Origin of the sequence: Vreelandella neptunia (assembly GCF_022489065.1) — a bacterium.
Lineage (GTDB): Bacteria > Pseudomonadota > Gammaproteobacteria > Pseudomonadales > Halomonadaceae > Vreelandella > Vreelandella neptunia_A.
On sequence record NZ_JAKVTW010000009.1, the window covers coordinates 115,344 to 163,229 of the forward strand.

At 53.7% G+C, this 47,886-nt stretch carries 61 protein-coding genes, 2 pseudogenes and 1 riboswitch; of the genes and pseudogenes, 39 read left to right on the forward strand and 24 right to left on the reverse strand.

What is annotated here, in order from left to right; genetic code table 11:
* Nucleotides 1–2 precede the first annotated feature (2 nt).
* The 29 genes from rplC (at nt 3) to MLE19_RS13385 (ending at nt 15,939) form a co-directional block, all read left to right on the forward strand.
* Entirely contained in the window at nt 3–641 is a 639-nt protein-coding gene (rplC, locus tag MLE19_RS13245; RefSeq protein WP_240718646.1) for a 50S ribosomal protein L3, read from the forward strand.
* Nucleotides 642–656: 15 nt separating this feature from the next.
* Nucleotides 657–1,262 (forward strand): 50S ribosomal protein L4, encoded by a 606-nt coding sequence (gene rplD / locus MLE19_RS13250; protein WP_240718647.1) that lies wholly within the window; start codon nt 657–659, stop codon nt 1,260–1,262.
* Nucleotides 1,259–1,555, forward strand: a complete 297-nt coding sequence (gene rplW, locus MLE19_RS13255) for a 50S ribosomal protein L23 (protein ID WP_008959167.1) — start codon at nt 1,259–1,261, stop codon at nt 1,553–1,555. Before rplD ends, rplW begins: the two co-directional genes overlap by 4 nt.
* 17 nt (nt 1,556–1,572) lie before the next feature.
* Nucleotides 1,573–2,403, forward strand: coding sequence for a 50S ribosomal protein L2 (gene rplB, locus MLE19_RS13260; RefSeq protein ID WP_240718648.1), 831 nt, complete (start codon nt 1,573–1,575; stop codon nt 2,401–2,403).
* A gap of 33 nt (nt 2,404–2,436) precedes the next feature.
* On the forward strand, nt 2,437–2,712 hold the full coding sequence (gene rpsS / locus MLE19_RS13265; protein WP_009098993.1) for a 30S ribosomal protein S19: 276 nt from the start codon (nt 2,437–2,439) through the stop codon (nt 2,710–2,712).
* Between the two features lie 18 nt (nt 2,713–2,730).
* Nucleotides 2,731–3,063: a 50S ribosomal protein L22 gene (rplV, locus tag MLE19_RS13270; RefSeq protein WP_007112002.1), complete on the forward strand. Its 333-nt coding sequence runs from the start codon at nt 2,731–2,733 to the stop codon at nt 3,061–3,063.
* Nucleotides 3,064–3,073: 10 nt separating this feature from the next.
* Nucleotides 3,074–3,772 carry a 30S ribosomal protein S3 gene (gene rpsC / locus MLE19_RS13275; RefSeq protein WP_008959164.1) on the forward strand — a complete coding sequence of 233 codons (699 nt, stop codon included), beginning with the start codon at nt 3,074–3,076 and terminating at the stop codon, nt 3,770–3,772.
* 15 nt (nt 3,773–3,787) lie between these two features.
* Nucleotides 3,788–4,201, forward strand: coding sequence for a 50S ribosomal protein L16 (gene rplP, locus MLE19_RS13280; RefSeq protein WP_007112000.1), 414 nt, complete (start codon nt 3,788–3,790; stop codon nt 4,199–4,201).
* On the forward strand, nt 4,201–4,392 hold the full coding sequence (gene rpmC, locus MLE19_RS13285; RefSeq protein ID WP_007111999.1) for a 50S ribosomal protein L29: 192 nt from the start codon (nt 4,201–4,203) through the stop codon (nt 4,390–4,392). The genes rplP and rpmC overlap by 1 nt, the downstream gene beginning before the upstream one ends.
* A gap of 1 nt (nt 4,393) precedes the next feature.
* Entirely contained in the window at nt 4,394–4,654 is a 261-nt protein-coding gene (rpsQ, locus tag MLE19_RS13290; protein ID WP_096276515.1) for a 30S ribosomal protein S17, read from the forward strand.
* A gap of 49 nt (nt 4,655–4,703) precedes the next feature.
* The gene (gene rplN, locus MLE19_RS13295) at nt 4,704–5,075 is read left to right on the forward strand and encodes a 50S ribosomal protein L14 (protein ID WP_008959163.1); all 372 of its coding nucleotides are present in this window, start codon (nt 4,704–4,706) and stop codon (nt 5,073–5,075) included.
* A 14-nt stretch (nt 5,076–5,089) separates the two neighbouring features.
* On the forward strand, nt 5,090–5,404 hold the full coding sequence (rplX, locus tag MLE19_RS13300; RefSeq protein WP_007111996.1) for a 50S ribosomal protein L24: 315 nt from the start codon (nt 5,090–5,092) through the stop codon (nt 5,402–5,404).
* Between the two features lie 18 nt (nt 5,405–5,422).
* Entirely contained in the window at nt 5,423–5,962 is a 540-nt protein-coding gene (gene rplE / locus MLE19_RS13305) for a 50S ribosomal protein L5 (RefSeq protein WP_035582688.1), read from the forward strand.
* A gap of 10 nt (nt 5,963–5,972) precedes the next feature.
* Nucleotides 5,973–6,278, forward strand: a complete 306-nt coding sequence (gene rpsN / locus MLE19_RS13310) for a 30S ribosomal protein S14 (RefSeq protein ID WP_240718649.1) — start codon at nt 5,973–5,975, stop codon at nt 6,276–6,278.
* A 32-nt stretch (nt 6,279–6,310) separates the two neighbouring features.
* Nucleotides 6,311–6,703, forward strand: coding sequence for a 30S ribosomal protein S8 (gene rpsH, locus MLE19_RS13315; protein ID WP_240718650.1), 393 nt, complete (start codon nt 6,311–6,313; stop codon nt 6,701–6,703).
* A gap of 9 nt (nt 6,704–6,712) precedes the next feature.
* Nucleotides 6,713–7,243, forward strand: coding sequence for a 50S ribosomal protein L6 (gene rplF, locus MLE19_RS13320; RefSeq protein WP_240718651.1), 531 nt, complete (start codon nt 6,713–6,715; stop codon nt 7,241–7,243).
* 9 nt (nt 7,244–7,252) lie between these two features.
* Nucleotides 7,253–7,603 (forward strand): 50S ribosomal protein L18, encoded by a 351-nt coding sequence (gene rplR, locus MLE19_RS13325; RefSeq protein WP_008959159.1) that lies wholly within the window; start codon nt 7,253–7,255, stop codon nt 7,601–7,603.
* An 11-nt stretch (nt 7,604–7,614) separates the two neighbouring features.
* Nucleotides 7,615–8,115, forward strand: coding sequence for a 30S ribosomal protein S5 (rpsE, locus tag MLE19_RS13330; protein WP_078089853.1), 501 nt, complete (start codon nt 7,615–7,617; stop codon nt 8,113–8,115).
* Nucleotides 8,116–8,121: 6 nt separating this feature from the next.
* Nucleotides 8,122–8,304, forward strand: a complete 183-nt coding sequence (gene rpmD, locus MLE19_RS13335) for a 50S ribosomal protein L30 (protein ID WP_008959157.1) — start codon at nt 8,122–8,124, stop codon at nt 8,302–8,304.
* Nucleotides 8,305–8,307: 3 nt separating this feature from the next.
* Nucleotides 8,308–8,742 carry a 50S ribosomal protein L15 gene (gene rplO / locus MLE19_RS13340; protein WP_240718652.1) on the forward strand — a complete coding sequence of 145 codons (435 nt, stop codon included), beginning with the start codon at nt 8,308–8,310 and terminating at the stop codon, nt 8,740–8,742.
* Nucleotides 8,743–10,074 (forward strand): preprotein translocase subunit SecY, encoded by a 1,332-nt coding sequence (secY, locus tag MLE19_RS13345; protein WP_240718653.1) that lies wholly within the window; start codon nt 8,743–8,745, stop codon nt 10,072–10,074.
* A gap of 66 nt (nt 10,075–10,140) precedes the next feature.
* Entirely contained in the window at nt 10,141–10,254 is a 114-nt protein-coding gene (rpmJ, locus tag MLE19_RS13350) for a 50S ribosomal protein L36 (RefSeq protein WP_008959154.1), read from the forward strand.
* 123 nt (nt 10,255–10,377) lie between these two features.
* Nucleotides 10,378–10,734: a 30S ribosomal protein S13 gene (gene rpsM / locus MLE19_RS13355; RefSeq protein WP_008959153.1), complete on the forward strand. Its 357-nt coding sequence runs from the start codon at nt 10,378–10,380 to the stop codon at nt 10,732–10,734.
* 52 nt (nt 10,735–10,786) lie between these two features.
* On the forward strand, nt 10,787–11,173 hold the full coding sequence (gene rpsK / locus MLE19_RS13360; protein ID WP_007111985.1) for a 30S ribosomal protein S11: 387 nt from the start codon (nt 10,787–10,789) through the stop codon (nt 11,171–11,173).
* A 12-nt stretch (nt 11,174–11,185) separates the two neighbouring features.
* Nucleotides 11,186–11,806 carry a 30S ribosomal protein S4 gene (gene rpsD, locus MLE19_RS13365; protein WP_008959152.1) on the forward strand — a complete coding sequence of 207 codons (621 nt, stop codon included), beginning with the start codon at nt 11,186–11,188 and terminating at the stop codon, nt 11,804–11,806.
* Between the two features lie 98 nt (nt 11,807–11,904).
* Nucleotides 11,905–12,900 (forward strand): DNA-directed RNA polymerase subunit alpha, encoded by a 996-nt coding sequence (locus MLE19_RS13370; protein ID WP_240718654.1) that lies wholly within the window; start codon nt 11,905–11,907, stop codon nt 12,898–12,900.
* 39 nt (nt 12,901–12,939) lie between these two features.
* Entirely contained in the window at nt 12,940–13,326 is a 387-nt protein-coding gene (gene rplQ / locus MLE19_RS13375; protein WP_008959150.1) for a 50S ribosomal protein L17, read from the forward strand.
* A 268-nt stretch (nt 13,327–13,594) separates the two neighbouring features.
* Entirely contained in the window at nt 13,595–14,983 is a 1,389-nt protein-coding gene (locus MLE19_RS13380) for a D-alanyl-D-alanine carboxypeptidase (protein WP_240718655.1), read from the forward strand.
* Nucleotides 14,984–15,063: 80 nt separating this feature from the next.
* The gene (locus tag MLE19_RS13385) at nt 15,064–15,939 is read left to right on the forward strand and encodes a DMT family transporter (RefSeq protein ID WP_240718656.1); all 876 of its coding nucleotides are present in this window, start codon (nt 15,064–15,066) and stop codon (nt 15,937–15,939) included.
* Here the strand turns inward: MLE19_RS13385 and MLE19_RS13390 are convergent.
* From MLE19_RS13390 to MLE19_RS13415, 6 genes are all read right to left on the reverse strand, one after another.
* The gene (locus tag MLE19_RS13390; RefSeq protein ID WP_240718657.1) at nt 15,936–16,673 is read right to left on the reverse strand and encodes a dioxygenase family protein; all 738 of its coding nucleotides are present in this window, start codon (nt 16,671–16,673) and stop codon (nt 15,936–15,938) included. The two genes, MLE19_RS13385 and MLE19_RS13390, sit on opposite strands and share 4 nt — an antisense overlap.
* Nucleotides 16,674–16,742: 69 nt before the next feature.
* On the reverse strand, nt 16,743–17,165 hold the full coding sequence (locus MLE19_RS13395; protein ID WP_425356813.1) for a DoxX family protein: 423 nt from the start codon (nt 17,163–17,165) through the stop codon (nt 16,743–16,745).
* 64 nt (nt 17,166–17,229) lie between these two features.
* A complete protein-coding gene (locus MLE19_RS13400; protein ID WP_240718659.1) occupies nt 17,230–18,150 on the reverse strand; it encodes a LysR family transcriptional regulator in 921 nt (306 codons plus the stop codon).
* Complete coding sequence (gene thiE / locus MLE19_RS13405) at nt 18,147–18,770, reverse strand: thiamine phosphate synthase (RefSeq protein ID WP_240718660.1); 624 nt, start codon at nt 18,768–18,770, stop codon at nt 18,147–18,149. Before thiE ends, MLE19_RS13400 begins: the two co-directional genes overlap by 4 nt.
* The gene (gene thiM, locus MLE19_RS13410) at nt 18,760–19,569 is read right to left on the reverse strand and encodes a hydroxyethylthiazole kinase (RefSeq protein ID WP_240718661.1); all 810 of its coding nucleotides are present in this window, start codon (nt 19,567–19,569) and stop codon (nt 18,760–18,762) included. Before thiM ends, thiE begins: the two co-directional genes overlap by 11 nt.
* Before the next feature lie 23 nt (nt 19,570–19,592).
* A riboswitch (TPP riboswitch) is annotated at nt 19,593–19,691 on the reverse strand.
* A gap of 53 nt (nt 19,692–19,744) precedes the next feature.
* Nucleotides 19,745–20,089: a hypothetical protein gene (locus MLE19_RS13415; protein ID WP_240718662.1), complete on the reverse strand. Its 345-nt coding sequence runs from the start codon at nt 20,087–20,089 to the stop codon at nt 19,745–19,747.
* A 250-nt stretch (nt 20,090–20,339) separates the two neighbouring features.
* On the opposite strand from MLE19_RS13415, the gene gloA reads away from it, so the two are divergent.
* Nucleotides 20,340–20,876, forward strand: coding sequence for a lactoylglutathione lyase (gloA, locus tag MLE19_RS13420; protein ID WP_240718663.1), 537 nt, complete (start codon nt 20,340–20,342; stop codon nt 20,874–20,876).
* A 9-nt stretch (nt 20,877–20,885) separates the two neighbouring features.
* On the forward strand, nt 20,886–21,254 hold the full coding sequence (locus MLE19_RS13425; protein ID WP_240718664.1) for a DUF6164 family protein: 369 nt from the start codon (nt 20,886–20,888) through the stop codon (nt 21,252–21,254).
* An 8-nt stretch (nt 21,255–21,262) separates the two neighbouring features.
* On the opposite strand, the gene MLE19_RS13430 is transcribed toward MLE19_RS13425, so the two are convergent.
* On the reverse strand, nt 21,263–21,934 hold the full coding sequence (locus tag MLE19_RS13430) for a cupin domain-containing protein (RefSeq protein WP_240718665.1): 672 nt from the start codon (nt 21,932–21,934) through the stop codon (nt 21,263–21,265).
* Nucleotides 21,935–22,090: 156 nt separating this feature from the next.
* A complete protein-coding gene (ampC, locus tag MLE19_RS13435) occupies nt 22,091–23,266 on the reverse strand; it encodes a class C beta-lactamase (protein WP_240718693.1) in 1,176 nt (391 codons plus the stop codon).
* A 160-nt stretch (nt 23,267–23,426) separates the two neighbouring features.
* Between ampC and MLE19_RS13440 the strand changes: the two genes are divergently transcribed.
* A complete protein-coding gene (locus MLE19_RS13440) occupies nt 23,427–24,299 on the forward strand; it encodes a LysR family transcriptional regulator (RefSeq protein WP_340163102.1) in 873 nt (290 codons plus the stop codon).
* A 42-nt stretch (nt 24,300–24,341) separates the two neighbouring features.
* Here MLE19_RS13440 and MLE19_RS13445 read toward each other — a convergent pair whose 3' ends face one another.
* The 5 genes from MLE19_RS13445 to MLE19_RS13465 form a co-directional block, all read right to left on the reverse strand.
* On the reverse strand, nt 24,342–25,403 hold the full coding sequence (locus MLE19_RS13445; protein ID WP_240718667.1) for a metal ABC transporter solute-binding protein, Zn/Mn family: 1,062 nt from the start codon (nt 25,401–25,403) through the stop codon (nt 24,342–24,344).
* Between the two features lie 35 nt (nt 25,404–25,438).
* On the reverse strand, nt 25,439–26,329 hold the full coding sequence (locus MLE19_RS13450) for a metal ABC transporter permease (RefSeq protein WP_240718668.1): 891 nt from the start codon (nt 26,327–26,329) through the stop codon (nt 25,439–25,441).
* Nucleotides 26,313–27,047: a metal ABC transporter ATP-binding protein gene (locus MLE19_RS13455; RefSeq protein ID WP_240718669.1), complete on the reverse strand. Its 735-nt coding sequence runs from the start codon at nt 27,045–27,047 to the stop codon at nt 26,313–26,315. The genes MLE19_RS13450 and MLE19_RS13455 overlap by 17 nt, the downstream gene beginning before the upstream one ends.
* Nucleotides 27,044–27,193 carry a hypothetical protein gene (locus MLE19_RS13460; protein WP_240718670.1) on the reverse strand — a complete coding sequence of 50 codons (150 nt, stop codon included), beginning with the start codon at nt 27,191–27,193 and terminating at the stop codon, nt 27,044–27,046. The genes MLE19_RS13455 and MLE19_RS13460 overlap by 4 nt, the downstream gene beginning before the upstream one ends.
* 165 nt (nt 27,194–27,358) lie before the next feature.
* On the reverse strand, nt 27,359–28,030 hold the full coding sequence (locus tag MLE19_RS13465) for a hypothetical protein (protein ID WP_240718671.1): 672 nt from the start codon (nt 28,028–28,030) through the stop codon (nt 27,359–27,361).
* 288 nt (nt 28,031–28,318) lie between these two features.
* Here MLE19_RS13465 and MLE19_RS13470 point away from each other — a divergent pair, with 288 nt between their 5' ends.
* Entirely contained in the window at nt 28,319–31,273 is a 2,955-nt protein-coding gene (locus tag MLE19_RS13470) for a KAP family NTPase (protein ID WP_240718672.1), read from the forward strand.
* Between the two features lie 328 nt (nt 31,274–31,601).
* Here MLE19_RS13470 and MLE19_RS13475 read toward each other — a convergent pair whose 3' ends face one another.
* Both MLE19_RS13475 and MLE19_RS13480 read right to left on the reverse strand, forming a co-directional pair.
* Nucleotides 31,602–31,904 (reverse strand): hypothetical protein, encoded by a 303-nt coding sequence (locus tag MLE19_RS13475; protein WP_240718673.1) that lies wholly within the window; start codon nt 31,902–31,904, stop codon nt 31,602–31,604.
* A 45-nt stretch (nt 31,905–31,949) separates the two neighbouring features.
* Nucleotides 31,950–32,945, reverse strand: a complete 996-nt coding sequence (locus MLE19_RS13480; protein ID WP_425356812.1) for an alpha/beta hydrolase — start codon at nt 32,943–32,945, stop codon at nt 31,950–31,952.
* Between the two features lie 127 nt (nt 32,946–33,072).
* Between MLE19_RS13480 and MLE19_RS13485 the strand changes: the two genes are divergently transcribed.
* Entirely contained in the window at nt 33,073–34,101 is a 1,029-nt protein-coding gene (locus MLE19_RS13485) for an acyltransferase family protein (RefSeq protein WP_240718674.1), read from the forward strand.
* A gap of 43 nt (nt 34,102–34,144) precedes the next feature.
* On the opposite strand, the gene MLE19_RS13490 is transcribed toward MLE19_RS13485, so the two are convergent.
* Complete coding sequence (locus tag MLE19_RS13490; RefSeq protein ID WP_240718676.1) at nt 34,145–34,729, reverse strand: hypothetical protein; 585 nt, start codon at nt 34,727–34,729, stop codon at nt 34,145–34,147.
* A 546-nt stretch (nt 34,730–35,275) separates the two neighbouring features.
* Between MLE19_RS13490 and glnA the strand changes: the two genes are divergently transcribed.
* From glnA to ntrC, 4 genes are all read left to right on the forward strand, one after another.
* Nucleotides 35,276–36,682 (forward strand): glutamate--ammonia ligase, encoded by a 1,407-nt coding sequence (gene glnA / locus MLE19_RS13495; RefSeq protein WP_064235054.1) that lies wholly within the window; start codon nt 35,276–35,278, stop codon nt 36,680–36,682.
* Nucleotides 36,683–36,798: 116 nt separating this feature from the next.
* Nucleotides 36,799–37,350: a DUF4124 domain-containing protein gene (locus MLE19_RS13500; protein WP_240718677.1), complete on the forward strand. Its 552-nt coding sequence runs from the start codon at nt 36,799–36,801 to the stop codon at nt 37,348–37,350.
* 232 nt (nt 37,351–37,582) lie between these two features.
* Nucleotides 37,583–38,644 (forward strand): nitrogen regulation protein NR(II), encoded by a 1,062-nt coding sequence (gene glnL / locus MLE19_RS13505; protein WP_240718678.1) that lies wholly within the window; start codon nt 37,583–37,585, stop codon nt 38,642–38,644.
* Nucleotides 38,637–40,064, forward strand: coding sequence for a nitrogen regulation protein NR(I) (gene ntrC, locus MLE19_RS13510; RefSeq protein WP_240718679.1), 1,428 nt, complete (start codon nt 38,637–38,639; stop codon nt 40,062–40,064). Before glnL ends, ntrC begins: the two co-directional genes overlap by 8 nt.
* Nucleotides 40,065–40,067: 3 nt before the next feature.
* Here the strand turns inward: ntrC and MLE19_RS13515 are convergent.
* From MLE19_RS13515 to MLE19_RS13545, 7 genes and pseudogenes are all read right to left on the reverse strand, one after another.
* Nucleotides 40,068–40,997, reverse strand: a pseudogene (locus MLE19_RS13515) (ChaN family lipoprotein).
* Entirely contained in the window at nt 40,930–41,103 is a 174-nt protein-coding gene (locus tag MLE19_RS13520; RefSeq protein WP_240718681.1) for a DUF6435 family protein, read from the reverse strand. The pseudogene MLE19_RS13515 and the gene MLE19_RS13520 overlap by 68 nt, the downstream one beginning before the upstream one ends.
* 86 nt (nt 41,104–41,189) lie before the next feature.
* The gene (locus tag MLE19_RS13525; protein ID WP_240718682.1) at nt 41,190–41,720 is read right to left on the reverse strand and encodes a YqiA/YcfP family alpha/beta fold hydrolase; all 531 of its coding nucleotides are present in this window, start codon (nt 41,718–41,720) and stop codon (nt 41,190–41,192) included.
* A gap of 5 nt (nt 41,721–41,725) precedes the next feature.
* The gene (locus MLE19_RS13530; protein ID WP_240718683.1) at nt 41,726–41,857 is read right to left on the reverse strand and encodes an entericidin A/B family lipoprotein; all 132 of its coding nucleotides are present in this window, start codon (nt 41,855–41,857) and stop codon (nt 41,726–41,728) included.
* Nucleotides 41,858–42,774: 917 nt separating this feature from the next.
* Nucleotides 42,775–44,226 carry a sodium/glutamate symporter gene (locus MLE19_RS13535; protein ID WP_240718684.1) on the reverse strand — a complete coding sequence of 484 codons (1,452 nt, stop codon included), beginning with the start codon at nt 44,224–44,226 and terminating at the stop codon, nt 42,775–42,777.
* Nucleotides 44,227–44,340: 114 nt separating this feature from the next.
* Nucleotides 44,341–44,880, reverse strand: a complete 540-nt coding sequence (locus MLE19_RS13540) for a phosphatase PAP2 family protein (protein WP_240718685.1) — start codon at nt 44,878–44,880, stop codon at nt 44,341–44,343.
* Nucleotides 44,843–46,006, reverse strand: coding sequence for a glycosyltransferase family 4 protein (locus tag MLE19_RS13545; protein ID WP_240718686.1), 1,164 nt, complete (start codon nt 46,004–46,006; stop codon nt 44,843–44,845). The genes MLE19_RS13540 and MLE19_RS13545 overlap by 38 nt, the downstream gene beginning before the upstream one ends.
* A 491-nt stretch (nt 46,007–46,497) precedes the next feature.
* On the opposite strand from MLE19_RS13545, the gene MLE19_RS13550 reads away from it, so the two are divergent.
* A complete protein-coding gene (locus tag MLE19_RS13550) occupies nt 46,498–47,502 on the forward strand; it encodes a porin (RefSeq protein WP_240718687.1) in 1,005 nt (334 codons plus the stop codon).
* A 192-nt stretch (nt 47,503–47,694) separates the two neighbouring features.
* On the opposite strand, the pseudogene MLE19_RS13555 reads toward MLE19_RS13550, so the two are convergent.
* Nucleotides 47,695–47,886, reverse strand: a pseudogene (locus tag MLE19_RS13555) (phosphonate ABC transporter, permease protein PhnE); the annotation flags it as partial.

Below are 47,886 nucleotides of genomic sequence, written 5' to 3' on the forward strand. Positions count from 1 at the left end.
GTATGACTATCGGTTTAGTCGGTAAAAAGGCCGGAATGACCCGTGTCTTTACCGAAGACGGCGCATCCGTGCCCGTAACCGTTATTGAAGTTGATCCTAATCGTGTTACACGCGTTAAGTCTGTCGATTCTGACGGTTACGCAGCGATTCAGGTTACATCTGGCTCTCGCAAAGCTAAGCACCTCACCAAAGCGCAGGCTGGTCAGTTTGCCAAGGCGGGTGTTGAAGCTGGTCGTGCACTGATGGAATTTCGTCTTGCAGAAGGCGAAACGATTCCTGAAGTGGGCGGCGAAATCACCGTATCCCTCTTCGAAGCTGGTCAAATGGTTGATGTGACTGGCACCTCTAAGGGTAAAGGCTTCCAGGGTGCTGTTAAGCGCTGGAATTTCCGTACCCAAGACATGACTCACGGTAACTCTCTGTCGCACCGCGCGCCGGGTTCTATCGGCATGTGTCAGACTCCGGGTCGCGTTTTCAAAGGCAAAAAGATGGCCGGTCAAATGGGTAATGCCCGTTGCACCGTTCAAAGCCTTGAGATCGTCCGTGTCGACGCCGAGCGTAACCTGCTGCTGATCAAAGGCGCCGTACCGGGTGCTCCCGGTAGTGACGTTATCGTTCGCAGCGCCGTGAAAGCAGGCTGAAGGGGATAATTACCAATGAATCTGAATCTTGCTGCAGGCGCGGGTACCGTTGAAGTAGCCGACGCCACTTTTGGCAAAGAATTCAACGAAGCGCTCGTTCACCAGGTTGTTACTGCTTATTTGGCAGCTGGCCGCCAGGGAACCCGCGCACAAAAGAGTCGTTCAGACGTTCGTGGCGGTGGTAAAAAGCCGTGGCGTCAGAAAGGCACCGGTCGTGCACGTGCCGGTACTATCCGCTCTCCGCTATGGCGTAGCGGCGGCGTAACCTTCGCGGCTCGTCCGCAAGACTACACCCAGAAGGTTAACCGCAAGATGTACCGTGCAGCGATGCGCTCCATCTTGTCTGAGCTGGTACGTCAAGAGCGCTTAGTTGCGATTGAAGAGTTCATCGTCGATGCGCCTAAGACCAAGCAGGTAGCTGCCAAGCTGAAAGAGCTCAACCTTGAAAAAGTGTTGATCGTCACTGAAGAAATTGATGAGAAGCTCTATTTGGCCGCACGCAACCTTCCCCACGTTGACGTGGTGGATGTCGCGGCAGCTGACCCGGTAAGCCTGGTAGCCTTTGATAAGGTCCTGATTACCGTCTCCGCCCTGCGTAAATTCGAGGAGAAGCTGGCATGAACCAGGAACGCGTATTCAAGGTTCTGCTTGGACCGCACGTGACCGAAAAAGCCGCGATGGCAGCCGAGCGCAACCAGTACGTTTTCAAGGTGGCATCTGATGCTACCAAGCCCGAGATCAAGAAGGCCGTTGAAGCACTCTTCGGCAAGAAGGTCGGCAGTGTTCAGGTACTGAACATGAAGGGTAAAACGAAGCGTACTGCGAACGGTGTTGGCCTACGTAAGGGTTACCGCAAAGCGTATGTGACCCTGGCTGCGGGTGAAACGCTCGAAGACTTCTCAGGCGCCGAATAAGGGCAGGAGTACGGATAATGGCAATCGTCAAGACCAAACCCACTTCCGCCGGTCGTCGCCACGTCGTCAAGATCGTTGGCGAGGAACTGTTTAAAGGCCGTGGTTATGCACCGCTTTTAGAAAAACAGTCCAAGTCCGGCGGCCGGAATAATTACGGTCGTATCACCACCCGCCACGTGGGCGGTGGTCATCGTCACCACTATCGGCTGATCGATTTCAAGCGCACCAAGGATGGCATTCCTGCCACCGTTGAGCGCCTGGAGCACGATCCCAATCGCAGCGCGCACATTGCACTGCTGAAGTATGCCGATGGTGAGCGTCGTTACATCATTGCACCGAAAGGTGTCAGCGCGGGTGACGTGCTGGAATCTGGTGTTAACGCGTCAATCAAAAAAGGCAATGCCTTGCCGCTGCGCAACGTCCCGTTGGGTTCTACGGTGCACTGCATCGAACTCAAGCCGGGCAAAGGTGCGCAGATTGCTCGCAGTGCCGGTACAAGCGCCCAGTTGGTTGCTCGTGAAGGTAACTATGCCACCCTGCGTCTTCGCTCTGGCGAAATGCGCAAAGTGTTGGCCGAGTGCCGCGCGACTTTGGGTGAAGTGAGCAACTCTGAGCACAGCCTGCGTCAACTTGGCAAGGCCGGTGCGAAGCGCTGGAGAGGCGTGCGTCCGACTGTTCGCGGTGTCGCGATGAACCCAGTCGATCACCCGCACGGTGGTGGCGAAGGCCGCACCAGTGGTGGTCGTCACCCGGTATCCCCATGGGGTGTGCCGACTAAGGGTCACAAGACGCGTAAGAACAAGCGCACCGACAAGCTGATCATTCGTCGTCGTAATAAGACGCGTTGATCTAAATTGCCAAGACATTAAGAGGTAACGGCTGTGCCACGTTCACTAAAGAAAGGTCCCTTCATTGACCTTCATCTTTTGAAGAAGGTAGAGGCTGCAGTGGAGAAGAACGATCGCAAACCGATCAAGACTTGGTCGCGTCGTTCTATGATCCTGCCCAATATGGTAGGCCTCACTATCGCGGTCCATAATGGTCGCCAACACGTCCCGGTGCATGTTTCCGAGGAAATGGTTGGCCACAAATTGGGCGAATTCGCTGCTACCCGCACTTATCGTGGGCATGCGGCGGATAAGAAAGCCAAACGGTAAGCCAGAGAGGATTGAGAGATGGAAGTCACAGCTAAGCTGCTTGGCGCTCGTTTATCCGCCCAGAAGGCCCGTTTGGTGGCTGACCAGGTGCGCGGTAAACCTGTCGCCGAGGCACTCGACCTGCTGACCTTCTCACCGAAGAAGGCTGCCAAGCTGGTTAAGAAGGTGCTGCAATCCGCGATTGCGAATGCGGAAGAAAATAACGGCATGGATATTGACGAGCTGCGTGTCTCGACCATCTGCGTCGATGAGGGCATGACGCTCAAGCGTATCAAGCCGCGTGCCAAGGGGCGTGCGGATCGTATCTTGAAGCGCACGTGCCACATCACCGTCAAGGTAGCCGAGAAGTAGGAGTCGACCGATGGGTCAGAAAGTCAATCCAACAGGCATTCGACTGGGCATCGTCAAAGACCATGCTTCTGTCTGGTATGCTGAGCGCGGCGCTTACGCCGATAAGCTCAATAACGATCTCGAAGTGCGTAGCTTCCTGGAAGAGCGTCTTAAAAGCGCCTCCGTTAGCCGCATCCACATCGAGCGTCCGGCGAATAACGCCCGCATCACCATTCACACTGCCCGTCCGGGTATCGTGATTGGTAAAAAAGGTGAAGATGTCGACCGTTTGCGTCGCGATCTTACCCAGATGATGGGTGTTCCCGTGCATGTGAACATCGAAGAAGTTCGCAAGCCGGAGCTGGATGCCAAGCTAGTCGCTGCTAACGTAGCGGGTCAGCTTGAGCGTCGCGTCATGTTCCGTCGTGCTATGAAGCGCGCGGTACAGAACGCAATGCGTCTTGGCGCTGGTGGCATCAAGATTCAGCTGTCAGGTCGTCTTGGTGGCGCTGAAATCGCACGTACCGAATGGTACCGCGAAGGTCGCGTTCCGCTGCACACGTTGCGTGCGGATATCGACTACGCCACTTACGAAGCTCACACCACCTACGGCGTTATCGGCGTCAAAGTGTGGATCTTCAAGGGTGAAATCCTCGGCGGTATCGAGGAAGTACGTGCCAAGGCCAAACAGCCTGCCGGCAACGCGCCCAAGAAGAAAGGTTCCAGGTAAGGGGAGAGCGAGTCGATGTTACAGCCCAAGCGTATGAAATTCCGCAAGATGATGAAAGGCCGCAACCGTGGCCTGGCGCATCGCGGAAGCAAGATCAGCTTCGGGGAATACGGCCTAAAAGCTACTGGTCGCGGCCGCATTACTGCGCGTCAGATCGAAGCAGGCCGTCGTGCGATCACACGTCACGTAAAACGTGGCGGTAAGATTTGGATCCGCGTCTTCCCTGATAAGCCGATCTCCAAGAAGCCGCTCGAAGTTCGTATGGGTAAAGGTAAAGGTTCAGTTGAGTACTGGGTTGCCCAGATCCAACCGGGTCGGGTCCTGTATGAAATTGAAGGCGTGTCGGAAGAGCTCGCTCGTGAAGCGTTTGAGCTCGCCGCACAGAAAATGCCCTTATCCACCACCTTTGCGAAACGGACGGTGATGTGATGAAAGCCCAGGAAATTCGTGAAAAGTCCGCAGGAGAGCTCCAGGAGCAACTCCTCGAACTCCTCCGCGAGCAGTTTAACCTGCGCATGCAGAAGGCCACTGGCCAACTGAGCCAGACTCATCTGCTCAAGCAGGTCCGTCGGGATATCGCCCGCGTTAAGACTTTGCTCAACGAGAAGGCAGGTGATTGAGATGGCCGAAGAGAAAACAACGCGTACGCTCACCGGTAAAGTGGTGAGCGATAAGATGGATAAGTCCATCGTCGTTATGATCGAGCGGCGCGAGCGTCACCCGATCTACGGAAAATACGTTAAGCGCTCCACCAAGCTGCACGCCCATGATGAGGCGAACCAGGCTAAGGCAGGCGATACGGTCTCTATTCAAGAGTGCCGTCCGCTTTCCAAGAAAAAAGCTTGGACGCTGGTCGAGGTGGTTGAACACGCCAAGGGTTAATCCCAAGGCTTGTCAATCAGTGCAGTCAGATTAGGTTTGGAGAAAACCGATGATTCAGACTCAGACAATGCTGGATGTCGCCGACAACAGCGGAGCGCGCCGGGTGCAGTGCATCAAGGTGTTAGGCGGTTCACACCGTCGTTACGCTCGCGTTGGTGATATCATCAAGGTCACGGTTAAGGAAGCGATTCCGCGTGGCAAGGTCAAAAAAGGCCAGGTGCTAAAAGCGGTCGTGGTCCGGACCCGTAGTGGCGTCCGTCGTCCCGACGGTTCGCTCATCCGTTTCGATGGAAATGCGGCAGTTTTGTTGAATAACACCAACGAACAGCCCATCGGTACCCGTATTTTTGGGCCGGTGACTCGTGAACTTCGTAATGAAAAGTTCATGAAGATCATTTCCTTAGCGCCTGAAGTGCTGTAAGGAGCGAGGCGGATATGCAAAAGATCAAACGTGACGATGAAGTCATCGTCATCGCCGGGAAGGATAAAGGCAAACGTGGCACCGTTAAGCGGGTATTAGAAAACCGCTTCTTGGTGTCCGGTGTGAACATGATTAAACGTCACACCAAGCCAAATCCCATGGCGGGTAATCAGGGCGGTATCGTCGAGCGTGAGGCTCCGATTCACGCGTCCAACGTAGCCATCTTCAATTCGGAGACCGGTAAGGCGGATCGCGTCGGCTTCCAAGTGAAGGAAGACGGTACCAAGGTACGTATCTACAAGTCGACGCAGACGCAGATCGACGCCTAACGCGAGTCGGGTAGCAAAATGGCGAACTTGAAAGAACGTTATCAAAACGAGGTAGCAGCTCAACTCAAAGAAGAGTTCAGCTATGCCAACGTTATGCAGGTACCACGGATCACGAAAGTGACTCTGAACATGGGTATCGGCGAAGCAGTCAACGATAAAAAGTTGATTGACAATGCCATCGGCGATCTAGAGAAACTCTCTGGTCAAAAACCGTTGGTGACCAAAGCACGTAAGTCCATCGCGGGCTTCAAGGTGCGCGAAGGTTGGCCAATCGGCATCAAGGTGACCCTACGCGCTGAGCGCATGTGGGACTTCTTGGATCGTTTGGTTTACATCGCGATTCCTCGTGTGCGTGACTTCCGTGGTCTCAACCCGAAGTCCTTTGACGGTCGCGGCAATTACTCTATGGGTGTGCGTGAGCAGATCATCTTCCCGGAGATCGAGTATGATAAGATCGATCGCATCCGGGGGTTGGACGTCACTATCACTACGACCGCCAACACCGACGAGGAAGGTCGTGCGCTTTTAACCGCGCTGAACTTCCCGTTCAAGAAATAAGGGTTGGATCATGGCTAAGAAAAGTATGATAGAGCGTGAGCTCAAGCGTACGCAATTGGTGGCGAAGTATGCCACCAAGCGTGCTGAGCTCAAGAAGATCATCTCAGACGTTAACACGACTGAAGAAGACCGCTTCGAGGCGACGCTGAAGCTGCAGCAACTGCCGCGCGACTCAAGCCCGGTGCGTCAGCGTAACCGCTGCCGTATTACCGGTCGTCCGCACGGTTTTTACAACAAGTTCGGCCTCGGCCGTAACAAGCTGCGTGAAGCCGCCATGCGTGGCGACGTTCCTGGACTGAAGAAGTCCAGTTGGTAACGCCACGTAGAATCATCAGGAGCGCACATTAAATGAGCATGCAAGACACTCTGGCGGATATGTTTACTCGTATCCGCAATGCGCAGATGGCCACCAAGGAGACGGCAACCATGCCGTCCTCCAAGCTGAAAGTGCAAGTGGCCCGAGTGCTAAAGGAAGAAGGCTACATTACTGACTTTACGGTAGCGGAGGGTGTTAAGCCTGAGCTGACCGTGACTCTCAAGTACTTTGAGGGTAAGCCGGTAATTGAGCACATTCAGCGGGTTTCCAAGCCGTCCCTGCGCCGTTATATGGGCAAGGACAACCTGCCTAAGGTCGCCGATGGTCTGGGTATCGCGATTGTCACCACATCTAATGGTGTCATGACCGATCGTGCCGCGCGCCAAGCGGGTGTCGGTGGCGAAGTCATCTGCACCGTATTCTAGGAGGCTGGAATGTCCCGCATAGCGAAATATCCGGTTAAAGTGCCTGCCGGCGTTGAGGTTAAAATCAATGCTGACCAGCTGACCGCCAAAGGCGGCCAAGGCACGCTATCTATGACTATCCACTCTGATGTAGTGGTTGCTCAAGAAGATGGCCAGCTGACCTTCGCCCCGAGCGAATCTGCCAAGAGCTGGGCCATGGCCGGGACTACCCGTGCCTTAGTTCAGAACCTGGTAACGGGCGTATCTGAGGGTTTCACAAGAACTCTCGAAATTGTTGGCGTCGGTTATCGTGCCCAAGCTAAGGGCCAGACGCTCAATCTTTCACTGGGCTTCTCGCACCCGGTCGACTACGAACTGCCTAAGGGTGTCTCAGCGGAAACGCCGAAGAACACCGTGATCGTGCTGAAAAGCGCGGACAAGCAGCAGCTCGGTCAGTGCGCCGCGGAAATCCGCGCTTTCCGTCCGCCCGAGCCGTATAAAGGCAAGGGTGTACGGTACGCCGACGAGCAGGTGCGTCGCAAAGAAGCCAAGAAGAAGTAAGGCAGGGTTATGAACGCGAAGAAAGAATCTCGTCTCCGTCGTGCCCGCCGCGCTCGCGCAAAGATCCGCGAGCTGGGCGTGTATCGCCTGTGCGTCAACCGTACCCCGCGTCACATCTATGCGCAGATTATCTCGCCGGATGGTGGCAAAGTGCTAGCCAGTGCTTCTACGCTGGACAAAGCACTGCGTGAGGGTGCGACCGGTAATTCAGATGCTGCCTCTAAAGTAGGTGCTCTGATTGCCGAACGCGCTAAAGAAGCAGGCATCACCCAGGTGGCCTTCGACCGTGCTGGCTTTAAGTATCACGGCCGCGTCAAGGCGCTGGCCGACGCCGCACGTGAAGGCGGCCTGGAATTCTAAAGGGTTTTACGATGGCGAAGAACGAACAGCAAAGCGGTGATCTGCAAGAGAAGTTAGTGCAGGTCAACCGCGTCGCCAAGGTGGTCAAGGGTGGTCGTATTTTCGGCTTCACCGCACTGACCGTCGTTGGTGATGGTAAAGGTCGTGTCGGTTTTGGTCGTGGCAAGGCGCGTGAAGTGCCGGTCGCGATTCAGAAAGCGATGGATCAAGCTCGTCGCAACATGGTCAAGGTGAACCTTGCTGGCCACACGCTGCAGTACCCGGTAAAAGCCCGTCACGGTGCTTCCAAGGTGTACATGCAGCCGGCTTCCGAAGGTACCGGCATCATCGCCGGTGGCGCCATGCGCTCTGTATTAGAGCTTGCCGGTGTCCACGACGTACTGGCCAAGTGCTACGGTTCCACCAACCCGGTTAACGTGGTTCGAGCGACTGTTAAAGGTCTCTCTGCCATGCAAGCACCGGAAGACATTGCCGCTAAGCGCGGTTTGTCTGTCGAAGCGATCACGGGGTAAGGCACCATGGCAGCAACGATCAAGGTTACCCAGATCCGCAGCACCATCGGCATTATGCCCAAGCACAAGGCTACTATGAAAGGCTTGGGCCTGCGTCGCATCGGTCATACGGTTGAACTGGAAGACACCCCTGCCGTACGCGGCATGATCCACAAGGTAACTTACCTTGTGCGCGTTGAGGGAGAGTAATCCATGAAACTCAATAACCTAAGCCCGGCTCCGGGCTCCAAACACGCTGCAAAGCGCGTTGGTCGTGGCATCGGTTCCGGTCTTGGTAAGACCGGTGGCCGTGGTCACAAAGGTCAGAAATCACGTAGTGGCGGCAGTGTTAAGCCCGGTTTCGAAGGCGGTCAGATGCCTTTGCAGCGTCGTTTACCGAAATTCGGTTTTACGTCTGCAAAGTCTTTGGTCTCTGAAGAAGTACGCCTGGCTGAACTTGCTAAAGTTGCCGGTGGCGAAGTCACCATGGCGACTTTGAAAGAAGCCAACGTGCTAAAGGACTCTACGCTACACGCGAAGATCATCCTTTCTGGCGAATTGAAAACAGCGGTTACCGTTCGCGGAATCAAGGTCACCAAAGGTGCCCGTGAAGCGATCGAAGCCGCTGGCGGCAAGGTAGAGGACTAAATGGCCAAGTCAGGAAAAATGCCGGCGATGGGCAGCGGTCTGAGTGAACTGTGGGCGCGTTTGCGCTTCGTGCTCCTCGCCATCGTGGTGTACCGTATTGGTGCCCACATTCCCGTTCCCGGTATCAATCCTGACCAGCTTGCTGCCTTGTTTAGGGAGCAACAGGGCACCATCTTGGGCATGTTTAACATGTTCTCGGGTGGCGCCCTGGAGCGCATGAGTGTCCTCGCCCTGGGTATAATGCCCTATATTTCGGCGTCGATTATCATGCAGCTCATGACTGCGGTCTCTCCTCATCTTGAACAGCTCAAGAAAGAGGGTGAGGCTGGCCGCCGCAAGATTAGCCAGTACACCCGCTACGGCACGGTGATACTGGCATTTGTCCAGGCTACCGGCATGTCCGTCGGTCTGGCTAGCCAAGGCATCGCGTACACTGCTGACTTCAGCTTCTACTTCACCGCCGTGATTACGTTCGTATCAGGTGCGGTGTTTATGATGTGGCTAGGTGAGCAGATTACCGAGAAGGGCATCGGCAACGGTATTTCGCTGCTGATCTTCGCCGGTATTGTCGCTGGACTGCCCAGTGCCGTGGGCCAAGCGTTCGAGCTTGCCCGTAATGAAGGGGCCTGGAATGTTCTGCCGCTGTTAGCGTTGTCAGCGTTAGGTATTGCGACTGTCGCCTTTGTAGTCTTCATTGAGCGCGGCCAACGCCGTCTCAAGGTTAACTACCCACGGCGGCAAGTGGGCAATAAGATGTATGCAGGGCAAAGTAGCTACCTGCCTTTGAAGGTCAACATGGCCGGTGTTATCCCGGCGATTTTTGCCTCCAGTATTCTACTCTTCCCGGCCTCTATTGGTCAGTGGGTAGGTGCCGGTGAAGGTATGGAGTGGTTGCAGCGTGCATCTCAGGCATTAGGCCCAGGTCAACCGCTTTACATCTTGCTTTTCGCGGCGGCAGTGGTATTCTTCTGCTTCTTTTACACAGCGCTGGTCTTCAACCCCAAGGATGTGGCTGACAATCTTAAAAAGTCAGGTGCTTTCCTGCCGGGCATTCGCCCCGGCGAGCAGACCGCTCGCTATATCGACAAGGTCATGACACGTCTGACCCTGTTCGGTGCCTTGTATATCACTGCGGTTTCCTTGATGCCCCAGTTCTTGATTGTGGCGTGGAACGTGCCGTTCTTTTTCGGCGGTACCTCGTTGTTAATCGTAGTCGTGGTCATCATGGACTTCATGGCCCAGGTGCAGTCGCATCTCATGTCGCATCAGTATGACTCAGTGATGAAGAAGTCCAACCTGAAAGGCTACGGTAGCGGCGGTATCATGCGCTAAGGCGCCGTCTACCCCTATTAAGTTAGTGAGGGGGCGTGCCGCGAGCCGGTTTTTGGAGAAAGATCGATGAAAGTTCGAGCTTCCGTAAAGAAAATGTGCCGTAACTGCAAGATCATTCGTCGCAATGGCGCTGTCCGCGTCATCTGCAGCGAACCACGGCACAAACAGCGCCAGGGTTAATAGCCTGGGTTGTATTAAGCGGGTGCCAGCATACCCCTTGCCTTAGGGCACTTAAAGGGGTATGCTGTTGCGCCTTTTGTAGATGAATAAACGAGCAAGCCGCTCAAATTTCGGAGTAAGCTGATGGCCCGTATTGCAGGCGTCAATATCCCGGACAACAAGCATGCGGCGATCTCGCTGACCTATATCTTCGGGATTGGCCGTACCCGTGCTGAGCACATCTGTGCTGCAGCTGGTATTGCCACTACTGCCAAGATCCAGGATCTGTCTTCTGAAGAAGTCGACACCCTGCGTTCTGAAGTTGGTAAGTACACCGTAGAAGGCGACCTTCGTCGTGATGTCACGCTGAACATTAAGCGTCTCATGGACTTAGGCTGCTACCGTGGTCTGCGTCATCGTCGTAGTCTTCCGCTGCGTGGTCAGCGGACTAAGACTAACGCGCGCACCCGTAAGGGCCCGCGTAAGCCGATCCGCAAATAATACGCAGGCTCTTTAATAGAGAGCCGGCGTAACGACAGGAATAGACATCAACATGGCTAACCCGCGTAGTAACCGTAAAAAGGTTAAAAAGCAGGTAGTGGACGCAATTGCGCATATCCATGCCTCTTTTAATAACACGATCGTGACGATCACAGACCGCCAGGGCAACGCTCTTTCTTGGGCGACTGCCGGTGGTTCGGGTTTTCGTGGTTCTCGCAAGAGCACCCCGTTCGCTGCTCAAGTGGCAAGCGAACGTGCAGCAACTGCTGCAGCCGAGTATGGTGTGAAAAACGTAGACGTACTGGTTAAAGGCCCAGGTCCCGGTCGTGAATCCGCCGTGCGCGCACTGAACGCCGCCGGCTTCCGCGTGCAAAGCATCGTAGACGCGACGCCCATTCCCCATAATGGCTGCCGTCCGCCGAAGAAACGCCGCGTTTAAGGAGACAGATTCATGGCTCGTTATATTGGACCGAAGTGCAAACTGTCTCGTCGTGAAGGCACAGACCTCTTTTTGAAGAGTGGTGTGACTCCCTTCGAGAAAAAGTGTAAATCCGAGCAAATCCCGGGTGTACACGGCCAGCGTCGTCAACGTCTTTCAGACTACGGCTTGCAGCTTCGCGAGAAGCAAAAAGTACGTCGCATGTACGGCGTACTCGAAAAACAGTTCCGCAACTACTACAAAGAAGCTGCTCGCCTGAAAGGCGCGACCGGTGAGGTATTGTTGCAGTTGCTCGAATCCCGACTGGATAATGTCGTCTACCGCATGGGCTTCGGCTCGACTCGCTCAGAAGCGCGTCAGCTGGTCAGCCACAAGGCGATTTCCGTGAACGGCCGCACCGTTAACGTAGCTTCCTACCAAGTGAAGCCGGGTGACGTTGTTTCCATTCGCGAAAAGGCGAAAAACCAAGCACGTATTCAAAGCGCGTTGTCCATTGCGGCCAACCGTGGCGATATCGCTTGGATCGAAATCGACGCCAAGAAGATGGAAGGCACTTTCAAGGCTCTGCCTGAACGCGGTGACCTGTCTGCCGACATCAACGAAAACCTGATCGTCGAGCTGTACTCCAAGTAAGCAGCGTTCTGTTTCTTGTCGATCTGGTGCGGGTTTAAGGCCAGCGCCAGGTCGTACCGAGTACCAAGTATCCGTTTGGCAGCCTGAAAGGTGTTCATATGCAGCGTTCAGTGACAGAGTTTCTCCGTCCTCGCGACATCAAGGTCGAAGAAATCAGCGCACATCACGCCAAAATCGTGCTCGAACCGTTCGAGCGTGGCTTTGGTCACACCCTGGGGAATGCACTGCGTCGCATTCTGCTTTCGTCCATGCCCGGCTGTGCTGTGGTAGAGGCTGAAATCGCCGGTGTCGAGCATGAGTACAGTGCGCTCGAAGGGGTGCAGGAAGATGTCATTGAGATCCTCCTGAACTTGAAAGATGTTGCGATCAAAATGCACAGCCGCGATGAGGCGGTGCTCACGCTGAACAAGCAGGGCCCAGCCGTCGTCACCGCTGGCGACATTGCGCTTGATCATAGCGTCGAAATCGTCAACCCGGACCACATCATTGCACACGTCAATGAAGGTGCCGAGCTGAAAATTCAGCTTAAGGTAGCGCTGGGTCGTGGCTACGAGCCGGCTGACTCGCGTGGCTCTGATGAAGAGACTCGTGCTATTGGCCGCCTGCAGCTGGATGCCACCTTCAGCCCTGTCCGCCGCGTTTCCTATTCGGTTGAGGCCGCTCGTGTAGAGCAGCGCACCGACCTCGATAAGCTGATTATCGATCTGGAAACCGACGGTACCCTGGATCCGGAAGAGGCTATCCGTCGCAGTGCGACCATCCTGCAAGAGCAGCTGGCCGCCTTCGTCGACCTGGAAGCTGATAAAGAACAGGAAGTCGAAGAGGAAGAGGATCATGTTGATCCGATTCTATTGCGCCCCGTAGACGATCTTGAGTTGACCGTTCGCAGCGCGAACTGCCTAAAAGCCGAGAATATCTATTACATCGGTGATCTTATCCAGCGCACAGAAGTTGAGCTGTTGAAGACACCGAACCTCGGTAAAAAGTCTTTGAATGAAATCAAAGATGTATTGGCAGCTCGCGGCTTGTCCCTTGGCATGCGGTTGGAAAATTGGCCACCGGCAAGCCTGAAGGACGACAAGGCCTCCGCGTGAGCGTCGACTTGAGTCCCAGTTTGGTAAGGAATTACAACCATGCGTCATCGTAAGAGTGGTCGTCATCTGAATCGCACCAGCTCGCATCGTCAGGCCATGTTCAAGAACATGTCTGTCTCGCTGGTCGAGCATGAAGTCATCAAGACAACCCTGCCGAAAGCCAAGGAGCTGCGTCGCGTTATCGAGCCGCTGATCACCTTGTCTAAGCAGGATAGCGTTGCAAACCGTCGTTTGGCGTTTGCCCGCACGCGCTCTAAAGAAGCCGTCGGTAAACTGTTCAACGAATTAGGTCCGCGTTATGCCGAGCGTCCGGGCGGTTACGTCCGTATTCTTAAGTGCGGCTTCCGCACCGGCGACAACGCGCCTATGGCGTTCGTTGAGCTAGTAGATCGTCCGGTTGTTGAAGAAGCAGCGGCAGAAGAGTAATCCTCTGTTCCAGGCTTCTTTGGTAGCGAATGAAAACCGACCCCTTAGTGGGTCGGTTTTTTTTAGCGCTCATTTATTTTGCCTTCTATGCTTTTTCTGAGCCGAACGGCGGTTATTCTCCTTATTAATCACCTATACTCGACCTATTATTAACCCAGGTAAGCGTTGCCATGCAGGCAGGTGAAAGCCTTGCGTTGCGCCTTGAGTATGGCATGGTAGTCAGGTATTGGGTCAGTCACAGTGCATTGATAACAAGCAAGGGGCGGGTATGTATGCGAGGGTAAAAAGCGCCGGTGGAGCGTCGGCGGCATGGTCATTGAGTATGATGTTGCTGATCATTTTGGCGACGATGACCAGCGTTCAAGCTGACAACCCACGCTATGCGGGCATTGTCGTTGACTTGGATAATGGCGAAGTTCTGTACGCTGAGAATATTGATGACCAGCGCTACCCTGCTTCACTGACTAAGATGATGACCCTGTATTTGACCTTTGAAGCGCTGGAAGAAGGCACTTTACGCCTGGATCAGCCGCTTCCGGTCTCCCCCTATGCCGCTGCCAAGCCTGCTGTGAAGCTGTGGCTCTCGGCCGGTAGCTCTATCCCGGTGGATACGGCCATCCGAGCACTGGCGGTTCGTTCTGCGAATGATGTGGCCGCAGTGGTCGCTGAAGCGTTGGGCGGTAGTGAAGCCCATTTTGCCCAAATGATGACTACCAAAGCGCGTGAACTTGGTATGCCGGCCACCACTTTTCGTAACGCTTCAGGCTTGCCGGATGATCGCCAAGTGACTACCGCTCGCGATATGTTGACCCTATCAGTGCGGGTCATGCAGGATTTCCCTCAGTACTATCACTACTTTGGGCTGCAAGAGTTTACCTATCGGGGCACACGCCATACCAGCCATAACCGCTTAGTGCGTGACTATCCAGGTGCTGATGGACTCAAAACGGGCTTTATTCGTGCTTCTGGTTTTAACGTGGCGACCACGGCAGTACGCGGTAATCGTCGTTTGATGGCGGTCGTCATGGGTGGTTTTTCTTCCCAGTCTCGAGATACCCATATGGCTAACCTGTTGGATCGCAGCTTTATGCGTGCGTCACTCCGCGACCAACAAACCTGGGTAGCCAATACCAATGTAGCACAGGAGTTTATGTCATTTGGGCCGCCCGCGTTGGCACCCGCCCGGCCAGCCGCTCCTCCTCAGCCAGCACAGCGTCAGCCCGTCGTCGCCGTGGTAGAAACGACCACGCTATCACCATCACCTACTTCACCGCCCAGTGTGGATCTCGAAGAGCAGTTGGCCAATATTGCGGTTATTCAGCGTCCCGAGCCAAGTGATACGGTGGCGGAGCCCGACCCCTTGCGTGCTTTTATTGAGCGCGAGCGTCAAATGGCCTCGGTTTCCGAGACAGGCGGCAACTGGGGGATTCAGGTAGGTGCTTTTAGCCAGGAGATGCAGGCGCGGCACCTTGCTCAGCAGGCAGCCAACCGCATCGGACAAGGCGTCGGTGGGCGTGTAGAAATAGATACCGTGCAAGGCCAAACGCCGGTTTATCGCGCACGTTTAGTGGCACTGGATGAACAGCGTGCACGCCAAGCCTGTCGAGAGCTGCACTCCCAGGGGATGGATTGCATGGTCGTTAACGCCAGCTTATAAGCAGGCGTGGTGACGACACCCTGCCAATCATGCATTGGCGGGGTTTTTTATTGCTTCTAATCTTAAACAAGGAGATTGCGGTGACCACCTCACTGAAGGGCATACTCTGCATGTGCATGGGCGTACTGTTTCTCGCCTTGGGGGACGCCGTTTCCAAATGGTTAGGTGAAACACATTCACCGCTGCAGATTATTTTCTTCCGTGCGTTAGTCTCGTTACCGATGATTGCACTACTTGCCCATTTTGCCGGCGGTTTGCGTAAGCTGCGCACCCAGCGACCGGGCGTCCATTTTCTGCGCGGATTGATCTACACCGCCACTATGGTCTGTTTCGTGTGGGGGTTAACGCTGCTGCCTTTGGCGGAAGCCACGGCCATCGCTTTTGTGGCGCCGCTGTTTGTAACGCTACTCTCGGTGCCATTATTGGGAGAGCGAATTGACCCACCGGTGCTGATTGCATCGTTAGTGGGGTTTGCTGGCGTGCTAATTGTCGTCCGACCCAACGGCGATGCGTTTCAGGTTGGCGCTTTGGTGTTGGTAGCTGCAGCGCTGTTTTATGCCTTGATGATGATCACTGCCCGCCGTTACGGTGCCCGTGAGCACCTATGGGCGATGCTGTTTTACATGACCTTTGTTCCGTTAATCGTCACTGGACTAACGCTGCCATGGGTGTGGCAAACCCCGCAACCATGGCACTGGGTGGGTTTTTTCGCTTCAGGCATACTGGGGGTCGCGGCCACCGCTTTCATAACGTTGGCCTTTCGGTATGCCCCTGCGGCCATTGCCGCCCCGTTTGATTACACGGCAATGCTTTGGGCAGTACTGCTTGGTTGGTGGTTTTGGGGTGAAATACCCGACCTTTGGGTTTGGGTCGGCAGCGTTTTGATTATGGGTAGCGGGTTGGCGGTGGCGTATCATGACCGCCGGACAACGCTGAAACGTCGGCCGACGGCTTAAGCAAATTGGTAGACATCCATCGCCAGCACGCCGTGTTCCACGCTGTGGTGTAGCTGACTCGCGCTGCCTCCGGCACCCATGGCAACCAGCAAGGGCAAGAAATGCTCTGGCGTGGGGTGGTTCTTGCGCGCGTAGGGGGCGTTCTCCCAGTCAAGCAGCGCCGCGCGGTCATTGGCGACCAGTCGTTCATGTACCCAGCGCGCAAACTCCCCCACCCAGCTGGGCATCGGGCTCTCTTGAGGCATGAGTTCATATAGATTATGGGTCAGGCTACCCGAGCCGATAATCAAAATTCCCTCTTCACGCAGTATCGCCAGGCGCTCGCCAAGTGACGCAAGCTCCGCATTGCCCCAGTGGACAGGTAGCGATAGAGAAACCACCGGCACATTGGCGTCTGGAAGCATCAGTGAGAGTGGCACCCAGGCACCGTGATCAAATCCGCGCTCAACAGGCGAAGCATCCAATAAGAGGGCCAGTCGATCGGACAGTTCGGGCTCACCAGGCGCGGGATATTGGCACTCAAAGAGCGCACGCGGAAACCCACCGAAATCGTGAATCGTCTCCGGTTTGACGCTGCTGCTGACAAGTAGCTGGTGACTCTCCCAGTGGGCTGAAATCACGACCACTGCTTTGGGTGAGAGCTGGCTGCCAAGTTCACGCAGAAACGTATGGGCAGCGGTTTTATTCAGTGCCAGCATGGGTGAACCATGAGAAATAAACAGGCTAGGTAACATCAGTGACGCTCCAAAGCAGTGCCAGCGATTACCGTGTGGAAAGCGCTGGTGAGGGCTTAAATGATAGGTTTAGGCAAAGCGACGATTTAACACCCAGGAACCGCTACCCAGTCCTGCTTGTACGATAAGCGCTAGCGTCCAGAACACTGGGAATTCCCAGCCGCCTCCCGCATTCGAGAACATCCAGCCGTTACCCAAATGTACCCAAGTGGCACCCAGTAGAACCGGCACCAGTGCCAAACTTACCCAGCGGGTATACACACCGAGCAGGAGAGCGATACCGCCGCCTACTTCGGCAGCAATGGTTAAGTAGGCTAACACTCCCGGTAAGCCCAGTGATTCGAAATAGCCGACCGTGCCCGGTAAGGTGAATACAAACACTTTGAGTAAACCGTGAGCAAGCGCCAGAACGCCAAGGCTTACACGTAGAAGCGTAATAGCAGAGTGTGAGGCTGTACGTGATGATTGAGTCGTCATGTGAATAGCGTCCATCGATGTGGTTGATGAAGCTACTTTAGCGCTAGGTCTGGGTGAGATAATCAGCTTGTGATGCACATCACTGTTGTGTAATAGGCGACAATCCAATCGCCTGTTCCCAGATAGGTGGGTCCCCCCACGCCTCGGTGAGCAGATCGATAAAACGTTCCACCTTGGCGGGCAGGTAGCGCCGAGCAGGGTAGAGCGCGTGAACGTCGAGTCGAACCGCTGGCTCGTTGGTTAAAATAGGCACTAACCGCCCACTGAGGATGCTCTCTGTGACCAGGAAACTGGGCTGCTGTGCGATGCCTAAACCCGCTTCCGCAGCCTGGGTCAGCACATCCCCATTATTACTTTCCAGTGGACCATGCACGGCTAATGGCTGTGCAGGTAGCTGCCAATCCGCGCTGTTCTGGCCGCTGCGATACCGTAGGCAGCGGTGCTCGGCAAGGGCTTGAACACTGCGGGGTTCGCCGTGGCTGGAAAGATACTCAGGCGATGCGCAAAACAGTAACCGGCACCGGGTCAAGCGGCGTGCCACCAGGCTGGAGTCGGGCAGGCTGCCGATACGGATCGCCACGTCATACCCCTCTTCCAGTAGATCCACACGGCGGTCATTAAGATCCAGGCGCACTTCAAGCGCCGGATGAGCGTGCATAAATTGAGCGACCAGCGGTGCCAAGTAACGGGTACCAAAACTCATCGGTCCATTCACGCGTAAACGGCCGCGCACGTCACTGGTGCCTTGGCCCACCTCGGCAGCGGCTTCATCAAGCGCTACCAGAATACCTTGAGCACGCATGAGATAGCGCTCTCCGGCCTCGGTGAGGTGTAGCCGACGCGTTGTGCGCTGTATCAGTCGTGCCCCCAATGCTTCTTCAAGGGCCATCACTTGACGTGAAACCCGGGTGCGGGAAAGATCCAGCGCTTCAGCCGCACGGGTATAGCTACCCAGCTCGGCAACCCGCACGAAAGCAACGATTTGCTCTAGTTGGTTCATGACGCCACAGCCGTCTGAAAAGCGCGCGCCGCCTGGAAAGGGTCGGCTTGACCGCATATGGCTGAAATCACCGCTAAGCCGTTTGCCCCCGCTCGCTGCACGCTAATGGCATGGTCAGCTTTCAACCCGCCAATCGCCACGCTGGGCAGTGGACATGCTTTGACCAGTAAAGCCAAGCCGCCAAAACCGATAGGCTGGGCGTGATCCTGTTTGCTCACTGTCGCAAACACGGGCCCAATGCCCACATAATCAAGTAACGCCATAGGCGCCGCTTGAAGCTGAGCGAGGGTATTGATCGACAGGCCAATAATCGCCTGCTCACCCAGCACCCTGCGGGCTTCCTCCACCGCGGCGTCGCTCTGCCCGACATGCAGGCCATCTGCCTGACTCTCAAGCGCTACCTGTAAGCGATCGTTAATGATCAGCGGCACTCCGGTTCCTGCCAGCACTGTTTTGAGCCGTTTGGCTTGAGCAATCATCTGTTCATCGCTGGCATGCTTATCCCGCAGCTGCACGATGGTCACACCGCCTCTGACCGCAGCTTCTACCGTCTTTTCTAGGCCATAAGCGTCACAAAGTGCTGCATCGGTCACCAAATAAAGTGATAGATCAAACGGCACGGCGCGCCTCCCACTGGGTATGAGCAGTAAGGTCGTCAGGGGTAAGTTGATAAAGCGCATCCAGCAGGGCGACTTGAAAACTGCCGGGGCCCTGGGCACTGTTCCCTGCGCGCTCGCCTGCGATGGAAAAGCAACTCAGCGCAGCGGCGGTGGCTTCCAGCGGGGTATCACGGTTAGCCGCGACAAACGCTGTCACCAGCGCACTAAGGCCACAGCCTAGCGTGGTTACCTGCGGCATCAAGGGGTGGCCACCGTTAATACGGTAGTGCTGTGTGCCATCCGTCACCCAGTCGCTTTCGCCGGTCATCGCTACGATGCAATTGTGTTGTTTAGCCAGTGCTATCGCTGCGTCCACGGCTTGCCCAGAGGCGGCAGTGGAGTCCACGCCGCGGCCTTGGCTGGCTAACCCGTTAAGCGCCAGGATTTCAGAAGCATTGCCACGAATGACGCTAGGGTTAGTTGTGAGCAGCTTCGCACACAGCGATTGACGATAGTGGGTCGCGCCAACGGCGACAGGGTCTAATACCCAGGGGATCGAGTGCTGATCGGCGGTCGTGGTAGCGGTGAACATCGCGTCGGCCCAGTGGGAAGAGATCGTGCCGATGTTAATCGATAGCCCTGCGGAAATAGCGGTGAACTCCGCTACCTCTTCGGGGGCGTGCAGCATGGCGGGGGAAGCGCCAGTGGCTAATAACACATTAGCGGTACTGTTCATGGCGACATAGTTGGTCATGCAATGGATTAGCGGTGTCGCTGCGCGCAGCGTCGCCAGGTAGTCGCCAAGCTGAGGTAGCGTCATAGTATCCTCCCGACGGGGAGGTGGTAAGCAGCACCACGACTCCCTACGCCGGTGTTATCCGGTTCAGGTTCAAAGGGTGCTTCTCAGCCCACCGTTAATCGTGAGCGCCCCTGTCGAGGGTTACTATCCTTGCCTGGGTTGGCTCTGTAAAGCCCCGGCTGCGTGTGATGGCAATCTAGCGAAACGAAATGCGTGTACCGTAGGTAAGCATCTCGTCAGGTGTCATGGCTTTACCTTCTATTCCAATCATCTCGTCACCGCACTGGTCAGCGAACGTCAGTACGCCGTGGGTCAAGCCAATGTGCCCCAGCGTATCGCGTATTTCGCCAGTGCCTAAAAAAGTACTGACTTTGCCTTCCGCATTACACAAATCCGACACCCCGTTAGCATGGTGAAACCGCACGGCGTATATGCCATCCATCGATTCCACTTCAACAATCGGCGAAAAGCCATTCTGAAGAGCGTAGGCAAGCTGTTTAAGCGTTACACGATCGCCCAGCGTCATATCAATTGCACTCATGGAAAACTCCTTGAGGGGCCGAGATGGGAATCATCGGTCTTATGCAGGAAAACTATTTTGTAAAAGTTGTGAATAATAAGTGTAGGGTTTTTGTGCAGGATTGCTAGTGTGATTAATGGTCTCTCGCTATACAGCTCTGGCGGAGCCTGCACCCCAGTTAGGGCTAGCATTATGGTTACCCAGCCCCCATGGTATGCAGCACATGAAGCCAACGCCTTTTAGGGCGAATGTCAGCTAAAGGAGACAGGCAATGAGTTTTCAAGGTGAGCAGCATCCTGGTGTCGTCGCCACACCACCCCAAACCCAAGGCTTCCGTTTAAACCACACCATGCTGCGGGTGAAAGACCCCGAGCGTGCGTTAGCGTTCTACTCGAAAGTGTTTGGCATGCAGGTGATGCGGCGGTTGGATTTTGAGGAGATGCAGTTCTCGCTCTATTTCCTGGCCAACCTGGAACCCAGCGACAGCGTGCCGGAGGAGACACAAGCTCGCACTGCCTGGACGTTTAGTCAGAAAGGGCTGCTGGAGCTGACCCACAACTGGGGCACCGAACAGAAGGACGACTTTGCCTACCACGATGGCAACGCTGAACCTCAAGGCTTCGGGCATATCTGCTTTAACGTACCGGATTTGGCAGCGGCTCAGGCCTGGTTTGACGAGCACGACGTCACCTTCGTTAAGCGCGCCGATCAGGGCAAGATGAAAGATGTTATCTTCGTTAAAGACCCAGACGGCTACTGGATCGAAGTGATTCAGGCAGACCTGATGGTGGGGAAGAGCGACGCATGAGGCACGCCAATGGCTGAACTACTGTTCCGGCTGCGCCACGTTACCGATGAAGAAGCCATGGAAGTGCGTGACCTGCTGGCCACCCATGGCTTTGATACCTATGAAACCCAGGCGGGCTTTTTCCGCCTGGGTGTTGACGCTATCTGGCTGCGAAATCCGCATCAGCACGACGCGGCCATTGCCGCCTTAGAAAGCTACCAAGCAGAGCGCCTGGAGCGCGCCCAGCGTGAGCATCAAGCGGCGGTTGAGCGGGGCGACGCGGAAACACTGTGGCACCGCTTGGCCGCTCACCCGCTGCAGGTAGTGCTGGTGCTGTTAGCGGTCGGGTTGATTGCCGCCCTGACGCTACTGCCGTTTTTGGGCTTGTCCCGAACCTGAAGCTAAACTCAAGCCTGAACAGGCGGAAGATGGCCGCGTTTGAGGTACATCATAACGCCATCATCGCCAGCGGTGAGTGCCGGTGCTGCGCCGCTAGGGTAGCGGCACCAGGTGCCCGCTGTGTAGCTCTGCTCGCTATCGCTCAGCGTGCCTTCCAGAACCAAAAATTCCAGGCCGCCCAGCAGCGTGGGGTAGGTGATAGAAGTACCCGCCGACCAGCGCTCCAGGCTGGTGCGCTCTTGCTTATAGGTGTGCAGCATCTTATAGGCAATGCGCGGACGCCGATCCGGCTGCCAGGGCAGCCTATGAGCAGGCACCGCCAGCTGTAGCGTGTCGCTAGGGTCGAACTGATGCAGTTTGACAAAAATCAGCGCGCCTTCCTCGCCAATGTTTGGCGTATGGCCGGTACCGATGGGGTTTCTTAGGTAGCTACCCGCCGCATAGCGGCCATGCTCATCGGCAAACACGCCTTCCAGCACCAAAATTTCTTCGCCGCCGCCATGGGTGTGTCGCTCAAACTGCGTATTGGGCGCGTAGCGGACAAGGCTGGTCGCGCGGGCAACTTCATCACCAATGCGGTCAAACATCATGCGCTCAACCCCCGCGCTGGGGGAGTCGACCCACTGGTACTCTTCCGGGGTAACACAGGCAAAGTGGCTAAAATCGGCGTTTAGACGCATGGGAAAGGACTCTTCGCAGTGAAGGTGAGTAACAGGAGGAGGGGGGCTAGTTTCCTTATTGACAGCAAAAAATGCAACTTTCGGTTGTTTGAGGCTAGCCATGTCGCCATTAAAACGCCGCCCGAAGGGGCGGCGTGAGGCTGTTAGACCGCTTGCTTAAGGGGTTTCCGTCAGCGCGGTAAGGATATGGTGGGCAGCTTCGATGCGGGCCTGGTTGGGGTAGTTGCGGTTGGCCAGCATAACAATGCCGATCTGCTCGCTGGGCACAAAAGCGACATAGCCGCCGAAACCATTTGTGGAGCCGGTCTTGTTGTAGAGCGCCTCCTGCCTGGGGGCTAACGGCGGGGTCAAGCGGTTGGCAGGGTTGGGTTCCAAAATCATCTCAAGGGCGTTGCCTTCCAGCAGCTGTTCAACCGCCACCGGATAGGTGTAGCTTTCCCAGCCCAGGCCCTGCGTCATATTGCCGATCTCAAAGTAGCCCGTGCGCGTGGCCGCCACGGCTTGGCTTAATGGCTCATCAACTCCGCTGTTAGACCCAGCCTCACCCATATTGGCTTCAACAAATGTCAGCACATCGGCGGCGCTCGCTTTCAAACCGTAAGCTTGGGCATCCAGCACGCCAGGGTTCACCCGAATCGGCTCGTCCTCTTTTGAGTAGCCGTAGGCATAGTTCGCCAGTTCTGCTTCAGGCACCTGAAAGTAGCTGTGTTCAAGACCCAGCGGGGAGAACAGCGCCTCCTCCATCAACGTCTCATAGGGCTTTCCCAGGCTTTGAGCGGTGAGATAACCCAGCAAACCTATACTTGGGTTGGAGTAGAGCCGATGGCTGCCAGGGGCGGACTCTGGCTGCCACTGGCGATAGTAGTCGATCATCTGCTTTTCATTTTCTACCGCATCGGGAAACTGCAGCGGCAGCTCGCCTGCCGTGTAGGTACCCAGTTCCAGCAGCGTGATCTCATCAAAGGTGCTGCCTTCAAGGGCTGCCAGGTGCTGGCTGGCCGAATCGGAAAGCGCAAGGGCGCCGCTAGCCTGCGCATAGCCAGCGAGTGCACCGGTGAAGATCTTGCTGACAGAACCAAGCTCGAACAGCGTCTCATCAGTGACAGACGTCCCATCTTCTTGATTAGCGAGTCCATAATTAAAGTAGTGCTGCTGGCCATTAATGCTCAGTGCGACCGACATCCCCGGGATGCGATGCTCTGCCATCAGTGGGGCGATAGTATCGTTTACCAGCGCTTCAATATCTGCGCTTTGAACCGTATCAGACGCCCAGGTAGTGCCGCCCATTAACAGCGAAGCTGTCATGATAAGACCGGATTTTGCTGCTAACATCTTACCCATACCAAGATCCTGTTGTGATGAGTGCCGCAAGAAAATTGGCTGGTATTGCCAGCCAAATAAAGCGATGCAGTGGTTAACTTACGGTGCGCTGAGAAGATTAACAAACAGCGATATTTTGCATGAGCCATTAGAAAAATTTGGGGGTTACGTGGTGCGTCCCTATCTGCCGTTAAAGGCGCTGCGTGCCTTTGAGGCGTCAGCCCGACATTTGAGCTTCACCCGCGCGGCAGAAGAGCTACACGTGACTCAGGCGGCGGTTAGCCATCAGGTTAAGCTACTCGAAACGCAGTTGAAGGTGCCGCTGTTCACGCGGTTGCCTCGGGGGCTGATGCTTACTCAAGAGGGTGAGCTACTGTTGCCAGTGCTAGAGAGTGCTTTTGATCAGATATCGCACACCTTGGAAAGGGTAGGCGAGAGCCACTATCGGGAAGTGTTAAACGTTGGTGTGGTGGGAACGTTTGCCGTCGGCTGGCTGCTGCCAAGGCTGGAGGATTTTCAGCGCCAGTACCCCTTTGTCGACTTGCGCCTCTCTACCCATAACAATCGAGCCGATATAGCGGCCGAAGGGCTCGATTTTGCGATAAGGTTTGGCACCGGTGCCTGGCACGCGACCGCGGCGCAGCCGCTGCTGCCAGCGTCGCTATCGGTCATGTGTATTCCCGCTATCGCCGCACGGCTTAATACCCCTGACGATGTGTTGGGTGAGACCTTGCTGCGCTCTTATCGCGCCGATGAGTGGACAGAGTGGCTATTGGCGGCGGGGCTACCCCGCAGCTTTCCCATGGCCAAAAGCATTGTGTTCGACTCTTCCATCGCTATGGTGGAAGCAGCCCTGCAAGGGGTAGGTGTGGCGCTGGCGCCTCCGCTGATGTTTCCCCGGCAACTAAGCAGCGGCGCACTAGTACAACCTTTCAACACCACGGTCAGTTTAGGGGGGTACTGGCTAACTCGCCTGCAGACACGGCCTGAAACTCACGCCATGGCATGTTTTCGCGAGTGGCTGCTCACGGCAATTAATGCCTGAGCAGCGCATTGAGCGTCATAGATACTGGTTGGCTAGATCCACTTAGTGGCTATGCTCACTGTGGTCGTGGTCATCGTGGCTGTTTTCATGCGCATCATGACCGGGCTCATCATGCCCGGGCTGGGCCAGCGCATCGTGCAGCACATTGGCGTTGTGGCGCACCATGCCCAGGTAAGTGCTGGCTTCGCCTTCTGTTGCCAGCGCATCCGCATAAAGCGTGCCAGCAATCGGCAGGCCGGTCTCTTCGGCTAGCTGGGTAATAATCGACTGATTGGTCATGTTCTCGTGGAACAGCGCCTTCACGTTCTCCTGCCCAATCACATCTACCAATGCTGCCATGCTGGCGCCGCTAGGATCGGCTTCCGTCGAGAGGCCCACTGGCGATAGGAAGCTCACGCCATAGGCGCTTGAGAAGTAGCCAAAGGAGTCGTGGCCGGTAATCACGCTGGTGGAGGCAGGGATCTCATCAATCAATGCCCGAATCTCGGCGTCTACCTCGGCCATTTCCTGTAAGTACTGCTCTGCATTGGCACGGTAGGCATCGGCGTTGTCGGCATCCGCGGCGATTAACCCATCACGAATATTGGCAACATACACTTCGGCCTGGTGCATATCCTGCCAAGCATGGGGGTCTTGATTGCCGTGGTCATGACCGGCGTGCTCACCCGCATGTTCTGCGTGATCGTGCTCTTCATGGGCATCATGTCCGTGATCGTCATGATCTGCGTGTTCATCATGCCCAGCATAAGAGAGCGGCTCGATGCCATCGGTGGCGGTGACCAACGGGCCTGAGTAGTCGCTGGCGCTAATCAAACGCTCCATCCAGCCCTCAAACAGAAGCCCATTGAAGACCACCAAATCAGCGTTGGCCAGAGAGCGTGCATCGCCAGGGCTGGGGGAGTAAACGTGGGCGTCGCCATCGGCAGCCACCAGGGAGGTCACGTCAACGTGGTCGCCGCCTACGTTTTCCACCATATCCGCCAGGATAGAGAAACTGGTCACCACCTGAACGCGATCATTAGCCATGGCCGCAGGCAGCGCCAGCATAGCGGAAACGCCCACTAACCAGCGCGACGACCGATATGATAAATAGCCAAGCGACATACAACACTCCTTACGGTTAAGCATGAAACGGACAATTAAGAGCCGTGCTCAACAGCCAGCGGCGTTGTTTTACGCCGAAGCTTGGCTGCCAAGCTGTGGTAACGACCAAACAGGGCCGAAAACAGGTACCCCACGCCAGCCAGCAGAATAATGCTCGGGCCGGAAGGAATATCCAGATGAAACGAGAGCAGTAGGCCACCAGTGCTCGACACCATGGCCAGCACAATCGCAATGCCGATAAGCCCCTCTAAGCGCTTACTCCAAAACCGCGCCGAGGTGGCGGGCAGCATCATCAAGCCCACCGCCATCAGTGTGCCCAACGTTTGGAAGCCAGCGGTTAAATTCAGCACCAGTAGGCCCAAAAACACGCTGTGTACCCAACCGCTGCGGCGGCTCTGGCCGCGTAAAAACAGCGGGTCTAAGCACTCCACCACCAGGGCGCGGAACACCACCGCCAGGGTTAATACAATTAGCGTGCTGATACCCGCAATCAGCAGCAGCGCGGTCGAGTTGATCGCCAAGATCGAGCCAAACAGCACATGGGTAAGATCAACACTGCTACCGCCCAGCGAAATCAGCATCACGCCTGCGGCCAGCGAGATAATAAAAAAGCTCGCCATGGCGGCATCTTCCCGCTGGCCGCCCATTTTTGACACCGCCCCGGCCAACAGCGCGACCATTAACCCAAACAGCACCCCGCCAATGCTCATAATCGGCAGTGAAAACCCTGCCAGCAAAAAGCCAAGTGCCACGCCGGGCAGTATTGCGTGAGCCATGGCGTCGCCAATCAGGCTCATACCGCGCAGTACCAAAAACACTCCCAGCGGCGGAGCAGCCAGCGAAAGCGCCAAACCACCCACCACCGCCCGGCGCATAAAGCCGTAATCGAACGGGCTGATAAACCAGACATTAAGCAGATCCAGCATGGCGCCCTCCCAAGGTAAACGGCACCACTTGGGCGGGTGCATGGTGTTGATTGAGTGCACTGGGCGCCACCCAACGGCCATGGCCGCCGTTTAGCATCAGCACTTCATCGGCCAGGCGGCGCAGGTGATCCATATCGTGCAGCACGACAATGATCGTCGCGCCGTCATCGGCCATCTGGCGCAGGATGCGGATCAGAATATCCACGGTTTCGCTATCCACATTGGCAAACGGTTCATCGAGCAGAAGCAACTCTGCTTCCTGCATTAGCGTGCGGCCAATCAGTGCGCGCTGGCGCTGGCCGCCGGAAAGCTCACCCAGCGGGCGGTGGGCTAAGTGCGAAATACCCAGCCGCGCCATAATCTCGCGGCCCTTGCGGTAGTGCCCCGCACAGTAGCCGGTTAACGCGCCGTGACTGGGCCAACTGCCGGTCATCACCAGCTCTTCCACGCTCATCGGAAAGGTAAGGTCCAGCGCCAACTGCTGGGGCAGCCATGCCCGGCGCTCTTTGGCGACGGTGCAGACCACTTCGCCGCTAATAGGCCGAAGCTCACCCATAATGGCCTGAATCAGCGTGCTTTTACCGGCACCGTTCGCGCCAATCAGCGCGGTAATCGCCCCCGGTTTAAAGTCGCCTTCGATATGTTCCAGCACCGTGCGGCGCGCCTGGGCCAAGTGCAGATTGTGCAGCTGTAGGCGTGATAACGAGCGCTCACTCATCCCAACCACCCGCCAGCCCAAACCACCAACGCCCAAAGTGCCAACAGCGGCACGGCAACAAACAGCAGCCGTTTAACAGCCGATAGCGACATCAAGGAGAAATGGCAGGGGCCCTCCTTGTTATGGCGGTGCGTATGCTCACTCATCAAGCGGCCTCGTGTAATATCAAATAGGTTATAACATAACGTTTGGCAAAGCCAAAAAAATTGCTGGGTATTTTACGCGTTCACGCCGCGCTGGCAATAATAAAGCGCTGAAGGCAAGCCAGCAGCGCTTTAGAGCATTAACGAGAGGAGGGAATTAATCAGTAATCAGTAGCGCCAGGTAGCACCAAGCTGCTGTGGCCCCACGTTTAGTGCGTATTCACCGGGAATCGTAATCGGCCCCAGCGAAAGGTTAGCGGGTTGGAAGCGATTAATCGCGGAAGACGCCTGATTCGGCTGCGACCAGATTTGTAGCTCATTGACCAGCATGCCGGTGGCAAAGTTAATTGCGCCATCGTCTCCCCGTCCATCAGCAGCAATCACCGCGCCCGCTACGCCATTCACCACCAATGAGCTAACGCGGGCACCCCAGCCACGCCGCTCGCGCTCTGCTTGGGCAAGCTGTAACCCCAGCGCCTGCACGCCGCTGAGATCACCGCTGGCTTTCAAGCGCTCATATTCTGCCAGTGCCGCCGGGTGCGGCTGGCGGTCGGTCAGCATACCGGCCACGGCCAGGGCGGATTTCACCACGCCCACCCGGGCATCAAAGCGGTCATCCGGGTCGCTCGCCTCGCTGGATTGGTACGCATTCACCGCCAGGCTTGTGCCATAAATGCCTGTCCAGCCCCACTGCCAAACGTTGGCGTGGCTGGCGCCGTTCTCAAATACCTCATCGTACTCACTCCAATGCCCGTTGGTTTGAGCCTGGGCTTCTAGAGAGACAGGCAGGGCGATCACCAGCGTAGTAACCAAGGCGGTGAGAAGACGAAAAGGATGCATGTGAAAGGCCTATAAAGGAGAGCGATAGCGCTAAGCGTAGCACGGAGTTGGTTAGTCGTTAGCGTGGAATCAGGCTGAGCTAAGTATGACTAAGATCAATGGCGTTGCAGGGTGAAGGATGGTTAGATGGAAGAAGACGATAACCAAGGACGCGGCATGGATGACTTTTTTTGATGACTATAGGTAAAGGTAAAAAGGGCCTACCATACAGATTTATGCTTCTAACATGTTGAACGTTCTTATTAATTTGCAAGGAAGTCGCAACTCAGCCTCTAGGAGAAATCAAAGATGGCTACCAAGCCAACCATGAATATGCCGGAGATACTGGTATTCGCAAAGCCGCTTGTCATTGGTTTCATAGTTGCGGAAATTTGGCGAGTAGCATTCTATCTTGGCGCAAACTTTGCGCCAATCTTATCTGATGTACCTCCCTTGATAATGACCGGAGGGATATTATTTATAGTGCTGCTATGTCTTACCTACGGGTATAAGCGCGGCGCTCATACCTCCACTATTCGAGTGAGCAAAAGTTTTCGGCTTGATTTGCTGCTCGCAATAGGCATGGGTATTTGGATAAACGTAATGGTCTCTCCCTGGTTGGCTAAGCCTCACGAAGCGCTGAAAAATGCTGATCCCTATTGGGCGCCAGCAATCTTGCTTCTGCTATGTACGATGTTAATTTCGCCATTAATTCAAGATTTTCGGGCGAGATCTAAAAAAACTCCTCGACATCAGTATTTCATTTCAGATGAGGCAATTGGAAATAAAAGTGAGGATTTACTTGCGAGTAAAACGCAAGCGGAGTTATTTGCGAAAACTGTTCTTGATAGTGGAACCCACCCAGGTCTTATCTTCGGAGTTGATGGACCATGGGGAGTGGGCAAGACAAGCTTTATAAATCTTGCTGAGCATTTCTGGAGAGAGGCTGAGGATAAAGTCATTGTTTGCCGGTTCGAGCCGCTTCGTTATGCATCAGAACCTGATCTAACTGATCGCTTGATACGCGACTTGTCTAGTTCGATCCAGCGTAAAGTCTTCGCTCCTGAGTTTCGGCCAGCGGCATCTCGGTATTCTCGGTTGATAAAGGGTAAAGCTGATTTTTCATTTTTGGGCTTTAAGCTATCCCTGCAACCGACACAAGAAACTGTAGACGAATTGCTAGATGATATTGACGAGGTTCTTAAGCGAATTGGTCGACGCGTGATAATTGTTATCGATGATCTTGATCGTCTAGATGCAATAGCTGTGAACAATGTTCTTTTCGCAACACGTCAAACTTTCAATCTTTCTCAGGCTACATATATTTTATGCTATGACACGGAGGAACTTGTCGGAAGCCAAGGAGTGAGAGCAAGAGATTTTCTGGAAAAATTTGTAACAGTAAAATTGAGTTTGTTTGTAGATAGCTCAAGCATTCGCGATTTTCTACGTAAAGATTGGCAAAAAAAGGAAAACCAACTAAGCACAATCCCGTCCGATACTATAGTTAAACTCAGTGAAATTCTTAACGAGTTAGCAGATATAATGGACGGTGCTTTAGCTGCTGAGTACTTACCATTGGTTGGGAATATGCGTAAGTTAAAGCGTTTCGTCAATGCCATGTTGCTAATGCAAATCGAAAAAAGTGCACTAGGTCAAACGGATTTTAGTAAGCAAGATCTTATTAATTTGATGCTTTTACATTTACATTATCCTGGTTTGTTCCGGCGCATCTATGCAGAAGAAACACAAGGACGTTGTGGGGTTTTCTCGGTGCGTCAAGATTACGAAGCAAGAAGTTTTAAGAATCATGAAGAGCTGACAGAGCTGATAGCAGAGCAAACCAAAACTGCAGGGTTTCTTTTGAAGCAGCTTTTCGACGTGAAAACTTTAAATCTTGGTAATTCTAGTTCTATAAATGAGGAGGTCACCTCGTCACGCGCCTGTTTCAATAGAACTAACTTAAGAAATCTTGATAAATACCTCAATCTAATTGTTCGATTCGTAACGCCAATGCCACAAGATACTTTTGCTCTATACCAAAAGGCTGTAGAGAAGGTCAGCAATGGATCGTCAATTGAGTCGATTTTGTCGTCCTCTGACTTTAATTTGGGACATGGCGAGTATGTACATGATGAATTTTGGAGGGTACTTGTTAATAATTCTCAAAACTTTAGCCATGGCGCTGCTGAAGACGCTATCGATTCGCTTGTCAAGCACTTGCCTCTCTATTCCATGATTGATCTCTATGATAGAGGTTTGCGAAACAGGTCGATATATTCACTGTTGATATTATTGGATCGTTCTGGCTGGGGTAGAAAATTGGGCCGACGCCCTCAGAATACGCCAGAGAATATCGTAGAGATTGCTCAGAGAATTTTTGGTGAAGGCCTATTCAAGGGTAAGGGCCTGATTCATCGTCTCGCTACTAGTGACAGAGGGGTACTTGGCTGGCATGACCTCATGATGTTTAGACTACATTGCTCTGCAGATCGTCAGGGACAGTTATACAACCTGCAATCCGCTCTCATTATAGATATTGATAGCCATGCTAAGACAACTGGCTTGGTTAGTGAGCTTTCTTTAATGGGAATGAGGAAGCTATCTCAGGAAGTATTTGCGCTATTTAAGAAAACCTATATTGATCCGAAGCATAACTTCTTTACAGAAGCAGACAATGTTCCAGATAATATTTTTTTAGGCGAAAATGGGACTTTGCGAGAACAAGCTTCAAGTAACGAAGATCAAACAGGGAAAAATAGCATTTCGCTTGGTCAGCGCATTTCCATGACACGTTCGGGCATCAAAACTTTTGTGATTTACCAATTGAGTAATTCGCTGCCGCCCCATGGGTCAGGCGTGGGCTGTGGATATTATGATGAGAGCGGTTCCACCGACAGAGGAATCATAGCAAAGTTAATGAATGATTATGTGTTTAAGGTATGCTTCAGTCCAAAGTTTGACGAGAACAATATTTTCCATTTTCTTGATTATTGTCTTTCAAATTTAAGTCATTCATTCTTTATAGGTGAAGGTGATAAAGGATATATTGCAACAAAAAATAGCCTTGCTGGCGGTCTTGATCCTAAGGAAATGGGGCAGTATTGGAATGCGAATAAGGAGCAAATTCTTAAACAGTCTCTGCAGAATGAAGATAGACTTGTAGTTACACTTAATTATATAGCTTCGTACAGCGAAGATTTGGAAGGAGTCTTCAATGTACTCGATGAGCTGGCTAAAGAAGAAACGTCAGATGTTACTTAGTCAGGGTTGTTGCAGATAAACATCTTCTAAATAAGAAGCTATTAATGCTGATGTTAGGTAATGGTGGACATTTTAGAGTTTGTGCCCGAGTTAACGCTACGCGATGCTTTCGCGAGTGCATTAGCGCTTACGCCGCGCTTCTCGAAATGTGTATTTCCTCTATTAAATTACTCAAAGTGTGCTGCCCCCCAGGCAGCTCAGCATAAATATGGGAGTTCAAGTCTCCCCATCCGCACTTTGTTAGGTATGTGCTGCTTGGGTTCAAGCTCACTAAAATAGCCACCGCTTTGGGCGGCTATCGAAGCTGAGTGTAGAAAACGCTAACGCTTCAATCTTCTTTTGGCGGTGTTTCCATGGCGCGTTTGTCATCGGGGACTCTGACGATGTGGCCGACTTCGAGTTTGCTGTGGCTTTGGTGGCGGCCGCCTTTGGCGTCGATGATGGCGGCGACTTCGCCAATGCTGACGGCATCATCTTCTCGGTAGGCTTCTACCTTTACGCGCACGGTAACACCTTGATAGCGGGCAGAAATAATGTCGCCTGGGTCGGGGGCGTTATGGTCGGGGTCGTTTTTAAAATATTCAGCTACGCTGGCGCTACCTGGATTATCCCATTCTACATGCTGATGCATCGTCGTCTTCCTTGTCACGTTGGTTGTGGCCTTAGTGTAGTGCGTTCAACCGCTTACTTCATCAGGGCTTTCTTCAGCAGAGACTTCTTGTGCAGGCGTCTCTTCCGTTGCCGCTACAGTGTTGGGCTGCCCCACGTACTGAAATAAGAAGTTAAGCGCTGCCGGTAGGCTAGCGCGCCATACTTGCCAGGTATGGCCCCCGGGGTATAGGTCGAGTCGCACATCGTTGGGTTGGATGCGCTCCATCGCTTGGCGTAGCAAGCGGGCATGAAACTCTGCATCGTAAACGTCGCTGCGCCCAGCGCTGATATACAGCGGCACGGGTGAGAAATCACCCTCTTCCTCAGTACCGCGTGGTGTCACGCTCAGGCGGTACTCTTCTAGATAGGCGGTGTAGTTAAGGGTTTCCCAAAGTTCGCGATCAAACTGCCCTTGCTCATCAAGAAACGCTGGGTGGCGCCAGGCGGAGGAGTTACGTGGCGGTAAGGGGGCGTAGCTTGCGGGGCTTAATGCGGCCACTGCGGCGAATAAATCTGGCCGTTCTAGAGCAAAATTAAGTGCGCCGTAGCCGCCTGCTGAAAGCCCCGCGACACCACGTAGACGGCGCTCTTGGCCCACATGGTAGGTGGCTTCTACGTGCGGCATTAGGTCATTAAAAAACGCACTACGGGCGGGTTCGTTGTGTCCATCCACCCACCAACTGCGGCTGCCTGGCATGATGTAAACGGCAGGGGGAATGAAGCCTGCGCGTATTAGTCTGTCGGCGGTTTGCTGTAAGTTACCCCGGGCTACCCAGTCTCGGTCAGTGCCAAAAGAGCCATGCAGCATATAAACAACCGGGTACGCGTCTGTCGCTTGAGCGTCATAATTATCCGGTAAATAAACACTGTACGGGTAGTCATAACCTAGCGTGGGAGAGAAAAACTGATGGTGTTCTACCTCGCTGGCTAAACTATGCGTACTAAGCGTTAGCCACCCAATCAGGGCGGTGAGTAGTGCATGACATCGGTATGAACAGTGCGGCAGCTTGATTTTGAACACGTTTCCTCCGGGAATTAAAACTGTTCAATAGGGTCGGACAGCACATCGGCATTAGATGTTCATCATAGCCATTCAGCATAGTCATTCAGGATAGTAAGGGGGGGATTATGTAGTGGCAGGAGGCCCAATGCGGAAAATTGAAGAGATTTATTGGTTGCGTGCTTACGGCTGTATAGCCGTTTTTTTGTTTCATTTGCTAGATCATGTAAATCAGCGCGTTGATAACATTCCCACTGATTTGATGCGGATTCCGCTGGTCTTGGGCACGCCTATTTTCCTGTTTATTGCGGTGTTTGTGTTTGCCGTTCGCTACGATAAATCTGTCCCAGAGGGCTTTCTCCTCCAGCGCGTTAAATACGTGATGGTGCCGTACTTCGTGTATGGCTTTATTTATTCTACGGCTGAATGGGTAAGGCAGCAAGGAGCTGATGAGCCGGTGGGCTTTTTGGCTAATGCGGTCGAGTACTATGTCTACGCTGGTTGGCACGGCTATTTTTTGATCATCGCGATGCAATTTTACGTGGCGTATTGGTTCTTTACCCGTTGGCAGCTATGGCGATTGAATCCGGTGCCGTGGCTGTGGGGTGCTTGTGTGATCAGCATGGCGTATTGGGGCTTGGCTTACTGGTTTGACGTTGATCTGCCCGGCTACCTGCTGTGGATTGCCCCGTTGGGATGGATCTATGTGTTTTTTCTGGCGTTGGTGCTCGTACGTTACTACCCACTAGCCCCTGAGAGTGTATTGGCAGAACGGCCCATCTGGATGCAGCAGTTGGCGCATCCAGCGTGGCTGGCGCTGATGGTGGCGCTAATCATTGCGGCGACCTTTGCGGGGTGGCTGGCGTTCTCTTCGAAAGAGGTCTGGGTGATTCCCTTCTTCGTGCTGTTTACGCTCTGCGCCATGCGCTATTTGGCTGGGCGCCCGGCCCCTTTATGGGTTCGCCACATCAATGCGTATTCGTTCGGTATTTACTTGGCCCACCCGATGTTTTTCGTGCTCACCGACATGGTCGTTGTACCCCTTTCTCTGCCGATTGGCGTCTATGCGCTGCTGCTCATGGTGGTAGGCGTAGTTGGGTCGGTGGCACTGAATAAGCTAGCCAATACCACCACGCTGGGCGCGATGTTATTTGGTAAACGACTGAAGGTAAGTTAAAACGTATTAGGAGTGGGTGTGTAAACCGCATTGGGGTAGGAATTTAGTTCGAGCTGCCTATTAAATTTTCTTGGCTGATTAATTGGCAGTTGTAGGTCTTCAAACGGGTAGGGCAAGTATATAGGCGTTTTAGTAAATCATTGATAGCTATATTTTTTCCCAGTTCAGGGTCAAACCCACCTAAACGTTCGAACCAGCTTCTCCTAACGGCTATGTAGGGCGGGAGCAAGAGAGCGCTCGCCAATAATCGCTGCAAAATTCTTTCTGAAAACGTCGGAGGATCTAAGCCAATAATTAGTGCATCAAGCGTTGAAGTGTCTAGCTCGGAGTAGAGTGAATCCCATAAACTAGAAGGAAGTGGCTGTTTTTGTAGCGCGATGACTAGCCAATCAGCTTGGCTGGCAAATGCGGCTTCGTTAAAGCGAGCACCTAGGGGCAATGCAAAGGTGGCGAGACAGTGGGTATTATAGTGCTGTTCGATATAATCCAGGCGCGTGTTGTATTGAATCCCGGTCACCAGAATAGGATGCATAGACCCAGCGAATTCTGATTTGCGAATTGAGTGTAAGTGGCATGGCAATAATGCACCTGTAATGATGGCATCAACGATAAAGCAGACCGATCCCATTTGCCGACTCCAATTGTGAGCAAATCTATCAAATTGTAATTTATTGTAGTAGCTGGCTTATTTGGGTAGCAAGTAAAATGTTTGCGAACTAAAAAAGAGTGTTCATTATTCGTAATGCTATAAATTGGTGCAAGAGCAACTATTTTCGATTCATTTTGGTGCGTTAAGGCTTTTTTTAGTTCTCAGAGTAGCTCCCTTCTTGCCTTATGCGTCATCAAGAGGCATCAAAATCCAATTTTTAACGGTTAAAAAACAATTAGTTGTTGTTTTTCTATGCCATATTGGTGCAGTGTTGGCATGCTCTCTGCATTGTATTTGGAAGCGGCTAGCGGGCCGTAGGCATAAGCCTTGCGGCGTGCTAAAACGATAGCCGGTCTGAAATGCTCGCTGAGCGATTTGTTAATCGATGTCAGGCACAAAATGTCAGGCAAACGTTGAGCGAACAAGAATGACAAACGTGCGGTTTAGCGCGTATTTTGTCGAACAACACTTTTATCGGTAGCTTACAGTCATTATCTTTAAGCCACGCTCATACCGGAGGACACTATGTCAGCCAAGACTCTCGCGCTAATTGAAGAACACGATGTTAAATGGGTAGATCTGCGTTTTACCGACACTCGCGGTAAAGAGCAGCACGTCACCGTGCCTGCTCGCGATGTGAACGAAGAATTCTTCGAGAATGGCCAAATGTTTGATGGCTCTTCTATTGAAGGTTGGAAGGGCATTAACGAATCCGACATGATTCTGAGCCCGGAAGATGGTACTGGCTACCTCGACCCCTTCACCGAAGATGCGACACTGGTTCTGCGCTGCGACATCATCGAGCCGGCCACTATGCAGGGCTATGATCGTGACCCGCGCTCCATCGCCAAGCGCGCTGAGGCTTATTTAGAGTCCACTGGTCTGGGCGACACCGCCTTCTTTGGTCCTGAGCCTGAATTCTTTATCTTTGACGAAGTACATTGGAAATCTGATATTCAGGGCTCCATGTACAAAATTACCTCTGACGAGGGCGCTTGGGCGACCAACAGTCAGGTAGAAGGCGGCAACTTAGGCCACCGCCCGCGCGTTAAAGGCGGCTACTTCCCGGTTCCTCCGGTTGATAGCTTCCACGATATCCGTGGTGCTATGTGTAACACCCTGGAAGCGATTGGCCAGACCGTGGAAGTTCACCACCACGAAGTTGCCAACGCTGGTCAGAACGAAATCGGCGTTAAATTCAACACGCTGGTGAAGAAAGCTGACGAAGTTCAGGAAATGAAATACGTGATCCACAACGTGGCTCACGCATATGGCAAAACGGCGACCTTCATGCCGAAGCCGCTGGTAGGCGATAACGGTTCTGGTATGCACGTTCACCAGTCGTTCTGGAAAGATGGCCAAAACCAGTTTGCCGGTGACGAATACGCTGGCTTGTCTGAAATGGCGCTTTTCTACATTGGCGGCATCATCAAGCACGCCCGTGCCTTGAACGCGTTTACTAATGCTTCAACTAACTCGTACAAGCGTCTGGTACCTGGCTTTGAAGCACCGGTAATGCTGGCCTACAGTGCCCGCAACCGTTCTGCTTCTATCCGTATTCCATATACCGCTAGCCCGAAAGGCAAGCGCGTAGAGGCACGCTTCCCTGATCCGACGGCTAACCCCTACCTGGCGTTCTCTGCCATGTTGATGGCGGGTATCGACGGTATCAAAAACAAGATCCACCCTGGCGATGCCATGGACAAAAACCTGTACGACCTGCCGCCAGAAGAAGGCAAGTTAGTACCGACCGTGGCGCACAGCCTGGATCAAGCTCTCGAAGCGCTCGACGCTGACCGCGCCTTCTTGACCGAAGGTGGCGTGTTTACCGATGAAATGATCGATGCCTACATCGAACTCAAGATGGAAGAAGTGGAGCGTATTCGCATGACCACGCACCCGATTGAGTTTGATATGTACTACAGCTGCTAATCAGCACTACCAACCCCTGGCTGTTACTATCAGCTAGGCGGTGGTAAGTGTTGTCATAAACCCCGCTTCGGCGGGGTTTCTTTGTTTTGGGGTGAATATGAGCGGTGAGGAGCGCTATGGGTAAGAAGAAGACGTTAGCGATAAGCACCTTAGTTGCCACTGTATTGAGTGTTGGAAGCACTGTCAGACCGGATACGGCTCTCGCTCAGACGGTTTATCGGGTCACCGATGAGCACGGTAAGGTGACCTTTACCGATAACCCTGAACGCGGTGGCGAGGCTCTGGAGCTGGCGCCACTGCCCAGCCTGCCAGCCGCATCAAGAGCGCAAACGGCGTCTGCCCGTGCAGTGCCGCCTGCTGCGCGCCCCCGCGGTAAACCGGGGCAGCCCTTTATGCCCTATGACCATTTTTCGATTGCTCTGCCCCAGCAAGGCGCACGGTTAATGGAGAGGAGCACCGCGGTGGAAGTGGTTATTGCGCCACCGCTGCGTGATGACCACCAGGTGCGACTGCTCGTTAACGGTGAAATTAGTCAAACCGCGCTGCACAGTGATGTGTTCTGGTTGTCCGGGCTCTCAGCGGGCCGTTATGAGCTTCAAGCGGAGTTACTGGATAGCAGCCAGCGGTTGCAGCATCGTACGCCAGCGGTGACGATTACGGTGCCTTAAAGACGTTTTCACTCGCTTTTGTGAAAACCTTTATGCACTAAAATAGTGCATTATCGAATGGGTTTGGTGCTTCACTTGCGCTAAAACGATTCACCACCTCTCAATGCCATGCCCACAAGCCGTGCAAATAGGCATAAAGGCATAATTGGCGCGCTTTTTGCAGTTCCCTCACTGATCATCCACCTGTAGGTCTGTAACGGCGATGGAAGACGCAATTTCTCAGGACAACACCATGCATCAGCGTTTGCTTGAACATCTCACCACGGCGGTATTACTGCTGGACGGGGAGTTGCGTGTGCGCTGGATGAACCCCGCCGCTGAAGCCCTATTGGCCGTCAGCCTTAGCCGTGTGCAGGGAATTAGTCTGGATACGCTACTTGGCGGTGATGAAAGCATTGATGATGTTTTGGCCAAAGCTCGGGATGCGTTTCACCCTTACACTCAGCGCGAAGCACGCATCACGCCGCTGAATAGTGAGCCACTCACCGTCGACTATACGGTCACGCCTTTATCGGACGATGAACTGCTATTAGAGGTAGAGCCGCGGGATCGATTGATGCAAATCTCCCGTGAAGAGGCGTTAACCACCCGTCAAGAAACGATCAAGATATTAGCCCGTGGGCTCGCCCACGAAGTAAAAAACCCGCTGGGTGGGATTCGCGGGGCGGCTCAATTGCTAGAGCGTGATTTAGACGACCCGGCCCTGCGCGAATATACCCATATCATTGTGGAAGAGGTGGATCGGCTGCGTGATTTAGTCGACTCCATGCTTGGCCCCAACCGTATTCTCAAACATGAGCCGGTCAATATTCACCGGGTCTTGGAGCGAGTGAGGGCGCTGCTGATTGCCGAACACCCCAGCGTGGTGATTAGCCGCGATTATGACCCCAGTTTGCCTGACCTTTCCGGTGACGAATCACAAATGATTCAAGCGGTGCTCAACGTCGCGCGCAACGCCGTGCAGGCCATGAGCGATGCGCAAACGCTAGAACCTACGTTAATCCTGCGTACTCGTGCCCGGCGTCAATTCACTCTTGGTGCAGAGCGCCACCGGTTAGTCAGTGAAGTCGCGGTCATTGATAACGGCCCCGGGATTCCCGATGCACTGCAGGAAACGCTGTTTTATCCCATGGTGTCAGGGCGCGCGGAAGGCAGCGGTTTAGGGCTCTCTATTGCCCAGTCGATTTTGCACCAACATCAAGGATTGATCGAATGCGACTCACGAGCCGGACATACCGAATTTCGTTTACTGATTCCATTGGTATTAATTTTACCGGAGAAGCGTCATGACTGAGGCTACACGTACTGATGTTGCGCGGGTGGTGATTGTCGATGACGACCGCGCTATCCGCTGGGTACTGGAACGCGCACTGGCGCAACCCGATCTTGACGTTGAGTGTATCGAGCGCGCAGATACGGCGCTTGCCCGATTGCTGGAAAGCCCCCCCGACGTGCTGGTCACCGATATTCGTATGCCAGGCATCGATGGGCTGGATTTGATGGCCAGGGTGCGTGAGGCGCATCCCGATCTACCGGTCATCGTTATGACGGCGCACTCCGATTTAGACAGCGCGGTGGCCTCTTATCAGGGTGGCGCATTTGAATATCTGCCCAAGCCGTTTGATGTGGATGAAGCCCTCGCGCTTGTGCGTCGCGCCGTGGCCCACGCCCGTGAACGCCAGCGCCCGGTAACCGTACCTGAAGGCTTAAATGCTGAGATCATCGGTGAAGCGCCTGCGATGCAGGAAGTATTTCGCGCTATCGGTCGCCTTTCCCACTCCCACATTACGGTACTGATCAACGGCGAGTCGGGGACCGGTAAAGAGCGCGTTGCTCAAGCGCTTCACCAGCATAGCCCACGAGCGGGTAAGCCCTTTATCGCCTTGAACATGGCGGCAATTCCCCGCGACTTGATCGAGTCGGAATTGTTTGGCCATGAGAAGGGAGCCTTTACTGGTGCCGCTCAGCAGCGCCAAGGACGTTTTGAACAGGCCAATGGCGGCACGCTGTTTTTAGATGAAATAGGCGATATGCCGTCTGAAACTCAAACCCGCTTATTGCGGGTGTTGGCCGATGGTGAGTTCTATCGCGTTGGGGGGCACACGCCAGTAAGAGTCGATGTGCGAATTATCGCCGCAACGCACCAAAATTTAGAGGTGCTGGTAGATGATGGCCGTTTTCGTGAAGATTTATTCCACCGTTTAAATGTCATTCGTATTCACCTGCCCAAACTTGCCGAGCGGCGTGAAGACATTCCCCGCTTAACGCGGCACTTTTTAGCCGAAGCGGCCAAAGAGCTCACGACCGATATCAAAGTGCTGACCAGTGAAGCGGAAGCGCACCTGACGCGCTTGCCATGGCCAGGCAACGTGCGGCAATTGGAGAATATCTGCCGCTGGCTGACGGTCATGGCATCAGGGCGTGAAATTCTGGTTGAGGATCTACCGCCCGAGCTACGTTCACCGAGCGCTTCTGAAAGCAGTGCCCATGGCGATTGGCGCACGGCGTTTCGTGACTGGGCGGATAACGCGCTGGCTGAAGGCCATACGCATCTTTTGGAAGAGGCGGTACCTGATTTTGAGCGGATTCTGATTGAAACAGCGCTAAAGCATACCGGTGGCCGTAAGGGTGAAGCCGCCGAGCTACTAGGCTGGGGGCGCAATACGCTGACCCGAAAACTGAAAACACTGTTACCGGCTCTTGCGGACGATTAAGCGCTACTCGTCCGCTAGGATATACACCGCATCTGCGTATGCTGTTTCGGGAAGCGCGCCGTCACTCATTTGCCAGGGCAGTAGGCTTAGTGTGCTATTAATGCCCAAGGCGTTTAGCTGGTAGGCCACGCCCTCGTTATACGTGACGTGACCAAGCCCCATTAAGCCCACAGCTAGTGCGCCGTCCTCCGTGGCCTCAGCCAGGCGCTGGGCCATGGCGGTATCCCAGGTGTGCTGTGCCTGAATAAAACGCTCACGCGCCTCGTGGGCATCGCCCATGGCATGCTGATTAAACACCTCTGTAAGCCGATTGCGGTAACTGGCGCTGGCGGGCTTGGGAGGCGGAATTTGATAACGCTCTTAAGCGGGTACGCTATTCCAGCCATCATTCACCAGCCGCTCGCGCAGGTCGGAATCGATGTTCAGCGCGATTAATGGGATGTGTGCCATCCGAGCAAACTCTAAAATCGGCATATACAGGGCTGCATCAAACCCCCAAACCTCTTCCCAACGAACCTGCTCCAACAGGTTGTCCGCATCCAGCTCACCTGCGACCCACGCATCAAGGCTAGGCTGGGCGCTACGCGGCAACATTTCTAAGCCAATCACCATCTCATCATTTAACGCATGCAGTCCCGCCAGGGTATGCAGTTGCCAACGGTGGTGGGCTATTTCATCGTGCTGCTCCCCCAGCAGTACTACTCGCTGCTGGGCTGCCGTGGCTAGCACCTGGCGTGTTGTCAGCGGTTGCTCTTCCATCCACCACTGGCCCTGAGTAGGGCATGCAGCCAGTGTCATTGTGGGTATTAAACCCAGCAGTAGCGTGGTGGCCAGTGCAGCATAGCGTTGTCTATTGCTGATAAGGCTATTGTGCCGCTTCAATGCGCCTGATCTCGGCCAGTAAAGCTTCGGCTTCTTCGGTAAGCGTGGCATTGGCGCGCATATCGCCATTGCGTGACGCCTCCATGGCAGCTTGAAGTTTACGCTCATACTCTTGCTGTAATTTCTTTTTGGGATCGCGCTTAAACATGCCTAACATGAACAATCTCCTCGCTCTCGGCTTCCTGATGTACACCATTTGTATAGGTTTGGAGTGCTCGTGTCGAATGTTTGTTTTGTCAGGGCTTATGTTTCGTAGTGAGAGGAGGCGCTGCACTGACCTAGGAAGCGCTCGAAATCGAGCAGAATGGTATCGAGACTGGCGTGAAGGCGATGATCATCGTCCACCATCCTCAGTGATAATCGCTGCAGGCGGGCACGTTCGATCACCGGTTCAGGAGCGACAACATCGTCACGCCAGCCGTGAATGATGTGCGTGTGCTGTGCCTGGATGGCGAGTGACGTTTCAGGGTAGTCGTCTAAGCCTAGCGCGGGGGCTAACAGAAAACAGCCGAGCACAGGTTGCTGCGCGCTGGCAGCAACACTTAGCCATCCGCCTAAACTTGAGCCTGCCAACACGCAGAAAGCCGGGTCGTCTCCGCGCTCAGCCAGTACCTGTAACAGATGCTGGAGTCGCTGTTGGGGCTCTGCCATTCCCCGGTAATCCATCACCACGGGCTCGCAGTCGTCCAACTTCTCGGCCACGCCTTTCAAAGCTTGGGTTTTCAATGCCCCCGGCCCGCTCTCCAGGCCATGGGATAGGTACACGGTCATCATGATGTTTAGCTCGCTGCACGTTGGATAGCTTCGCCACCCTGTTGAAGATCCTCACCAGCACCGCGAATAGTATTGCAACCGCTGACCAGTAGCAGGGTGATGAGCATTATTAAACCAAGGGCGATGGCGCGTGTCATGGCGGACTCCTTAAAGGCATGAGTATCGCTGAGCTCAGAAGATCGAACCCCTTGCCGAGGGGGCGGCTAAGCACCAAACAGTAAAATAATCCCTGCCGAGGCGTTCCGCTATGGCTGAGTGCGAGAAAAATCGCCTTTATATCGTGTGCTTATGTCGCATGTGTCAGTTCTGCACATCAATGCCAATACATATCGGTGCTCTTAAGTAATTTTTATTTATTTCAAGCGTTTGATTTTAAATGTAAATTTTTAACATTGGCATAGTTTGGCTCAGACCCTGCAGCTACAGTGTAGTTGCTTAGATGTTCAGTTGTTTAGGTTTAGCCGTTTAAATAATTGTTAGCAGTAACTAAGTGAGTGGGCGGACAGGCACAAGGAAGGCAGGATGCCGATAAGTGAACAGGATGTTAAGGGACACTCCGCCCACTCACTGGTTGCAGCGCAAGGAGGCGCTGTTCATCAAGCTAGGGAATGGAATGATGCGAAATGACCATCTCGTGAAAATGAGGTGGTTTTTTTGCGTGCATAAAATAAACTAAGTGTTTGATAAATAGTATCTTTCTATTGGGTCGTGGTTTTTGCATAGCTTTTGTACACATAAAAGCAGTGTTTTGGTCTATCCTTTGATGAAATCAAACTGCAGCGGTTAGAAAACGTCAACGTAACGACCGCACACTATCAGGGACAAGATTATGGCCATGGCATTGATGTTATGCATGTTTGTTTTATTCCTAGGGTTTTCGGGGGTAGGGGTGTATATGATGTTTAAGACATCCTTTATGGCCAGTATGGATGAACGTGATGATATGCCGCCAGACATCTAACCAATGGTTTTGTCTAGATAGCTTTGGCTAGTCGAACTCAAACACGCCCGCTTTTAGCGGGCGTGTTTGCGTCTGGATAACGCCATTATACAGCTAGTTTTTCCACCGGCCTTTGCCCCGATCGGGAACCATACGCCCGAAATAGAGCAAGCCAAATGTAAGCCAGCCGATGGTTAGTAACGCGGTAAAAATAAGCACTGCAAGGGCGCCAAATTCGGCAATTAGCGGCAGGGCGGCGGCGGTGAAAAGCCCACCGCCAACAATGGGTTCAAACATCAGTTGTTTATAGCCAAAGCTTTCTAACGCCCCAGATTCATTTTTAGGGTCCGCCATGCGCATCAGCAGTAGGCCGGTGACGGTGACCCCCATTGATTGGCCAAAGTCACCCACCCCACGTTCAAACCAGTTCTCAGGAATGACACGGGGAGCGATAACGATTAATACGAATAAACCCCAGGCAATCCCCGCTAAAGAAAGGAGCAGGAAGGGAAGAAAGTATTCGCCTAAGGTGGTGAGCGATAGGGTGGCGAGTGCCGCCACAATGGTAAAATCCAGCGCCGTTCCGGCGATGCGTGACATGGTGCGGCTAGACACATGGCGCTCTAAGCCAAACCGCATAACCACTAATTGGACGATGACCCCGCCAATCATGGCGATAGGAAATAGCGGCACATGGGCAAGAATTTCTAAACCGCCATCGCGAGCCCAGGTGACTTGCTCAAACCACTGTAAAGCTGAAAGAATCAGCCAGCCGATGACAATCGCGATGCCCACTAAACCAATATGCAAACTAAGTGGGTCGGTCGTTCCCGCCTCTTGAGCCAGATCCTTCTTGAACTCACTGAATTCTTCAGTGGAAGGGCGCTCATCTTCGCGCATTAACTCGTCTGGATCCTCAGCATTATCGGTCTCATCGTTGAGTTTTACGATTCCACGGCGCGCAGCAATATTGATTAGCACCGTGCCGATGAGTACCCCTCCCACAATACCCACCGTGGCCAAGCCCAGGGCAAGGTCGGCCCCTTCCTCAAAGCCTAACTCCTCAAACGTCTCTGCCATGCCTGCCGCCGTACCATGACCACCCTCAAAGCCGATTTCTATTAACGCCCCGACCATTGGGTTCATATTGAAAACGGGTACTAATACCAGCAGCGCCAAGCTCAACCCGACAACATACTGGCCCCACGCCATGGTTTGCCCGACAACGACCTGAGGCCCTGCACGCAGCCAGATAGTGCGCAGGCCAGGGATCACTTTGCCAATAAACAGGGCTGCAAAGACAACATTAATCAACAGACTCGGCAGGGCAGCCCAGCTCTCCTGCACGTAGGCAGGAAACAGCCCGGGGCTCTGTTCAAAAATAGTGGGCATGGCGCGGCCGATGACATCGGGGCCCATCAGTAGGAGGAGAAGGCCGCCAATGACCGAGCTAGGAAGGAAGAGGCGCCTTAACCAGGGCAGCTTTAGCCGTAGCGCGTTGCTGGCTAAAAGGACTACCGCAATGGTCACTAGCGCTATAAATAACTCACCAACTGTCATGGTCATTACATCACTCCTTGATGTCTGCTTAGCCTAACGCGTGCTTAGCAGGGAAGTTAAAAATGACGAGGTTGGTTTAAAAGTAGCGTTTAATGAGTAAATTCGCGAAAACGAGGGTTTTTACCCCATCCAGTAAAGGCTAACCAAGGCAAAGGCGTAGCCCAAGGCAGCGCCCGCCAGCACATCACTGACATAATGCAGCCCTAAACCCACGCGGGAAATCGCTATCAGCAGGGTTAATGGCAACACCACCGGTAGCAGCCAGGGCGTGTGGGCGGCGACTAAGACACTAAACATTACCGCATGCATGGTGTGGCCGCTGGGGAAGCTATAGCGATCACGTGCCGGTTCACAGCACACTATTCCTTCGCCATAGGTAATAAAGGGCCGTTCGCGGCATAAGCGAGTTTTCACCAGCCGATAAACGGCAACGGCAAACAGGGCAATCACGCTGTACTGCATTACGCGCCATGCGCCATTTGGCTGCAGCCAAGGCTGGGCCATGATCAGTAGTACCCAGACAGGCCAGTCGCCTAATCGGCTAGCAGCCTGCAACGTTAGGCGCCAGGGGCGATTGAGTGAGAGCCGCGACACGCGCTGGCAAAACTGCCACTCCAGCAGGTCAAGACGGTCGAATACGACAAGCGGACGCGGGCGCATGATGAGCCTCCTGGGCTTGGTGTAAATAACGCAAAAACTGCTCAGCAATACCCGTCCAGCTCTGCTCCAGCGCACGTAAACGTGCTACTCGACCTAAGCGAGCGTAATCTGCCGGGTGTTGGCATAGTTCTACGGCTGCCTGTTGGAAAGCAGCGCCATTGCCAGCGGGTACGGTGATACCGTTGTGGCCGCTGTTAATGAGCTCGGCACTGGCAGCATGATCATAAGCCACCACGGCTAAGCCGCTGGCCATGGCTTCTGCCACCACATTCCCCCAGGTTTCTGAAAGAGAAGGGAAGATAAACACATCAGCGCTGGCATAGTGGCGAGCGAGTGACTCTTGACCCACGAAGCCGGTGAAATGCGCATCGGGCAGCGCTTTCTCAAGCTGTGCCCGTGCGGGGCCGTCGCCGACGATCACCTGGGCGATATCGGGGCGCACTTCGCGCATGGCTTGAAGGGTTTCATGGAGCAATGAAAGATTTTTTTCAGCAGCTAACCGGCCAACGTAAAGGGCGACCGGTTGATGCTCACCAACGCCCCAGCGTTTGCGTAATGCAGGGTCGCGGTGGGCGGGTGAATAGCGCTCCCCATCTAGGCCGCGTGACAGTACATGGACATCCCGAATCCCCTGGCGCTGAAGTGCTTTAGCCTGCTGATGAGTAGGTACTAACGTTAGGTCGCAGCCATTATGGAAGTAGCGCAAATAGCGCCGTGTGGTCGAAGCCAGCCACGTGACACCGTAATCTTCACAGTAGTGATCAAAGTTAGTATGCCATCCAGCTACCAGAGGAATATTGAGCTGCCGAGCCGCTTGTCTTGCCGCCCAGCCCAGTGGGCCTTGCGTTGCCAAGTAAATAACATCAGGGCGGTGCTTACGCCAGAAACGTCGCAGTGTTGCGGGCCTAACCAGCCCTACTTGCACATCAGAGTAGCCGGGTAAAGCGAGGCGCTGCACCTGTAGTTCGCGGTTAATGCCAGTCGCATTCCCCGCGGCCCGTGGCTGCGGGCGAATCACGTCAACCGGCACTCCTTGCCGGTTAAGTTCATAGCTTAACCGGCTCAGCGTATGAGCAACGCCGTTGATGTCCGGTGACCATGTTTCACTAACAATGCAGAGCCGCATGAGCGATTCATCCCTTTATCACGTTTTCACATAGTGTGTGCGGGAAGAATGACACTGCCGAGTCAAGCAGGTGAATAAGTGATGACATGCCAATAAAAATTAGGGAACCTCTGATTAACTATCGCGCTTGCCGATACGGTGTTAAAAATTGCCTCGTGCGCGAGTCCGATCAAAATGCTCATTTACGGCTCGTAAACTCCGCTTTTTCGTTGATTATTGCCTTGTCTAGTCTGCGCTCATTACGTTAATCAGAGGCTCCTTAGGTTGCAACAATACGAGAAAAATAATGGCCGCCCATTTAAATAGCAGTTAAATATTAAAATAAGATGGCAGTTTTATTTAATAGAGGAATAAAAAATAAGTTCCCAAAAAATTAAAACTTTAAACTTAATGAAATATAACTCCTTTAAGATTCTCAGCGTTGAGGCGTTATTCGTCCTTCATTGTGCCTTCGCAAAGCGCAAGCATTAACTACTTCAATGGGAACAATCATGTTTAAAAAAACGACACTGGCCCTGGCCGTTAGCGGTTTATTGGCAGCCTCTGCAGCACAAGCAGCAACCGTTTATGATCAAGATGGTACCGACCTGGAAATCTACGGCCGTATTGCCATGGGGTTTGAAGGCGGCGGTGTTGATGACGGTGTTGATAACGGTGAAGAGTTCCGTAATTTCGGCTCTCGTCTGCGAATTACTGCTGGCCATCAAATCTCCACTGATCTACGTGCATTTGCGCGTGTCGAGTGGCGCTTTACCGGTGATGAGCGCAACCAGGACTCTGGTTTCGACGAAGTGCGCAACAGTTACCTAGGCTTGGAAAGCCAGCAGTTTGGTACCTTCATGGCCGGTAACTACGACAGCTTCTACGATAGCTACGTAATGACGCCATTCGACGTGTACGTTGAGCGTGGCTATGAGTTTGCGGGTGGTGGTGTACAGGCTCGCGGCGATTCGATTGGCTACAAAACACCAGAACTCAGTGGTTTTCAGGCAGTTATTTCTGCTAAGCACTTCTCTGAGCGTGGTTTGACTGAAGCCGAGCAGACTGCCGAAGGATCCGTTATCGCCACTCAGGGTGGTGTTGTCTACGAAACAGGTCCTGCTCGCTTAGCGCTTGGCTATGTGGAAGATACGGTACGCGGTGGCGGTAACGGTGAAGTGCGCTACGGTGCTACGGGCGAGTTTGCTGTTACGGACGCTTTCGCTGCTCGTGTAGGGTATGAAACTCGTGGTGATGACGATGTTAACGGTGGCGGTTTCGATAAAATCGGCGTTGGCGCTACTTACGCTATCGATTCCTGGAAGTTCTTCGCTGATTACTACAACATCGAAGTAGATGGTGCTAGCGATGAGCGTAACGCTTGGGCGCTAGGCTCTATGTACAAGCTGACGAGTAATTTCGATATGTTCCTCGAACTTAACGATCGTAACCTGGATGCCGTTAATGACTTCGAAGAAGATATGTACTACGCATTAGGCGCTCGCTATCACTTCTAATTAATAGAGTGATGTTGGCGATAGTGTTGCTTTAGTTCTTGGAATAAGTTCTTGGAGTAAGTTCTTGGCATAAGTTCTTTGTATTAGCTCTTTAGCTTTAAGTTAGCTCGCATGTTTCGATCTTTACCGGTGTGGATACGTCCACACCGGTTTTTCATTTGTCTTTAATATGGTTTTAATGGTTTGGTTATATTAAATGACGCGTTTTCTGATTTGCGAAGAGAGCTGCTCAAAGCCAATCACGACGACCAAAATCACTAAAATAATGGTCAAAGCACGGTCGAAATTAAATAACCGCATAGCGGCAGCCAGTTCAACGCCGATACCGCCTGCGCCTACCAAGCCAAGTGTCACCGCCGAGCGCAGTGCTTTTTCAACGCTATA

Excerpts from the sequence above, each read along its gene's own strand:
- rplC (WP_240718646.1), top strand. The coding sequence starts at position 3 with ATGACTATCGGTTTAGTCGGTAAAAAGGCCGGAATGACCCGTGTCTTT.
- rplD (WP_240718647.1), top strand. The coding sequence starts at position 657 with ATGAATCTGAATCTTGCTGCAGGCGCGGGTACCGTTGAAGTAGCCGAC.
- rplW (WP_008959167.1), top strand. The coding sequence starts at position 1,259 with ATGAACCAGGAACGCGTATTCAAGGTTCTGCTTGGACCGCACGTGACC.
- rplB (WP_240718648.1), top strand. The coding sequence starts at position 1,573 with ATGGCAATCGTCAAGACCAAACCCACTTCCGCCGGTCGTCGCCACGTC.
- rplV (WP_007112002.1), top strand. The coding sequence starts at position 2,731 with ATGGAAGTCACAGCTAAGCTGCTTGGCGCTCGTTTATCCGCCCAGAAG.
- rpsC (WP_008959164.1), top strand. The coding sequence starts at position 3,074 with ATGGGTCAGAAAGTCAATCCAACAGGCATTCGACTGGGCATCGTCAAA.
- rplP (WP_007112000.1), top strand. The coding sequence starts at position 3,788 with ATGTTACAGCCCAAGCGTATGAAATTCCGCAAGATGATGAAAGGCCGC.
- rpmC (WP_007111999.1), top strand. The coding sequence starts at position 4,201 with ATGAAAGCCCAGGAAATTCGTGAAAAGTCCGCAGGAGAGCTCCAGGAG.
- rpsQ (WP_096276515.1), top strand. The coding sequence starts at position 4,394 with ATGGCCGAAGAGAAAACAACGCGTACGCTCACCGGTAAAGTGGTGAGC.
- rplN (WP_008959163.1), top strand. The coding sequence starts at position 4,704 with ATGATTCAGACTCAGACAATGCTGGATGTCGCCGACAACAGCGGAGCG.
- rplX (WP_007111996.1), top strand. The coding sequence starts at position 5,090 with ATGCAAAAGATCAAACGTGACGATGAAGTCATCGTCATCGCCGGGAAG.
- rplE (WP_035582688.1), top strand. The coding sequence starts at position 5,423 with ATGGCGAACTTGAAAGAACGTTATCAAAACGAGGTAGCAGCTCAACTC.
- rpsN (WP_240718649.1), top strand. The coding sequence starts at position 5,973 with ATGGCTAAGAAAAGTATGATAGAGCGTGAGCTCAAGCGTACGCAATTG.
- rpsH (WP_240718650.1), top strand. The coding sequence starts at position 6,311 with ATGAGCATGCAAGACACTCTGGCGGATATGTTTACTCGTATCCGCAAT.
- rplF (WP_240718651.1), top strand. The coding sequence starts at position 6,713 with ATGTCCCGCATAGCGAAATATCCGGTTAAAGTGCCTGCCGGCGTTGAG.
- rplR (WP_008959159.1), top strand. The coding sequence starts at position 7,253 with ATGAACGCGAAGAAAGAATCTCGTCTCCGTCGTGCCCGCCGCGCTCGC.
- rpsE (WP_078089853.1), top strand. The coding sequence starts at position 7,615 with ATGGCGAAGAACGAACAGCAAAGCGGTGATCTGCAAGAGAAGTTAGTG.
- rpmD (WP_008959157.1), top strand. The coding sequence starts at position 8,122 with ATGGCAGCAACGATCAAGGTTACCCAGATCCGCAGCACCATCGGCATT.
- rplO (WP_240718652.1), top strand. The coding sequence starts at position 8,308 with ATGAAACTCAATAACCTAAGCCCGGCTCCGGGCTCCAAACACGCTGCA.
- secY (WP_240718653.1), top strand. The coding sequence starts at position 8,743 with ATGGCCAAGTCAGGAAAAATGCCGGCGATGGGCAGCGGTCTGAGTGAA.
- rpmJ (WP_008959154.1), top strand. The coding sequence starts at position 10,141 with ATGAAAGTTCGAGCTTCCGTAAAGAAAATGTGCCGTAACTGCAAGATC.
- rpsM (WP_008959153.1), top strand. The coding sequence starts at position 10,378 with ATGGCCCGTATTGCAGGCGTCAATATCCCGGACAACAAGCATGCGGCG.
- rpsK (WP_007111985.1), top strand. The coding sequence starts at position 10,787 with ATGGCTAACCCGCGTAGTAACCGTAAAAAGGTTAAAAAGCAGGTAGTG.
- rpsD (WP_008959152.1), top strand. The coding sequence starts at position 11,186 with ATGGCTCGTTATATTGGACCGAAGTGCAAACTGTCTCGTCGTGAAGGC.
- MLE19_RS13370 (WP_240718654.1), top strand. The coding sequence starts at position 11,905 with ATGCAGCGTTCAGTGACAGAGTTTCTCCGTCCTCGCGACATCAAGGTC.
- rplQ (WP_008959150.1), top strand. The coding sequence starts at position 12,940 with ATGCGTCATCGTAAGAGTGGTCGTCATCTGAATCGCACCAGCTCGCAT.
- MLE19_RS13380 (WP_240718655.1), top strand. The coding sequence starts at position 13,595 with ATGTATGCGAGGGTAAAAAGCGCCGGTGGAGCGTCGGCGGCATGGTCA.
- MLE19_RS13390 (WP_240718657.1), bottom strand. The coding sequence starts at position 16,673 with ATGTTACCTAGCCTGTTTATTTCTCATGGTTCACCCATGCTGGCACTG.
- MLE19_RS13395 (WP_425356813.1), bottom strand. The coding sequence starts at position 17,165 with ATGGACGCTATTCACATGACGACTCAATCATCACGTACAGCCTCACAC.
- MLE19_RS13400 (WP_240718659.1), bottom strand. The coding sequence starts at position 18,150 with ATGAACCAACTAGAGCAAATCGTTGCTTTCGTGCGGGTTGCCGAGCTG.
- thiM (WP_240718661.1), bottom strand. The coding sequence starts at position 19,569 with ATGACGCTACCTCAGCTTGGCGACTACCTGGCGACGCTGCGCGCAGCG.
- MLE19_RS13415 (WP_240718662.1), bottom strand. The coding sequence starts at position 20,089 with ATGAGTGCAATTGATATGACGCTGGGCGATCGTGTAACGCTTAAACAG.
- gloA (WP_240718663.1), top strand. The coding sequence starts at position 20,340 with ATGAGTTTTCAAGGTGAGCAGCATCCTGGTGTCGTCGCCACACCACCC.
- MLE19_RS13425 (WP_240718664.1), top strand. The coding sequence starts at position 20,886 with ATGGCTGAACTACTGTTCCGGCTGCGCCACGTTACCGATGAAGAAGCC.
- MLE19_RS13430 (WP_240718665.1), bottom strand. The coding sequence starts at position 21,934 with ATGCGTCTAAACGCCGATTTTAGCCACTTTGCCTGTGTTACCCCGGAA.
- ampC (WP_240718693.1), bottom strand. The coding sequence starts at position 23,266 with ATGTTAGCAGCAAAATCCGGTCTTATCATGACAGCTTCGCTGTTAATG.
- MLE19_RS13445 (WP_240718667.1), bottom strand. The coding sequence starts at position 25,403 with ATGTCGCTTGGCTATTTATCATATCGGTCGTCGCGCTGGTTAGTGGGC.
- MLE19_RS13450 (WP_240718668.1), bottom strand. The coding sequence starts at position 26,329 with ATGCTGGATCTGCTTAATGTCTGGTTTATCAGCCCGTTCGATTACGGC.
- MLE19_RS13455 (WP_240718669.1), bottom strand. The coding sequence starts at position 27,047 with ATGAGTGAGCGCTCGTTATCACGCCTACAGCTGCACAATCTGCACTTG.
- MLE19_RS13460 (WP_240718670.1), bottom strand. The coding sequence starts at position 27,193 with ATGAGTGAGCATACGCACCGCCATAACAAGGAGGGCCCCTGCCATTTC.
- MLE19_RS13465 (WP_240718671.1), bottom strand. The coding sequence starts at position 28,030 with ATGCATCCTTTTCGTCTTCTCACCGCCTTGGTTACTACGCTGGTGATC.
- MLE19_RS13470 (WP_240718672.1), top strand. The coding sequence starts at position 28,319 with ATGGCTACCAAGCCAACCATGAATATGCCGGAGATACTGGTATTCGCA.
- MLE19_RS13475 (WP_240718673.1), bottom strand. The coding sequence starts at position 31,904 with ATGCATCAGCATGTAGAATGGGATAATCCAGGTAGCGCCAGCGTAGCT.
- MLE19_RS13485 (WP_240718674.1), top strand. The coding sequence starts at position 33,073 with ATGCGGAAAATTGAAGAGATTTATTGGTTGCGTGCTTACGGCTGTATA.
- MLE19_RS13490 (WP_240718676.1), bottom strand. The coding sequence starts at position 34,729 with ATGGGATCGGTCTGCTTTATCGTTGATGCCATCATTACAGGTGCATTA.
- glnA (WP_064235054.1), top strand. The coding sequence starts at position 35,276 with ATGTCAGCCAAGACTCTCGCGCTAATTGAAGAACACGATGTTAAATGG.
- MLE19_RS13500 (WP_240718677.1), top strand. The coding sequence starts at position 36,799 with ATGGGTAAGAAGAAGACGTTAGCGATAAGCACCTTAGTTGCCACTGTA.
- glnL (WP_240718678.1), top strand. The coding sequence starts at position 37,583 with ATGCATCAGCGTTTGCTTGAACATCTCACCACGGCGGTATTACTGCTG.
- ntrC (WP_240718679.1), top strand. The coding sequence starts at position 38,637 with ATGACTGAGGCTACACGTACTGATGTTGCGCGGGTGGTGATTGTCGAT.
- MLE19_RS13520 (WP_240718681.1), bottom strand. The coding sequence starts at position 41,103 with ATGTTAGGCATGTTTAAGCGCGATCCCAAAAAGAAATTACAGCAAGAG.
- MLE19_RS13525 (WP_240718682.1), bottom strand. The coding sequence starts at position 41,720 with ATGATGACCGTGTACCTATCCCATGGCCTGGAGAGCGGGCCGGGGGCA.
- MLE19_RS13530 (WP_240718683.1), bottom strand. The coding sequence starts at position 41,857 with ATGACACGCGCCATCGCCCTTGGTTTAATAATGCTCATCACCCTGCTA.
- MLE19_RS13535 (WP_240718684.1), bottom strand. The coding sequence starts at position 44,226 with ATGACCATGACAGTTGGTGAGTTATTTATAGCGCTAGTGACCATTGCG.
- MLE19_RS13540 (WP_240718685.1), bottom strand. The coding sequence starts at position 44,880 with ATGCGCCCGCGTCCGCTTGTCGTATTCGACCGTCTTGACCTGCTGGAG.
- MLE19_RS13545 (WP_240718686.1), bottom strand. The coding sequence starts at position 46,006 with ATGCGGCTCTGCATTGTTAGTGAAACATGGTCACCGGACATCAACGGC.
- MLE19_RS13550 (WP_240718687.1), top strand. The coding sequence starts at position 46,498 with ATGTTTAAAAAAACGACACTGGCCCTGGCCGTTAGCGGTTTATTGGCA.